Genomic DNA, 57,671 nt, shown 5'->3' on the forward strand with positions numbered 1-57,671 from the left:
ATTTCTAAAAAAGCATTAGTATCCGATTTAAATACAATAGAAAAACATCAAGATTTTAGTCCTAATAAGGCGCCATATATTCCTACAGATTTAGTTTGGTATCATTCAGAATTACATTGGCAAAAATTAGTAGATCAAAGATTACATGGGAATATTAAAACACATACAGAACATATTTTAACATCGCAAAGTGATAATGTGTCTGCTAAAGAATTAACAACAATTAATACAGAATTAAAGTTGTTATTGCCAAAAGCAGGTGTAAAATACACAAGTAAATTTGCTGTCACTAAAACAGCATTTAAAACACAAGAATGGATTGTTAAAGTAAAATTTGCAGATGCAAGTAAATTTGCTTCACCTTTAGAAAAGATTGAAGATGTTTCTACACTTCATTCTAGTTCTGAAAGTAAAGCATATCAATCAAATCTTAATAAGTATGAAGAAGAAGTTTTGTTTATGCTTGAGGATGATGGTGTTATAGATGACTCGGAAAGAAAGATTTTAAACAGAAAAATTAAAAAGTATGGTATTTCTAAAACAGATGCCATTGCTATTGAAAGCAGGTTACTAACTTGCGGTTATTCTGAAAACGAACAAAAATATATTGAAGAATTAAAAGATGTATTGAATGATGGAAAAATCTCTGAAGCTGAAAGAAAAATTCTTAATAGGTATGCCTTAAAATTTAAAGTAAGTCCAGAACGACAAGAAAAAATAGATGCTGTTTTTATTACCTAGTTCTGTATTTTTTAAAAAATGTTTAACATATTTATAGTAACTAAAAGTTAGCGCATTAAAAATATAAAAGTGGGGTGTTGTCAATAATAGCAGCTTAAAATTAATCTTATTTAGCTAATCTTAAAGCAGTTGCATAAGCACTATCAAAAGCACTATTTTCTACAGCTTTTGCGGCTTTTTCAACATCATATTCTGCACGCTTAAAAGTAACTTTAAGTGCATTAGAATTGGGTGATGTTGTTTGGTTAAGTTCTAAAATAGCATAACAAATTCTTGAATCTCCATCTTTAGGTTTTCCTACAGAACCAATATTTATCACATGTTTAAAAGTTTCTTTATCCTTAATAACCCGATGAAAAGGCTTGTGTGTATGTCCGCATAAAAGTACATCAGCGTCTTGGGCATGTAACATTTTTAGAACATCCTTTTCAGGATAATTAACAACCATATAATCGTTAATAGCTTTTACACTACCATGAGTTATAAAAAGATTAAATGGTTTGTTTTGGGTATTAAACGACAGTTTTAAATGTCTTGGTAAATTAATTAAATAGTCTCTGTTTGCAGCACTTACTAAGGCTCGTGTTAATCCTTTGTTCGATGGTTTTTCTTCATGCTCAATAGGCTTTAATAAAGCTTCATCATGATTTCCCATAATTGTAGGAATGTGTCTTCTTCTAATTTCATTTACAACTTCGTTTGGCCAAACATTATACCCCACTAAGTCGCCTAGGCAATATATCGCATCAACTTGTTCGGTTTCTGTATCTTTAAAAAAAGCTTCAAGAGCGGGTAAATTGGCGTGTATGTCTGAAAAGAATGCAATCTTCATTGTATTGGAATGTATTTTATAAGGATTATATACGTATCAATTAATAAGGTATTCAAAAATAAAGGTATCAACGTATTAAAGAAAAAAAAACGCACTTATTTTAAAATTGTAATCTGATTCTTTTAAAATTAAATTGCATTATGAACGTAAGTTCATTACATTTGTATAAAATTTATAACATGCCACGCCCTAAGAAGAAGAGAAAAGTTAATCATCCGCCAAAAATGCAAGGGTTTAAACCATTCGGAATTGCATTTTGCGATAGCGAACGTGTAATCATGAAGTATGAGGAATACGAGGCGATAAAACTGGTGATTTACGATGACCTTTCTCAAGATGTTGCAGCCGATAATATGGAGGTTTCTAGACCAACACTTACACGGATTTATAACAGTGCCTTAAAAAAAATAGGACAAGCTTTTGTAGAAGGAAAGTCTATTATAATTGATGGAGGGGAGTTCGAATTCGATAAAGATTGGTTTAAGTGTAAACGGTGTTTTAAATTAATAGATGGGGTGAAAAACAATCCAAAATGTGGAGATTGTCCCCCTTCTGATACAGATGGATTAATAAATTTAAATGAATAGTTATGCCAAATTTTGATCATAAAGGCCCCGAAGGATTAGGTCCAAAAACAGGAATGAAGTTAGGAAGATGTAGGAAGTTGGCATCAGACACGAATACGTTTACAACCAATAGGCCTTTTTGTAACGGGCGTCGAAAAAAAACAAATCAAGATAAAGTAGTACGATTAAATTTAATAAAATGAGAAAAATAGCAATTCCAATAACAAAAGATAACCAGATAGAAAACCATTTCGGACGTAGTAAGTTTTACGAAATCTATTTGTGTTCAAGCAACAATGAAATATTAGATGTTCAATTGTTAGAAACAAACCATAAACGGGCATGCAAATCAAATATTTTTAATGAATTAGCACAATCAGGCGTAAGTTATTTACTGTCTGGTAATATAGGAGATAATGCATATCATAAATTAAACGATGCAGGAATTAGCGTTATTCGTGGATGTTCTGGTAATTCTTCAGATGTTATTTTAAAATTTATAGCAAATGAAATATCAGATAATGGCGCATGCTGTTCAAGTCATAATAAAAAACACAACCATAATCATTCTTGTCATAATTAATAGAATGCAATTAGGCTTATGTGCTTCTTAATATAGCATGAAGCGATACGATGTAGAATATATAAAGTAAAAAATGAATGCATACTAAAGATACAAGTATTATACAGGGAGAACGGGTAAAGTTACCTACTAAATACGGACATTTTGAGTTGATTCCTTTTCAGGAGAAAAAAAATGGAGCAGAGCATATTGTTCTTATTAAAGGTAATATTAATTCAGAAGAAGCAACGCTTGTAAGAATACATTCTGCTTGCGCTACAGGTGATTTGTTTGGATCTTTAAAATGTGATTGCGGAGAACAATTAGCTCAAGCCATGACAATGATAGAAAGTAATAAAAGTGGCGTTATTGTGTATTTACAACAAGAGGGTAGAGGTATAGGTCTTATGAATAAGATGAAAGCTTATAAGCTACAAGAAGAAGGTTTTAATACTATTGAGGCAAATATAAAATTAGGTTTTGCACCAGATGAAAGAGATTATAATGTGGCTGTAGATATATTGAATATGCTTGGTATAAAGACATTAAAATTATTGACTAATAATCCTGATAAAATTATAGGCTTAGAAACGTATGGGATTCAGGTGGTAGAACGTGTACCTATAATAATACATTCTAATCCATTTAATGAGAACTATTTAAATACTAAGGAACACCAAATGGGACATTTACTTAGTGAAGAAAAACCTGTAAATCTATGCCATGATCACTGATGTTTTTGAATTAAGGCCACGTTATGGCGAGGTCGACCAAATGGGATATGTGTATCATGCAAATTATGTAACGTATTGCCATCAGGCACGAAATGAATTGTTAAGAAAATTGGGCATCGATGAGATTGTACTAGAAAACAATCAAATAATACTGCCCGTGATTTCCTTTGAAATTAATTATAAAAAACCGGCTCATTTTGACGAACTCATTTCAGTAAAAACAATCATAAAAGAGCTTCCTAAAGTTAGGTTTGCTTTCGAATTTGAGGTGAGTAACGCACAACATATTATACTGTGTAAAGCAAAATCTACAGTCGTGTTTGTCGATAGTAATTCTCGTTTACCAAAGGCTATTCCAGAATTTATAGAGAGAATATTAGAGAATAAGTTTAAAGATAAAGTAAGTGCCTAAACTACCGTTTAGTTATAAATGGTAGTTTAAGGTTGGTTTAAAACTGGAAAATTTAATAAAAAACACCTTAATTTATCAAATTTTAAAATAATACAGTGACTTAAATCAAAATTATACTTCATATTGTAACACGTTTTCTATTTTTGTTGCTTTTTATGAAGTTTTAAACTTCGAGTAATTAAAACATAATTATAGTAATATATCTTAATGGGTTATAATCGGTAAAAATAATCTAGTAAGTACATGGCGTTTTAAAGAGCGTATAAATTAAAAATCCCTATGACAAATAATATACTTATTGAAAATCAATATAAAAGAACAAGCTTATTTGAAAAAGAAAATGTGAACTATTTGGTTCGTGTTTTAAAACGGTTTAATACAGTTCCTAAAATAAATAATATAAATATTATTACCTCTAATAAAGAGCCTAATGTATTTAAAATTGTTCCTAATAAAGCGATCATCATTGGTACGTTGTTTTTAGATAAACCGGTTTTGGCATTGGTGTATTTAAGATACGGTATAGAATGGCAATTATGGTATAAAGCTCTAGGCGAGGATAAACAAAATACATTATTGTGCGATATTGCTGCACTTAAAGTTACACGTATATTTTATAAATTATTACCTAAAGACGATAAAGAAAAGTTAGAACCTTTAAATTTTAGTGTATTAGATTTAATTAAAAGTAAAGAAGATGTAGATACAGATTCTATTGTAAAGTATAATGCGTTGCAAGAAATTCATGGTTTAGATCATTCCAGTACGGTGTTTAAGGAATCTTGGAAACCTATACTTGAAAATCTAGCTATGCCAACAGAGTATTTATTAATGTCTGGAGGAGATTTAAGATTAAATATTGATGAGATCGGATTATTAAATAAATATGGTTGCCGACCTTTTCCAAGGCCAGAAGCATTCACGTTTGCATCGTCTACAGCTACAAGTGTCTCAAACTTTGCTTTCGATAAAACAGATAAAGTTAGAAATATACTTATCGGGAATAGCTTAAAATATGGTTTCGAAAAAACGACAACAGATTTTTCTGAACTACTTAAAACAAACCTTAGAAAAATATTTAAATTATACGATGGATGCGAAATTATTTTCTCACCATCAGGAACAGACTCTTCGCTTCAGTTAGCTGGAATTACTCAAATTACAACTAATAAAGATATCACCCATGTTTTAGTTGCTTCAGATGAAACAGGAAGTGGTGTGCCAGGAGCCTTAAAAGGGTGTCATTTTGAAAATACAACAGCATTAAATTTCCCTGTTAAAAAAGGAGATAGTATTGAAGGTTTTAGAGATGTAGATGTTATTAAAATTACATTTAGAGACGAAAATGGAGCTTTAAAATCTACAGAAGAATTAGACCAAGAAGTATATAAAGCTGTTTCAGAAACTAATAAATTAGGCAGACATATTGTATTACACACTATGGATCAGTCTAAATTAGGGTATCAATCGCCTAGTGATGAATTGGTTCAGAAGTTAAATACGCTTGAAGATTTATCAATGCAAATTATTGTAGATGGTTCGCAGTTAAGATTAGATCCAAAAGACGTGAAAAATTATTTAAATAAAGGCTACATTGTAACCATTACAGGTAGTAAATACTTTACAGGACCTCCATATTCAGGAGCTTTAATTTTTCCACAAAGTGTAAGCGATTCAATACATAATGTAAAAACAAAACTTCCTGTTGGTTTAACTCAATATTATAATCGTTCAGACTGGCCAACATCATGGTTTTGTTCAGAAGATTTACCTAGCGGATTTAATTACGGTTCTTACATGCGTTGGAATGCTGCTATGGTAGAAATGGACAGATATTTTAAAACACCTATACTTTATAGAAATATGGGGATAGAAATGTTTTGTAATTTTGTTGACGATTCTATTCAAGAAGCAAGTTTCTTAGAACCAATTTATGGTAATGAAACCAAAACAAATAGTTACGATAGTGAAGAATTTGGAATTAGAAATATTCGTACTATTTTCCCTTTCTTTATTTTAAAAGATAATGAAGCTTTACCTATAGATAAGGTTAAAAAATTATATACACTACTAAATTCAGATTTGTCAGAGCAGTTTAAAGATGCTTCATTAGAAACCATAGGACTAGCCGCTCAAAAATGCCATATCGGTCAAGCAGTAAACGTAAAATATGCTAATAATATTCCAAGTGCAATTCTAAGAATTAGTTTGGGGGCAAGAGTTATTTCAGAAAGTTGGGTGAATAGAGATATTAGTTTATACTTTAGAAATATAGAGTTGCAAATGCATCAAATTACTGTTATTATTAAGAAAATTGAATTAATCTTAAGTCAGCCTGATTTATTAGATTAAGAACAGTTTTATATAAAAAAAACCTCAATTATATTTTAACATTAAAATGTAATTGAGGTTTTTATTTGCATTCTATTTTAGAAATTTACTATTATAGTGAATTAAATATCATAACTTATTTTAAAGCCTGTATACCAATTTCTAGGTTGTCCTGGGTAATAGTATCTTGGTTCTGAATCTCCAAATCCAACAGCATTTATTAATACAGATGATGCGTAATCTTTGTCGGCAATATTATTGATGCCCGCATTAACTTCTATAGTTAATTGTGTTGTAATGTTATTTTTGTAGGCTAATTTGGCATTAAATACAGTATAATCATCAGAATAAAGCGTATTTGCATCATTTAAAGGCATGGCGTCTACATATAGAAAATTAGTGTTTAAATTAAAATTTAGGTAGCCAAAATTCAATCCTCCATTAATTTTATGGTCTGGTACACCTGTAAGTTCATTACCCGAATAATCACTGTCATTATCTACAAATTCTATAAATTTATGATCTGTAATTTCGGCGTTTAAGTAAGGAGTGAATACAAAACCAGAATTAAACATCTCTGTATACGATACCGAAAGTTCAATCCCTTTATGTTCTGTTTTGCCAGCATTTCTACCAATGTATTGATCTTCTCCAATCCGGTCTGCCACAAGTAAATTGTCTATATCTAATAGGTAAGCAGAGAGTTGTAAGTGTAATTTATTTTGAATTAAAAAAAGTTCACTTCCAATTTCATAATTAATCCCCGTTTCTGGTCCTAATTCCGGATTAATAACACCTTCTGGTGTGAGCGTTTCTTCTATTGAAGGATAATTAAATCCTTTACTTACATTAGCATAAGCACTTATATTAGGAACAAATTGATAGACAATATTTAAGTTTGGAGCCACAATAGGATCAAAATTTCTATCTGCGTCTTTATTGTTTTCGTCTGTATTAAACTGGTCTGTAAACTCGTAATTTGTGGTGTTAATATTAAGCCCAATTTGTGCTTTTAGTTGGTTTGTAATAGGTAATGTAGCTGTAGCAAAAAGATTTAGGTTTTGTCTGTTTTCAATATTATCGCTAAATAATTCTCCTTCTAAGCTACCGTTTCCATTATTGTTTTCATATAAATTTTCAATAGTTTTCCAATTGTATTCATCTTTGTATAGCTCGCCTCCAAAACTAAGATTAGCATTACGGTTTATAAATTTAAAATCTTTAGCAAATAGAGTTCTTGCGCCATAACCATTAGTATATTCATCTAAAATATTAAATGGTCTAGGTTCGTAATGATCTAGATAACTATAAAAAACAGAGGTTGTATTACTAAAGCTATTTGAAAAACGATGTGTATAATTTAAACCAATTAAGACCTGTTTGTTGTCTTCATAACCTTGAGCCTCATTCCAAGTATATGCTGCTTGAGAAGGAGCGTTTTGAAAAGCAGTTTTTCCTATCGAACTTGGGATTTCTGCAAAATAGTCGGTGTAATTTAGTAAAAAACCAAGTTCGTTAGTATCGTTAAACGTATAGTTTGATGTTAATAAAACCATATGTCTTTTGTAATTACTATTATCTCGAAATCCATCAGATTTTAAATGATCGTAATTTAGGTTTATAGAGAGTTTTTTAGTTGCTGAGGCTAATGAAACATTGTTTTTTAATAGTCCAAAACGTCCCACAGTTAAATTTGTTTTTAAAAACGTTTCACCTTCTAAGGCCTGTTTAGAATTAAGTAACAAAGTTCCTCCTAAATTGGTTCCGTATTGCGTTGCTTTAGGACCTTTAACAATTTCCAAATTTGCTATGTCTTCAGGATCAAAAGCATCAATAGCAGTTTCTCCGGTTCCGTTAGTTATCGGGATTCCGTTAAAATACGCTCTTATTTTATTTGTTCCATAAAGCGTTCTGGAACCTACACCACGAATTACAATTCTATTGGTGTTTAAAGCACCACTCTGTATATATACACCAGGAGTTTCGTTAATGCTAGACACCAAATCTATAGGGCTGTAAGCGTCAAATTTTTGAGACGATATTTTTGTTGTTGGTACGATAACTTTACTCTCTTTTTGATAATTAGATGAAATTATAACCTCATCTAAATCTTGAGTATTTTCTAAATTTATAAGTTTGAAAATACTATTATTTGCTTTTAGCGTAACAGCTTTGATATAATATCCTGAATGTTTAATTTTTAATTTTATGGGTAATTTTAAATCATCGGGTATTATAAAAACACCGTTAGAATTTGTTTCAGAAATAGATTTGTTATCATAAATTATAGATGCATTTTGAATGGGTTGCTTTGATGCATTAAATACAGAACCTCTAATTTGTTGTGCTAGTAAAGGATTGATAGATGCTAAAAAAAAGAGCACAATTATGGTTTTTAAGTGTATAAATCTCATATATAGGGATGGATTATGTTTTAGATTTTTTTTCTATTTAGTATAACTCACTTTCCAAACCGTGTCCCCTGCATCGTCATTAACTAATAAATCTCCGTAAGGTGTAACGGTTACACATACGGGTCTACCGTAAACTTCTGTATTGTTCTCTTCAGAAATAAAACCTGTTAGAAAATCTTGAGGTTTTCCGTTAGGTTTTCCATCTATAAAGGGTATATATACTACGCGGTAACCAGAAAGCTCAGATCTGTTCCACGATCCGTGTTGTCCTACAAATGCTCCGTTTTTATAAGTGTCAGGAAAACGCTCTTTATTGTAAAAGGTGAATCCTAAAGAGGCTGTATGCGGACCAACAGATACATCGGGGACAATTGTTTTAGCGACAAGATCAGGAGCTTTCCCTTTCTGTCTAGGATCTTCAATTTGACCGTAGTATGCATAAGGCCAACCGTAAAAGCCACCTTCTTTTACACTAGTTACATAATCTGGAACGAGATTGTCTCCAATTTCATCACGTTCATTTACAGCTGTCCAAAGCTCCATGTTAACAGGATTCCAGTCCATACCTACGGGGTTTCTTAATCCGCTTGCATAAACTTTTTCATTACTACCATCTATATCAACTTCTAAAATATTGGCTCTACGTACTTCTTCGTCCATACCATATTCTCCAACATTACTTGCAGACCCTACAGAAATGTATATTTTATCTTCAGCTTTGTTGGTAATAATATTTCGTGTCCAGTGGTTGTTATAACCTCCAGCAGGTAGATCTACAATTTTTTTACTTTCATCAGGATCTAATTTTGTTTGTCCAACCTTGTAAGGGTATTTATAAAGTCCATCTGTATTGGCTACATAAAAATAATTATCGATGATAAGCATACCTAATGGCTGTTTTAATGCGTCTAAAAAGGTTTCTCTTAATTCAATATTGCCATCATTATTTTTATCTCTCAATATGGTAATCAAGCCAGCGCTGTTCTTAGTATTAGCTTCGCAAATAAATATATCTCCATTTGGTCCTATGTAAGTCCAACGTGGGTTTTTAAATCCGTCTGCTAGTTTGGTTACAGTAAAACCTTCTGGAGCAACAGGCATTTTGCCTTCCGGCCAATCTACTAATTTGTTTTCTTTTCTAACAGACTTTGTGGAGTAGGGTTTAGGTAAAATTAATGGACCTACAGCAGTTTGTACAGTGTCTGCAGGTTTGTTAGATATCATTTCTTTTTGAGTCTCTGATACTTCCATCTTTTTTTCTTCTTTTGTTTTGCAAGCAAAGAAGAGTGTTATAATAAAAAGTAATAATACGGGTTTGTGTAATGTCATAATAATAGCTTTTTTTTGAAAATAAAGCTTTCATTTAGTGATTTTTAACTCAATCGGTTTTTTAAAATAAGTTTAACATTTTTAAATGTATTGTGCTTGTGTTTAGTGACTTAGTCTGTTCTTTAAAGACAAACGCCTTTGACAATTTAAACGTTGACAAAGGCGATTTTATAGAATATTTTCTGAACGTATTTGTTTAGGCAAAAATAGGTTCAGTTAGAATATTAATTTTCAGTTTTATTTGTTTTAGTCTTAGAGAATTTCCAAATAATAGCTACAATGGCAATAAATGGAACAATTAACCAACCCCATTGTCCAATAAAAGTGTCATGAGTGTGGTGTCCTCCAGGATGTGCTAACGCAATTTGAGAACTTAATACAATTAAAAATAAAGAGCTTAATTTTTTCATAGTTTTAGCGTTTTTTAAGAATTAGAATTGATTTTATTGATCACCTGAAATGGCGACTGATTTGTTTCTAGAGCTAGTCTTTGTATCTCATCAAACTCAGGTTTTATCTTTATGTTATGTGTTGGAGTTGTGCTTTCTTTTACAAGAACGTCTCCTAAAGGTGTTTGTTTCTTTTTTTGAACTCTAGGTAACTCAATACGGTCAATTTTAAAATAGCGAACTCCAATAGTACTGGTGTTATCAAAGATATAATTAGAGACTGCTGTTAAATTATGCTTTGGAAGAATAACACTGAGTAGAAATGCAAATCGGCCTTTCTTCATGAGTTGTTGTGTGATACTAAAATCTAGAGCACCAGAAGCTAATAATCCATCTTGAAAATGAGTTCCTAAATATTCAGGAGACATATCGTCTATAGATGCTTCTAATTGAAGGTAGCTATCTTCACCTTCAGTAAGATTGTTTTCTAATAAAGAAATACGTACCACATTTGCATTATGGAAATCCTTTTTCCCTGGACCATATGCTGTTTTAGTAGTAGTGTATGCTGTAGTTTTAAAATCTGGATTTAAGTATTTTAAGATGGCAGCTCCCGTTGGTGTTATTTTTTCTCCCGCTTCGGTTCCTGGATAAATGGGCATTCCTAATAATAACTCTGCAGTAGCAGGAGCGGGAACTGGTAACATACCGTGTTGTGTTTTAACAATTCCAAAGCCGGTACAAATAGGCGTACAGTATACTTTAGAGATGTTTAATTTATCAATTAATACCGCATTTCCAACAATGTCTATAATAGAGTCTACACCACTTATTTCGTGAAAATGAATGGTCTCTAAAGGCATATCGTGAATTTTAGATTCTGCCTGACCAATCATTAAGAAAATTTCATGTGCTATTTTTTTAGCATTGTCGCTAATATGTGCGTGATCTATAATGTTTTGAATATCACTTAAATGACGATGATGTTCGCCATCATGATGATGGTGATCATGCTCATGAGAATGAGAGTGTGCATCATCATGACTGTGAGAATGCTCGTGACTATGCGAATGCCCATGCTCGTGACTATGTCCGTGGTCATGATCTGGTTCTTTTCCAAGATTCAAATCAATCACTTCAACATATTGGCAATTAATACCGTTTTTGTCGACTTGCTTAATTTCTATTTTACCATCTGGCAAATGTAATTTTTGAGGTAAATCGAGTAGTAATTCGTAATCTCCTAGCAGTTCGCTAAAAGCACTGAGAAACATATTCCCCGATAACCCCGAAAAAGCTTCTATATATATGGTGTTCATTTTTTTATAAGTTTCAACATTCTAAAAGCACTCATGGCTGCTCCATAACCATTATCTATATTTACTACAGAAATACCATTTGCACAACTTGTAAGCATGGCGTGTAATGCGGTTACTCCATCTTTTGCGGTACCATAGCCTACAGATGTTGGTACTGCAATAATGGGTTGTGGTAACAAACCGCCAACAACGGTGGGTAGTGCGCCTTCAAAACCAGCGACTATAATTAAAACATCAAATGTTTTTAAATCTTCTAGTTTATCTAATAAGCGATGTAAACCAGCTACACCAACATCATGAATAATACGTGCATCCACTCCCATATATTCTAAGGTGTAAAATGCTTCATTAGCCACACCAATATCAGAACTTCCGGCAGATACTATACCAACTTTAATAGAATGGTTTTCAATTTTATTTATTGGGTAAAGCATAAAAATACCAGATTCATCATCGTAGAATGCTGTTTTATATACATCTAAGAGTGCTTTTGCTTTATCTTGTTGTAATTTAGTAATTAATACATTTTTGTTTTTTTCAGAATATTCTTCTAATAATTCTGATAGCAATGCTATACTTTTTGAAGCGCCATAAATTACTTCTTCAAAACCTATACGTTGCTTTCTGTCTTCATCTATAATAAAGGCTTTATCCATGTAATACACGATTTAATTTTCCTGAAACAAAACCTTCCTGATCTATTAGTACTTTAGAAAACCCTAAAGCTTTTATGTCTTTAGAAATAGCATTAAACTGATTTTTTAATGAAGATAAATCGGAAACAGGAACTTCTATAGAAGCTTCTTCTCCAAGATATCTTACACGTACGTTGTTAAAACCAAATTGATTTAGAATATACTCAGCTTGCTCAATTTGTTTGAGTCTTATACTATTTACGGCCGTTCCGTAGGGAATTCTAGAGCTTAAACATGGGCTTGGTGGTTTAGTGGCTGTTTCTAAACCTAATTCACTAGCCATAGCTATCACTTCTTTTTTATTTATTTTAAGTTCTGCTAAAGGAGAACGAATGGCATGATTTTTAGCCGCTTCTAAACCTGGACGGTAATCGCCTAAATCATCTAAATTTGTACCATTTAAAATGGTATAATCAGGATATTCAGCTTTTAAAATATCTACCATGGCTTCGTAAAGATGTGTTTTACAGAAAAAACAACGATTAGCCGGATTAGCGGTGTAATTAGGATCGTTTAATTCGTCTGTTTTAATCACTCTTAATTTAATGTTGTGCTTTTTACAAAAGTTGGTAGCGATTTCAAAATCTTTAGTTTTTAGACTTTCTGAATTAGAAATTAAACCAATAGCCTGATCTCCTAGTGCTAATTTTGAAGCGTACAATACTAAGGATGAATCTACACCTCCAGAAAATGCTGTAACCGATCCTTTATGGTCTTTAAACCAATTTATAAGTAATGGTAATTTAGACATAAGTTTTAGTTTTTTGTCAGGCATTGTTATGCCAAGAGGTTTGAAATTAGGCTTTATGTCCTGCTTTATCTACAGTAAAAACTTTGAAATCTCCTGTTTCATTAGTTGCAAAAGCAAATGGTTTAGATTTCAATACTTGAGGTTTATGTTCTACTTTTCCTATAACGTTATTATTTAATACAATTTCGTAATGAGAAATAGGATCTGCAGCAGCATAAGCCGTTTGCCAAGTAATTTTAGTAGTTCCGTTTACTGTTTCTTGTTTAATATCTCTTGGAGGCGTCATGTCTATTTTATCTAGCTGAAAGAAATTTGTTCGTTCTCCAGCTGCTTTTGCAGTTTTTGCTTCTATACTACGTCGTTTTTCCTGAGACATAGCATCTGGTTTAACCTGAGCACCGTAATAGTTTTGTGTTAATTGACATTTTAATGGATCATCATCTATTTGACCAATTCCTATAATAAGTGTGTCTACTCCAGGTGTTGTTAGTACATATTCTATAAGCTCATTACTTGGTAAGTCTGCAGAACCTACTTTACGGTAAATCTGACTTGGTTTTCGGGAGAATCCAGGGACTTCTTTATACATCGTTCCTGCGCCAAAAACTTTCATACCAATAACGCCTATACCTTTAGCTTTAGCAAGCGGAATAACGTTATGTTGCATATTGAAATACAAATGGTCATTAGAATTTATAGATACTAATAAAGCATCAAGTAAATCATATTCATCACGTTGCATAAAATCAATCATGGCTTCAGGATTTTTATGTCCAGAAAAACCAATATGTTTTAGTAATTTTTCATTTTTAGGATTAGTACCAGTAAAATTTGTACCATCTCTAAAATCTTTTAAAACAACTAGAGCTCCAAAGTTTTCATCTGGTTTAATAGGGGTTTCAATACCTTTATATAGTATGTCGTTCTCTTCAATAGATTCTAAAGCATGAATTAAAACAATGTCTACGTAAGAACCTTCTGGATAATAACCTTTCCCATCACCAAAAAGCTGAGTCATGGTTCTTCTAATATCATCAGCAGCAGTTTGCACATCTTCACCATTAGATTTGTTTCTTACATTTTCTCTTTCTTCCCATCCCGGTTTTCCCCATCTCATAAGTGTCTTACTTGTAATGGTAATAGAGTCTCTAAGTTTTTTGTTGTAATTCGGTTTTCCTGGAATTAAGTTCATTTTTTCAAACGCAGAATGGTAGTGTAACTGGCTTAAATCGTAAACATTAGAGGTGTCGAAATAATTAATCCCTAAATCGAAAGCTTTAGTAATAATTGAAACGGGATCTACATCGTCTGGTGTCCATTGAATAGACGCTTGTCCGCCGAGTCCTAATGTAGTGACCTTATTTTTCATTCTACCAAAAGGTCTTAACATTGGAGCAGGTGCTTTGTCTGAAAAACTCATTCCTAGTGGAAGAATCACAGCTCCTGCAGCAGCTGTACTCGTTAACCGAAGAAAATCGCGTCTAGTTACTGGGTATTTACTTTTCATAGCTTGTGTTTTTTTTGTTGAAGTTAAAAAATCTATTATTCAACAATAATTTTTTTAGTGTCAAAATAGAATTTTTAACATGATTTTAAGTTTTTATTAAACTGTAATTGTATTCTTACAGTTTTTGTAAGAATAATAAATTTAAAAATGACTTTTTTTGAATTTATTATTAACTCATTTAAGTTTCGATTTAACTCAATGGTAATACGGTTCTATATCTGTTTTAAACATAAAACCATTTATTTTACGGTGCTTTTGTACTGTAAAATATTTTGATAAATCGATGAGTAAAAAACAAGATTATAACCACGCCTACAACGAGTATTGGTATGAATTGTATGCATATGCTAATAATATTTTGCGATCTCGAGAAGCTGCCGAAGATATAACACAAGAAGTGTTTTTAGATCTTTGGAATCGGTTAGACGACTTAACCATAGAGCATTATAGAGCATATTTGTATAAAGCAGTGAAGTTTCAATGTGCTAAAAGATTACGTAATACACCTTTTACAGAGGTTATGCTCGATAAAATTGAGGCGACTTTAAGTGTTGATGATTTAGATGTCAATCAACATATTGAAGCTAGTAAAATTCTACTTATCGAGAAAATAGATGTTTTAGCTAATGATGTATTACCAGAACGTTGTCTTCAAATTTTTAAGCTTCGTTTTAAAGAAAATTTAAGTTATAAAGAGATTGCTAGTATGTTAGATATTTCTACCAGTACGGTTGATAATCAAATTAATAAAGCCTTAAAAACCCTAAGAGCGTCTGGTATTTATAACTCCGAGATGGTACTACTTCAAGTCATCTTAATAGGGCTTACTACCGTTTAATGTTAATTAAGTGTTAGCTAGGTTAACAAACCTTTAACAACAAAAAATAAGATAGGGGGAGGGTGCTTTTTGGGTACTTCATAGTAAAGGGATATTGTTCCCTATTTACATATACTATGAACGAGAAGAACTTTAAACGTATTCTTAAGAAGTACGAAAATGGAGTAGCCTCAGAAAAAGATATCGAAATTATAGATGCTTTTTTTGATGCCATGCATACAGCAGGAGAAGACCCTAAAACATTTAAACATAACCTTGCTTTAAAAAATAAGATCTATAAAAAAATAGAACAAAAGAAGCACACCAAAATAAACTGGAACTGGAAGATCGCTGCTTCTATAGTTGCATTAATAGGGTTTAGCTTATTTAACCTAATTAACAATCAAGAGTTTTTTAATAGCCATACTCAAAATCTAATAGAATCACATTTAGGCGAACAGACTCAAGTGCATTTGCCAGATGGTTCTACCGTTATTTTAAACGGGAAGAGCTCTTTACAATATCCTAATGCATTTAAAGACTCTATACGATTAGTCAAATTAAAAGGACAAGCTTTTTTTAATGTCACTAAAAATCCAAATCAACCCTTTGTTATTCAATCTGGATCAATCACTACAAAAGTATTAGGGACCTCTTTTAATATTATAGAAAACGATACTACAGTTCAAGTTGTTGTAAGTACGGGGTTGGTTAATGTCTCTTCACAATTAGCTTCGGTGTATTTAAAACCAAATCAGAAGGTTATTTATAATAGGACATCACATCAGCTTAAAAAAACCAATGTAAACGCAGAGCTTATTAATCTGTGGTGGAAAGGTGAAGTGGTTTTAAAACAAATAAAAATACAAGAATTGGCTACCGAGCTTGAGAAATTGTACGGCTTACCTTTTATAATAAAAGACGATGCTGTAAAAAAGATGTATCTCTATTCTTTAAGATTATCTAGAGACGAACCATTACAGGAGTTAATAGCACGTATCAACTTTATAAACGAAATCCACTTAATTAACCATAACACTATGATAGAAATTACAAAAGACTAGATTTTTTAAAAGAGAAGGATCTGCGGCAACAGATCCTCTCGAAATTAAGCATTGAACTTTAAAATAAAAATAAAACCCAACATCCAATTCAATGAAAGCATTCTTAAGGAATACATTCCGATTAACACTGTTTATATGTTTTATAAGCGCATATCAAAGTTATGGTATGGCAAAAAACATAAATACAACAAACTTATCTCTTAACGAAAGGGGAGCATCGCTTGTTGAAATTTTAACTAAAATATCAAAAATAACTGAATTTAATATGACTTATGGCGATTTTATCGCTAAAAACGAAAATCATTACGATGCTGTTTATAATAATACATCACTAAACAACATATTAACAGACCTAGGCAAACGTGCACACTTTAGCTTTAAAGTGAATGGTAGCGATGTGTTAATAGGGCATACTGTAAAACAATCGGCATTCCCACAAGTGCAACAAAATGTGACCTTACAAGGTAAGGTTTACGATGAAATAGGATTGCCGTTACCCGGAGCAAATATTTTAGAACAAGGCACTACAAATGGGGTGACTACAGATTATGACGGAAATTTTACTATAAAACTATCTCGTACTAATCCTACCATAATTGTTTCTTATTTAGGCTATGCAACTCAAAATATACCTGTAAACGGTCAGACAAATGTGTCTGTAAACTTAGAAGTCGATGCATCGGGTTTAGAAGAGATTGTTGTTATTGGTTATGGTAGTGTTAAAAAGAGCGATTTAACTGGCGCTGTGTCTACAGTAAGTTCAGACGATTTGGTTGCTTTTCCTGTAGTCGATGCTGCACAAGCTTTACAAGGTCGCGCTGCTGGTGTGTCTGTACAGTCTACCAACGGGGCACCAGGTTCAGATTATAGCATTCAAATTCGAGGAAATACGTCTATTAATGCCAGTAACGATCCGTTAATTGTAGTCGACGGATTTATAGGAGGTGTAATGCCGCCTGCAGAAGATATACAATCTATAGAAGTGCTTAAAGATGCATCATCTACAGCGGTTTATGGGGCAAGAGGTGCTAATGGTGTTATTATTGTTAGTACAAAAAGAGGTGCACAAGGGAAGCCGCAATTTAGTTTCTCGACGTCGTATTCGTCTCAAACAGAAATCAATCGTTTAGATCTATTGAATGCCGATCAATTTACCGATTATATTACAGAATTAGATCCAGATTTTGTGCCTGAATTAACAGGAGAAGGGACCGATTGGCAAGACGAAATTTATAGAACTGGTGGTGTTCAAAACTATCAATTGTCTATTTCAGGGGGTTCAGAAGCCTTGAGTTATTATGTGTCTGGTGCAATTTTCGATCAAGAAGGTATTGTAAAAGATTCAGACTATAAACGATATTCAATTACAACCAATTTAGATTTACAAGCTTCAGAGTCGGTTAAATTTGGTACAAGTCTATTTATTCGTCGTAGTAATACCAACGGTGTAAAAAGTCAAGAAGGCGGAGATGCTGCACAAACAGGGGTTATTTCTGGGGCGTATAAATTCTCTCCAACCCAAAGCATTACAGATGCTAACGGCGATTATGCATTAAGTATTGTCGGATATCCTATAGACAATCCGTATGCTTTGGCTACCGAATATCAAAACGAAGTGATTAAAGATCTGTTTCAAGGGAATGTCTATACCGAAATAGATATATTGAAAGACTTAACATTTAAATCTACTTTAGGGGTTAGTATAAACGATTCTAGAACAGGTCAATACTATCCAACAACTTTAGATCGCGGGAATAGTGTAGGCGGAGAGGCTACACTTAATACCTATAAGAAAACCAGTTTTATTAGCGAGAATTATGTAAACTATTCTAAAACCTTTGCAAAGGTGCATCAACTCGCTGTAATGGGAGGATATTCGTTGCAAAAAGACCGCACAGAAGTTACAAGTACTTTAGCTTCAGGTTTTATTTCAGACTCTTTTTCGTTTTGGAATTTAGGTGCCGGATCGAATGCATCTTCTGTAGATTCTGAATTGTCTGAAACCACGTTCGAAGCTTTTTTTGGTAGGGTTAATTATACCTTAAACGATAAATATTTATTCACCTTTACGGGCAGGCAAGAAGGCTCTTCCGTATTTGCTAAGAATAATAAATACGGATTCTTTCCTTCAGCAGCATTCGGATGGAAAATCTCAGACGAAAACTTCTTAACAAATTCTAATACGATCAGTGTCTTAAAACTACGCTTAAGTTATGGCGAAGTTGGTAACCAGGCTATTAGTCCGTATCAATCTTTAGCGTCATTTACAGATGTCTTTACAACCGTGCAAGGGAGTGCGGTAACTGCCATTCGTCCGTCTACCATTTCAAACAACGATTTAACATGGGAAACCACTGCACAAACCAATATTGGTTTAGATCTTGAACTGTTAAGAAACCGCTTCGGAGTGACTTTAGATTATTATAAAATGAAAACTACAGATCTGTTATTCGAGGTGCCAACACCAAACTATACAGGCTTCGAGACGCAACTTCAAAATATTGGAACTGTAGAAAACGAAGGTTTTGAATTTGCAGCCAACGCTACTATTTTTCAGAGTGATTTTAAATGGAAAACCTACGCTAATATTTCATTCAACAAAAATAAAATCATAAAGCTTGTAGAGAACGATACCGATGGGAACGATATTTATTATTCCTCGAATCCGTTATCTGGTGGTGGTACTACGCAGTTATTAAGAGAAGGAGAATCTGTTGGAACATTCTGGGGCTATATGTACGATGGTGTGGTACAATCTGAAGATGAGGTGCTTATTGGCGGCGAAGCTGTTGGTGGCGAAAGCTTTAAAGATTTAAATGGCGATGGCGCGTTAACCGACGAAGATCGCGCTATTATTGGCGATCCGCATCCCGACTTTAATTGGGGGTGGAATAACGATTTTAGTTATAAAAATATTAACCTAAATGTATTTATTCAAGGAGCTAAAGGCGGAGAAATATTAAACTACACCTTAATGGAACTAGGCGCTTTAAACGGCAGAACTAATGTAACCACAGAAGCACTTAACCGTTGGAGTCCGACTAATACAGATACCGATATTCCAGAAGCACGAGTGAGCAGAAGTTTTGTGACTTCAGACCGCTGGATTGATGATGCTAGCTACGTTAGAATAAAAAACATCTCCTTAGGGTATAACTTTGCTCCAGACGTATTATCTAAAGTTCACATATCATCGGCAAGACTGTATGTTAGTGGTCAAAACCTATTTACGTTTACTAATTACAAGGGTATAGATCCCGAAGTTTCGTATAGCAATACAAGTAGTAACATTGGCTTAGACTATGGAAGTTACCCGAATGTAAAATCGTATACCGTAGGATTAAATATAAGCTTCTAATCGTTCACAACACTTAACATTATAATTATGAAACATATAATAAAATTGTCTGCACTAGCGCTATCTCTATTCGCGGTTTTAGTGAGTTGTGCAGATTTAGACGAAAACCCAGTAGGGACATTAACTCCTGAAGGCTTTTTTAATACCATAGACGACGTATATCCTATGATTGATGGTACGTACGGTCTTATGGCATCCTCAAGTTATTATGGCGCCGGACTTACCGTGCCCTTACAACTTATGAGCGATATGGTAGATAATGGTTACGAGTTTAGTGATTATGCCGAGTTTAGTCGCTTTTTAACCACGCCTACAAATTCGTATGTGTCTAATCTTTGGGCTTCGTCTTACCAAACTATTGCTACAGCAAATACAGCCATTCAGGGGGTAAGTTATTTAGATGATGAAGACGAAACGGTTAAACTCGCCGCTGAAGCCGAAGCCAGATTTGTTCGCGCTTTCTTGTATTATCATTTGGTCAGACTATATGGTAATATTCCGTATATAGATAGTCCAGATATAGCCGATCCGTTAAGCATCACCCTGTCTACGCCCGAAGAGGTGTACGCACATATTATAGAAGATATGACGTTTGCCTTCGAGCACTTAAATATGGATCCCAGAGGTAGCGTAAGATCTCGACCTTCTAAAGGGACAGCAGCCTCGTATTTAGCATCTGTTTATATGACGCTTGGCGAATGGCAATTGTCTTACGATAAAGCCAAATGGGTAATCGATAATGCAGGTGCGTTACACTATGCGTTGGAAGACGATTTTCAAGATTTGTTTAGAAATAGCGAACAATGGGCGTCATCAGAATATATTTTTCTAGTCGATTTCACCAGTAACCAAACCGGACAAAATCCCAATCCAACCACATACGAAAACGACAATAAAATCGGACCCTTTAATGGGGTAGAAGGTGGCGAATCGCCCTTAGGGGGTTGGAGCATGCTTGTACCACATCTTAATGTGTATACCACTTGGGAGGCTAACGATTACCGCTTAAACGTGAGTATGACCGATGCATTAATTTTAGATGACGATACCGGTATAGTAAGACCATACACCGATTTTGAAATCCCAAGACCACATGTTGCCAAATACACCAGATTTCCAGGAGACGGACGAACAACTGCAGGGTGGCGTTCAGATTTTGATTATGTTACTTTTAGATATGCTGAGGTGTTACTTATTGCAGCCGAAACTGCTAACGAATTAGGATTTACTGCCGAAGCTATAGGCTATGTTAACCAAATACGTGCCCGTGCCAGACAAGCCGGTGAGATTGAATTTACAGGTGGTGGATTAGGAACTTACGAACCTTCTGCTTTTCCTGAAGATGTTTTATCAGGAACCGGAACAGCAGCGTTAAGAACTTTAATATTAGAAGAACGCCGTATAGAATTTGCGTTCGAATGGAAACGCTGGTACGATATTGTACGTCGCGATCTCGGACACGAGGTTTTTGGAACAGATGGATTAGAACCCCAATCTAATTTCGCAACCTTTAGATACTTACTACCCATACCACAAGACGAAATGAATAAAAACGAAAACTTTATTCAGAATCCAGGATATTAAACATAACATACGTGTGGTAGCTCTCTAATGGCTTGCCTTTTAGAAGTGATTACACGTATACCTTTTGATTATTTTTACACCCTCCCCTTATAAACGTTTTGTTTAGAGGGGAGTTTTTTTTGTTTTAAACTAGAGATGAGATTGTAGGTTTTGGACTTTAAAACCAGTATGTGTTAGGTTTAGTATTTAGGTATACAATGCTAAATATTAAGGCTGTGATATTTTAGTAAGCCTTTTACGGTAAACCGCAATCTTATATGGTTTGGTTTCATTATTTTTAAGAAATGTAAATTAAAATATTATTTACTTATACATGGCTAAATAAGTAGCTGTAAAAAATCATAAATCTATAGAAAAATACATATTAAACCTTTAGTAGGTTTTTATGGAATTGTAAATCAAGTAAATATTTCACTTGATTGAAAAAAGAATTTAAGTAAGATGAGCTATGAAAAATTTTAATAAAGGAGCTGAGTGGAGAAAATGGGATTTACATATTCATAGTCCATATACTTTCATGAATAAATATACAGCAACAGATGAGGACTTTATAGAAAAAATTGAAAGTGAAAATATATCATTAGTTGGTCTTACTAATTATTTTAAATTTTCAGAAGAAGAGTATGCACTTGTAAACAAGCTAAGAGCAAAGGGGATACAGACTTTTTTGAATTTAGAATTACGACTAGATTATCAAAATAATGAAGACGATTGTCTTGATTTACATGTAGTTTTTTCTGAAGAGGCTTCAGAAAGTGAAATCAAAAAACTTCTAGATAACTTAAATGTAAATGTCGGAGCTACAAAAAAGAAATCCGCAGATTTAATCAGTAATGATGATTTTAAAAAAGCAGTGATTCAATTCGATCATCTTAAAGAGCAGTTAGAAGATGAATCTTTGAATTTAAGAGGAAAGTATATGATAGGTTTTTTGTCCAGAGGTAAAGGGAACGGAAGAACTAGTACAAATTATGAGCAATTAGCTTTACAATGTTCTTTGCTGATACATTCGAGTAATAATCCTTTAAACATAGTTAAAGATCGTGAATTTTGGTTAAAGCATAAAATGCCTTTGTTTCAAAATAGTGATGCTCATTCTATTGCTATGATAGGTTGTAAGTATACTTGGGTCAAGGCAGATTTGACTTTTGAAGGATTAAAACAGGTGACAAATGAACCTAAGGAAAGAGTATTTGTTGGGGAGATTCCTTCAATATTAGAAAAAGTTAAACTCAATAGAACCAAATACATAAAAGAATTAGAAATTGATTCAATAGATGGCTATGATGGGAAACATGGTGAATGGTTTTCAAAAATTAAGATTCCTATAAATAAAGAACTTTCTGTTGTTATTGGAAATAAAGGAAGTGGTAAAAGTGCTGTAGCAGATGTTGTTGCATTGTGCTCTGGATATAGTAGGCATGATGATTTTTCATTTTTGAAAAAGAATAAATTTAGAGATGGAAAACATGCAGATAATTTTGAAGGAATGATTACTTGGGAGAGTGGTGCTAAAAGTGATGCTAAGAATTTATCAAGTACAGATATTGAGCTTATTGATAAAGTAAAGTACTTACCTCAAGGACAATTTGAAAAGTTAACTAATGAAATTGAAAACACCAAAGAGTTTCAACAAGAAATTGAAAAAGTGGTATTCGATCATATTGATACTTCAGATAGATTTGATAAAAAATCGTTTGTTGAACTTCTTAACTATCATAAAGAGAATGTAGAAATTGAAATTAATTCACTTAAAAATGAGATTACTGAAATTAATAAAACAATTGTTGAGCTAGAAAAAAAAGAGTATCCTCTTTATAAAAGTGAATTAGAGGCTAAGAAAAAGCAGAAAGAAGATGAATTAGCAGCTTTAATAGAACCTAAAGTTGTTTTAGATCCAAATATTGATCCATTAAAAAAAGAAAAAGCAGCAAAGCAATTAAGAGTTGTTGAGAAGGTGAAAAAAGAAATTGAAGATCTTCAAATAAAGGAATCTGATAATATTACTAAAAAACAAACCTTATTAATTGATTTAAAATATTTAAATGATTCATTAGAGTCAATTAAACTTAAGACCGAAGAATTTAGGAGTTTTCTCGGGCCAATCGACTTAAAATTCAACGATTTTGGTTTAGATATTTTGAATGTCATAAAAATCAATACTGATTATTCAACAATTGAAACACTAATTACTCTAAAAGAAACTCAGTTAGATAAACTAAAAAAAGAATTAGGAGAAGGAGAACTTACAGATGCTGAAAAGGCAAATAGTATATTGAATAAATTAAGTTTATTAGAAGTAAGTTTAATAGCTGAAAAAGAAAAACTAGACTCAGAACAACAAGTTTACCAAAAATATATTTTAGAAAAAGCCGCATTTGATTTAAGTAAAAAAAATATTATTGGAGATAAATTGACTTCTAATACTATTGAATATTTCAAAGAGCAAATACGTTATGTTGATGAAGATTTAGAGAGTGATTTAGAATTAGCATATAATAGCAGGATTGAAAAAATTAAATTAATTTTTAAGAAAAAATTTGCAGTAATAGAAATATACAAGGAGATTAAATCTAAAATGGATGAAACCATTAAAGAGAATGGAGATTTACTTAAGGAATATCCGATTTCGATTGATGCATCATTAGTTTTGAATGTTAGATTTATCAATAACTTTTTAGGCTATATTAATAAAGCTAAATTAGGAACCTTCAAAGGGAGTGTGGAAGGAGAAAATCAATTAGAAAAAATTATTTCAGAAATAAATTTTAATTCGGAAGAAGATCTTATTTCATTTGTAAATGAAATTTTTGACACTTTTAAGTTTGATAAACGTAGTGAGGGAGATCCTACAGCTAGAAAATACATTGTAGATCAAGTTAGTGATGTTATAGGTTTATATGAATATATTTCTTCCTTAGATTATAATTATAAATTAAGACAAGCTGATAAAGATTTAGATCAATTATCTCCAGGAGAAAGAGGTGCATTATTATTGGTTTTTTATCTTTTATTGGATAAAAATGACTGCCCGCTGATAATTGATCAACCTGAAGACAATTTAGATAATCATAGTGTAGCGAATATTTTAGTTCCTTTTATTAAGCGAGCTAAAAAAAGACGTCAAATTATCATGGTAACTCATAATCCTAATTTAGCAGTAGTGGCAGATGCTGAACAAGTAATAAGTGTTTCATTAGATAAAAAGAACAATAATAAATTCTCATTTATTTCAGGCAGTATCGAAAATAAAGAAATTAATGATTCAATTGTTAATATTCTTGAAGGCGCAATGCCAGCTTTTACTAATCGAAGAAATAAGTACTTTCAAGCTAGATAATCTAAAAAACAATTTTTTAATGTGGAGTTGTAAAAAAATAAAAACTAAATTATAGAATTAACGAATTATGAGTACATTTTTAACCGCAAATGATTTGAATGATGCTATCGATGACATTATCACTTACACAAACAATTTATAATAATTATATCCTACTTTATAACGTTAGATGATTCTTATAAAGAACGGTCTAACTCAATTAAAAATAATCGTACGATTTACTTTCATATTTAAGAGTGCTATCCCAGAAACAAAGGCAATATAGACACGTTTTATTACCTTTAAAAGCTTTACAAATTCACTTATGTCATGCGAGTGCGATAAGGGATTGCTTTGGGCATCCTTCGGAAAAAGGTCCTGTTTTCCGAAGCTCAACGGAACAAGACTCGAACAAGACTCGAACAAAACCCCTAAAAAACACGAATTTTGTGTCAAGAGGATTCAAATGTAGTCATAATCGTTCACGGTGTGTCAATTTGTGTCACCATGTGTCAGAAGCTGTTGTATATGCCTACACATTAAAGGGCGTTTTAGGTGTCATATGGTTAAAAAACGGATAAAAAGACTTAATAAAATCTAAGGTTTAGTGTGTCTTGTTAACCCGCTAAAGACTTATAAATAGTGTGTTTTTAGCCTTTGTTCTAGTCGGGTTTAGATGAGGTGTGCTTGGGAATAATTGACAAGGCGTTTTAGTCTGCAACTTAAGTGGTTGTATACCGCTTGGTAATATACTAGGTTTACGCGGGTGTAAACAGATGTCATGGTATTACCAAGCTAGATTTAGACATGGCAAATGCGACACCACCTCACCAAGATTTTGTACAGCATGCTGTGGTATGTCTTAAATAAAAAGCTGCATTTGTAAATTGTTTTAAATTGTTTTTTTTCTTCTTAAATAAGGTATCGCATAACTGTGTAAAGGTTTTAGTATTGGCCCCTCTTTAAAAGGTTTTCCGAATAGTTGCGGCATATATGTATGAATCAGATTAATAATAGGGTAACATAAGGCTAACGATATAAGAGTAACTATTAAAGCATTTAATGTTATATACCAAACCGAATCATTTAAAACAGTTAGTTTGGCGACATAATCGTTAATAAAGTGATAAAATACACCATTTAAACCTAATAATATTAAGGTGTTTGCGCCTATAAATTTAAAGACTTTATGGCTTGGTATAATATGCCCTAAACTTATCATGAATACTATACCTAAAAGAGAATTAAGTATAAAAGGGAAGAGGTTTCCATGGGTAGAAGTGGCCATTATAACCGTATTGGTATGGTCTATGTAAATAAACGATAAGACTAATAACACAAGCGATAATGGGGTAAGAAGGTAAAATAGCCGTTTTGGTATGTTGCCTATTACGGCATATATATAATGACCAATAAGGTAAAAACCGAGTGCCACGATACTTTCTTGAGCATACCATATGTTTAAATTAATCCCTAAAAGATGGGTTACGGTATTGGTGAGAAAATAACCAAAAATAACAAAACAAAGTCCTGAAATTAAATTTACGAGTTTGTTTTGAGATAGAAGATTAAGACCTGCAACAAGAAGTTCGGTTGTAAATAAGCAAACAAGAAACCATGTAATAAAATCTAACTGCGGATTGCCAATAGCATATAGCGCTGCTTTTTTTAGAATAGAGAGGAGTAAAAAATCGTCTTTTACAAATCTATTATAAATAAGCCATAGCGGAATAAACAGTAACGCAAATGCAAATACCGGAATAATACGCTGTAAAAAAAGCGTCTTAATATACGCTAATTTGTGAGTTACTTTTTTTGCAAAAAAACCAGATACGGCAAAAAATAAAGGGATATGAAACGCGTAAATAAAATTAAACTGTAAGCTGCTTACACCATCAGGACCTTCTATATTTGTTATGCTTTCTACGTAATGTCCATAAAAAACCAGAATCATTCCAATAGCCTTAGTCGTGTCTATCCACTCAATTCTTTTCATGTATGTAATCGTATTTAAACCTAAAAGGCAATGTTTAGTTGTAAAATAAGTTCTCTAAAATAAAAGAAATCGCGTAGGAGCGTGTAAAAAAGAGCATAAACTTCAATTTAAAACAGGATCTTAAAACGCTAAATCTAACAATAATTTATTCTGAAAAAGATCTAATTGAAATAGATTTATAAAAACACTTAACCTAATTAGATACGTTAAGCGTATACCTACAGACTGTTTTTTTTAATGGTATAAGAATTCTGTAATAAAATACGGGTAATTTCTAAGACTTTTAAAAGGTCTTGGGGTAGTGAATGTGAAATTTGTTTTTATGACATAAAATTTTTAAATAAAATTTAATACGGTATATAAAATTACAGAATTGGTAATTCGCTAAACTATAGAAGTTAAGGTTTTCTGTGTTTTTACTGTATTAAAACTAATTGTAGTTTGTAACTGTTTTTACTATCTTAGTTATGAAACAACTAATTCTTTACCCTTGAAATTATTTAAATATTTAGTTTTTGTTTTGCTTTTTAGTTTGGTTACAGACTATTATGCACAAGAATTTCCGCCAATTCAAAAATATTCTCCGATAGATTATGGGGCCGATAATCAGAACTGGGCAATTTCTCAAGCTAAAAACAAACACATTTATGTCGCAAATAATAGAGGGTTATTAGAGTTTAACGGTGCCAATTGGGAGTTGTATTTGTCTCCTAATCAAACCGTAATGCGCTCGGTTACTGTAGATGGAAATCGGGTGTATACAGGGAGTTATAAAGAATTTGGCTATTGGGAATATAACCCGTTGGGGCGATTAGAATATGTGTCTTTATCGAAGCAATTAGACATTTCGTTTTTAGAAAACGAAGATATTTGGAAAATTATTACAGTAGAGGATTGGGTGTTGTTTCAATCTCTAAACCGGATTTACATATACAATAAAAAAGATGGAACAGTTTCTATTTTAAATTCTGAAACAACCATTTATAAAATGATAAAAGTAAATGCGAGTGTTTACTTTCAGAAGGTGAACGATGGTGTTTATGAAATTGTAAATGGTAAATCTAAATTAATATCGAATAATCCTATATTAAAGGAAAACTTGTTGGTTAATATTTATAATCAAAAGGGTCAGTTTTTATTTCAAACAGAAGATCATGGGTTTTATAAGTATGAAAATAATACGCTGAAAAAATGGAATATTTCTTCAGATCACATTATATCACAAAGTAGAATTTATAGAAGTCTAAAACTAAAAGATAATAGCTTTCTGTTGGGGAGTATCTCGAATGGTGTGTTTCATATTGATGAAAACGGCGAGCTTATTCAACATTTAAATCAGAAAAATGGATTAAGTAATAACACCATACTTTCTGTTTTTGAAGACAATGAAAGTAATATCTGGTTAGGCTTAGAAAACGGAATTAACTGTGTAAATATAGATTCTCCGTTTACCATGTTTAACGATGTGGTAGGAAAATTAGGGTCTGTAAATGCGTCTATTTTATATAACGGCTACCTGTATTTGGGCACCAATCAGGGGTTGTTTTATAAACCATTTGCAACCAATGAAGAGTTTCATTTTATAGAAGGTACACATGGTGCTGTATGGAGTTTAACTAAAATTGATGATACCCTATTTTGCGGACACGATTCGGGAACGTTTGTAGTTAATAAAGATACAGCTAATCTTGTTGTAGATGTTTTAGGGACATGGATTGTAAAACCCATTCGGGATGACTTAATTATTCAGGGAAACTACTCCGGGTTATATGTTATTGAAAAACGAGATGGAATATGGCAATTAAGAAACAAAATTGAAGGCTTTAATGTCTCTAGCCGATATCTGGAGTTTTTAAATGAAAATACCATTTATGTTAACCATGAATATAAAGGTGTTTTTAAATTAACGGTAGATAAAGAGCTAACAAAAGTGATCGCGCTTAATGAAGTTGCCAATATTGATAAAAGCAAAAATTCGAGTCTTATTAAATATCAGAATAAGTTAATTTATACAAGTAAATCTGGAGTCTCTATTTATAAACCCAAACAACAAAAGTTTGTTAAAGATTCTTTATTAAGTCGTTTTTTTGAAACAGATGAGTATTCGTCAGGGAAATTAATAAACGATTATAGCAACCAAAGACTGTGGTCGTTTTCTAAATTAGGATTGTCTTATTTAACACCAGGAAAATTAAGTAATACGCCTTTAATACATAAAATAGCACTCCCTAGTTTTGTAAGAAGTGATATTCCAGGGTATGAGAATATGACCTATTTATTTAATAATAAATACTTGTACGGAACGTCTCACGGATATATTATTTTAGATTTAGATAAGTTAGAACATCAATCATTTAAAATAAACCTGAATTCCATTTCTAATACGGCTTCTAAAAATAACGATACGATACGGTTGCACGATAAGAGCCAATTTGCAAGTTTTAAAAACAGAGAGAATAACGTTCAGTTTACTTATAATGTACCCGAATTTAAAAAGTATTTAGTTCCGGAATTTCAATACAAGTTAGATGGTATGTATAATGAGTGGAGCCCTTGGTTAAAAAAACCAATGGTGCTCTTCGAAAACTTACCTTATGGAGAATATACTTTTAAAGTAAAGGCGCGTATAGGCGATACCTATTCAGATAATATAGAAACCTATAGTTTCGAGATAGAAAGACCTTGGTATTTCTCTACAATAGCAATTGTAGTGTATATTTTATTGGTCTTATTCTTTTCTATGCTTATGCACCATATGTATAAACGTTATTATAAAAAACAGCAAGACAAATTATTGATGGATAATCATCGAGAGCTTGTGTTAAAGGAGCTTGAAAACAAACAACAACTCATGCGATTTAATAACGATAAATTGCGTCAGGATATCGATAATAAAAACAGAGAATTGGGAATGTCTACCATGACGCTTATTAAAAAAAATGAGTTGTTAAATAGCCTTAAAAAAGAATTGCTTAAAGTAAACGATGTTAAAAATATAAAGTCTGTAATTAAGATTATAGATAGTAACATTAACAATACAGACGATTGGCATGTGTTTGAAGAAGCATTTAATAATGCCGATAAAGACTTCCTAAAGAAAATAAAATCGATTCATCCAGAGCTTACATCAAACGATTTAAGACTGTGTGCATATTTACGATTAAATCTAAGTTCAAAAGAAATTGCTCCGCTATTAAATATCTCTCCACGTAGCGTAGAAGTGAAACGATATCGTTTACGTAAAAAAATGAATTTACCTCACGAATCTAATTTAACCGATTATATTTTAGAATTATAACACCAATACAAGTCTAAAAAAGACCTATACAAGACCACAACATTGCTTAAAAGTTAAATTATATTAACAATTAAGTTAATGAAAAGTTAACGTGTAATGCCTTGTTATAATTGAAGTTTTGATAAAAAACAGCCTTCTTTATTATCATGTATGTTTTTTGTTGCGGTCTGATTTATTAATTACTTAATCTTAAGTGTTAGTTTTACTTTAAACAAAAACTAATATTTATGAGACACACGCTATTTAAAATTTTAACCCTATTCTTTATAACATTTGCCAGTGCACAAAATATTGATGTAACTGGTAGTGTTCAAGATGAAACAGGTTTCCCTATTCCGGGAGCAAACATCATTATTAAGAATACTACTATAGGTACGACCTCGGATTTCGATGGTAATTTTACCTTAAAAGGGGTTGAGGTTGGTTCGACAATTTCAATTAGTTATATAGGATATGTAACTAAAGATTTAGTGATTTCTGATAATTCTGAACTAAATATTCAATTAGGTGAAGATTTAGCACAATTAGATGAGGTAATCGTAGTAGGTTACGGTACTCAGAAAAAGAATGATGTAACTGGAGCTGTAGCTGTAGTGAGTTCTGAAACCATTGAGGCATTAAAACCAATAGATGCTACTCAAGCGTTACAAGGAACAACGGCAGGAGTTTCTGTGACTGCGCCTTCAGGTTCGCCAGGAGGAGGATATAATATTTTAATTCGTGGTGTAAGTTCTAATGGAGATAATGAGCCTTTAGTTATTATAGATGGTTATAAAGGAGACTTAAACACGATTAACCCAAGCGATATTGAAACCTTTTCTATTCTAAAAGATGCACAAGCTGCTATTTATGGTATAGAAGGTGCCAATGGTGTGGTATTGGTTACAACTAAGTCTGGTAAAAACAATACTAAAACTAAGATTAGTTATGATGGTTATACCGGTTTTCAAGAAACTACGCGTAAATTACCATATTTAAATGCTACCGAATATGCCTTGTTATTAAACGAAAGTTATGCCGCTAATGGTGAAGATTTACCATTTCCTAATGTTAGCGGTTTAGGTACAGGTATAGATTGGCAAGAACAACTTTTTAATACTGCTCCTATTACTAACCATAATATATCTGCATCTGGTGGTGGAGAAAATAACACCTACTACTTTGGTGGTTCTATTTTAGAACAAGATGGTATTGTGGCTAGCGACAAATCTAATTACCAAAGAGCAAATGCTAAAATTAAATTAACGTTCGATATTTTTGATAAACTTAAGTTTACAACCTCTGCAAACTATTTTAATAATAACAGAAAGAGTATTGGAGAAAATGCATTAGGGACACCTTTATTTAATGCCTTAAACTATGCGCCAACATATAGTATAGATCAGGAAGATACCTCTGGGTTTTTAGGGAACGAAGTGGTGAATCCACTTTCTCAAATATCAAATACCTATAATAAATATTCAGGTAACTCTATAGAAGGTACATTCCAGTTAGAATATAAGCCTATAGAAGGATTAACCATTACATCTCGTATTGGTATTAAATCGTATACAGATAATGCAAAAACATTTTCTCCTATAGTAAATTACGGTTCTGGTAAAGTGTTTAATACAGATAGAAGTAGTGTTACTCAAACTAAAAACACTAATAATTCTTATACTTGGGATACTTTTGCAACCTATAGTAAAGTGTTTGCCGAAGACCATAACACTTCATTTACATTAGGTACAAGTGCACAACGTGCTTGGGGAGACAATTTAAGTGCAACAGGTTACGATGTGCCTAACAATTCTTGGGAATTTGCAGACATCTCTTTAGCTAACGGAATTTCTGAAGCTAAATCTACAAGTTCTTACATCTACGATTCTAGATTAACATCTTTCTTTGGAAGAGTACAATACGATTATAAAAGCAAATATTTAATTTCAGGAATGATTCGTCGTGATGGATCTTCAGATTTTGCAGCAGATAACAGATTCGATTATTTCTCTTCTGCAACTGCGGGTTGGAAAATATCTGATGAAGATTTCTTAAAAGAGGTATCGTTCTTAGATCTTTTAAAACTGAGAGCCAGTTATGGTATTCTGGGTAATAACGTAGGAGACGATTTATATAGATCTGAATTAAGCGGAGAAGCAACATATGTTTTAGATGACGCTTTAGTAACAGGTGTAGCTAACGGAAGAATTCCAAATCCAGATGCAACTTGGGAAACTGCTGAAAAATTAGATATTGGTTTAGATGTTAATTTATTCAATAATAAACTAGAAATAGTTGCCGATTACTTTATTGAAGATAGAAATGATTTATTAATAGAAGACTTTCCAGTATCGGGTATTTTAGGTGCAGGTGCTCCTGGAGCAGGTTTACCAACTGTAAATGCAGGAACAACTCGTAATAAAGGGGTAGAGCTTTTCTTAAACTATAAACAACTTGTCTCAGATAATTTTTCTTTCGGTGTAAGTTATAACGTTACTAATATTAGTAGTGAGGTAACTGCCGTTAATAATGGTGCCGTGTCTGAAGGTGGATCTTTTAGTGTGGGACAGCCAGCCATTGCAAGAATGGAAGTAGGACAACCAATAGGGTATTTCTACGGACTTAAAACAGATGGTATTTTTCAAAATCAAGCTGAAGTCAATGCACATCCATCACAATCAGATTTAGGTGCAACTGCTCAACCAGGAGACCTTAGATTTGTAGATGTTAATGGCGATGGCGAAATTACTTTAGATGATAGAACCTATTTAGGTAAACCTCAAGCCGATTATATTATGGGGTTAAATTTAAGTTTCGATTATAAAAACTTCGATTTTAGTACCTATATGTATGCCGAGTTAGGGAAAGAAACCGTACGTAACTACGAGCGTGACCAAAATAATGTAAACCGTTTAAACCTGTACTTAGATAGATGGACAGGAGAAGGCACTAGCAATAGTGTACCAAGAACGACTACAGGAGGAACATCAAATAAATTATTCTCAGATTTTTATGTTGAAGACTCTTCTTTCTTAAGACTTCAAAATATACAATTAGGATATTCTTTATCAGACGATGTTATTCAAAAATTAGGCATCAGCAGATTTCGTTTATATGTGTCTGTAAATAATGCATTCACATTCACGAAATATAATGGTTACGATCCATCAGCAACTAGTGGAGATGCTATTGGAGGCGGAATTGACTATGGTTTTTACCCAATATCAAGACAATTTATTTTAGGATTAAACCTATCTATTTAAAACTAACAGTATGAAAAAATATATAAACAAAATAACAATAAGTGCTTTTGCATGTCTATGTCTATTTGCCATTCATTCGTGTAGTGATGAGTATCTAGAAGAAGTAGATAGATATAGTATAGATTCAGAAAGTTACTTTAACTCAGAAGACGATTATTATAATGCCTTAGTCGGGGCTTACGATTTATTACAATCTACTTACTTAAATGTCATTTTAGGTGAAATCGCATCAGATAATACGTTAGCAGGAGGAGAGAGTGCTACAGATGTAACCTCTTGGCAACAAATTGACGAGATGATTCATACGCCCGTAAATAGTGAATTAAAAAACCTATGGGATTGGATGTATGCCGGAGTAAACAGAGCCAATTTTATTTTAGAATTTCAAGATAAAACAGACTTCGACGGTAAAGAAGTTATTCTAGGTGAAACACACTTTTTAAGAGCGTATTACTACTTTGAATTAGTAAAATGGTTTGGACCTATTCCGTTAAAAGAAACACGATTCGAATTGGGAGACGAAACCGTTATTCCACGCTCTCCAGTTACAGATGTGTATGCTTTAATTGAAGCCGATTTAACCTATGCAATTGAAAACTTAAGTTATACAGCACCACAAACTGGTAGAGCAACTAAAGGATCTGCGCAAGCCCTTTTAGGAAAAGCATATTTATACCAAGAAAAGTATACTGAAGCAGCAGAAGTTTTTGATGATCTTATTGCAAACGGCCCTTACCAATTAGTAGACGATTACGATGCTATTTTTGAAAATGATACAGAAAATAATATAGAATCTGTATTCGAAGTACAATACTCAGATGCAGAAGGTGCAGGATTCGAGTGTTTAAACTGTAGTGAAGGTAACGTTGCTGTAGGATTTAACGGAATTAGAAATTATTCTGGTCCAGTTTTCGAATCAGGATTTAGTTTTAATGTCCCAACTCAAGAAGTTGTAGACGAATTTGAAGATGGCGATTTACGTAAAGATGTTGCGATTTTAGATATCGTATCATGGGCAGCTGCTAATGATGCAACCTATACAGAAGGATACAATCATACTGGATATTATAACAGAAAATACCTTCCAAGAGTAGGCGATTTAAACACAGGAGATCAAAACCTTACTAACCCTAATAACTACAGAGCTATTCGTTTTGCCGATGTATTACTTATGGCTGCAGAAGCTTATAACCGTGGTGGACTTGGCGATAGTCAAGCTCAAGTATATTTAAACAGAGTTAGAGCAAGAGCTTTTGGAGAAGCTAACGATGTAACTGCTACAGGAACTACTCTTACTGCAGCTATTGCACACGAAAGACGTGTAGAATTAGTAGGAGAAGGACATCGTTTCTTCGATTTAGTAAGAACAGGAAGAGGAGCAGAAATAGACGGATTTGTCACTGGTAAAAACGAAGTGTTTCCTATTCCAATTGAAGAAATTCAATTTTCTAATGGAAACTGGGAACAAAATCCAAACTATTAAAACTAAGAAACTATGATGAAATATATAAAATATGCTTTCAGTTTAGGACTTGTTTTGCTTTTCGCAATAAGTTGTGCTGAAGACGATAATACAGATTATGTAAATAACATTACAGCACCTACAAATGTGTCGGCTGCTGTAACTGTTACCCAAGACAATACGGGGTTGGTTACCATTACACCACTAGCAGAAGGCGCTGTAAGTTATGATGTTAGTTTTGGAAATGGATCTGACGATGTAACAGATATAACTCCAGGAGAAGGGGTATCATCTACTTACGAAGAAGGATCTTATATTGCTACCATTACAGCGGTTTCTTTAAACGGATTAACAACTTCTGCAGATCAAACGGTGGTGGTATCGTTTAAACAACCTGAGAATTTAGTGGTAACAATAGAAAACGATGCAGCCATTTCTAAACAAGTAAATGTATCTGCAACTGCAGATTATGCTACAGGTTTTGAAGTATATTTTGGTGAAGATGCCGATGCAAATCCAACACCTCTTAATATAGATGAAACCATTTCGTACCAATATCAAGATGCCGGAACGTATACTATTAAAGTGGTAGCCATGAGTGCTGCAGCAGTAACTACAGAATATTCTGAAGAGTTTGTAGTGACCGCCATTCTTCAACCTTTAGAAGCTGCACCAGTGCCAATTAGAGATCAAGCAGATGTTATTTCTATATATAGCGATAATTATACAGATCCAAGTGGTATTGATTATAACCCGAATTGGGGACAAACTACAACGTACACTCAAATTGATGTAAATGGAAATAACATGATTCAATACGGAGATATTACATACCAAGGAATCGATTTTAGTGGTTCTACAGTAAATGCTTCTGCAATGGAATTTATTCACGTAGATGTGTGGACCGCAAATGCAGATTTTAACGCAAAAATGTCACCAATTAGTGCAGGACCTAACGAAACTGCGGTCGAGTTAGAATTAACTCAAGATGAATGGACGTCGTTCGATATTCCAGTATCGGTGTTTACAGAACAAAATGGAGCCTTAGATTTTTCAAATATTATTCAATTTAAGTTTGAAGGTGTCGAATCTGGAGCAGGAACTATATTTATAGATAACCTATTCTTTTACAAAGTACCTTCTGGTATTGAAACAGGAATTGTAGGAACATGGAAATTAAGTTCGGTAGCTGGTGCTTTAGGTGTGGGTCCATCTGTGGGAGATATATCTTGGTGGAATTGTGACGATGCTTGTGTTACAGAACGTGCTTGTTATTATGATGATACGTATGTGTTTAACGAAGATGGTACATTCCAAAATGAATTTGATGGAGAAACTTGGGTAGAAAATTGGCAAGGCGGATCTAATAGTTGTGGAGCTCCTGTAGCACCACACGACGGATCTAATGCTGCAACTTATGTATATGATGAAGATACAAACTCTATTACACTTAATGGTAAAGGTGCTTTTTTAGGATTAGCAAAAGGAACAAATTCTGGAGAATTAACAAGTCCAGACGATGCTCCTGATTCTATTGTTTATTCAGCTACATTTTTAGATCCTAATACATTATCTGTAGTTATAGAAACCGGAACAGGTTCAGGAACTTTTTGGCAATTTACATTGGTTAGAGAGGGCGTGGTAAGTTCGCCTTTAACGGGAACATGGCAAATGTCTCAAGAAGCAGGTTCTTTAGGCGTTGGTCCGAGTATAGGAGATGTGTCTTGGTGGAATTGTGACGATGCTTGTGTTACAGAGCGTTCTTGTTATTACGACGATGCGTATGTGTTTAGTGCAGACGGCACATTTAAGAATGAATTTGGTGGAGAAACTTGGTTAGAAAAATGGCAAAGCGGTTTTGATGGTTGTGGAACACCTGTAGCACCATTCGACGGATCTAACGCTGCAACGTATACTTATAGCGATAATAAATTAACATTGAATGGATTAGGTGCTTATATTGGACTAGCAAAAGCAACCAATGCTGCAGAGATTTCAGATCCTGCAGATGCACCAGACTCAGTGAGCTATACTTTATCTTTTATAGATAATAACACCATTAGCGTGTCTATTGAAACAGGAACTGGGTCAGGAACATTCTGGCAATTCAAACTGGTAAGAATCTAAAAAAAACTAAAACATGATGAATAACATAAAATATTACATAGGACTTTTTCTTTCGGTTGCCATGTTGTTTACAAGCTGCCAAGAAGACGATACGTCTATAGGTGACATTGTAGCGCCATCAGCTGTAACTATATCCGCAGAGATTGTAGGTGTAGATGCCGATAATCCTTACGGAGATGGTAGTGGAATAGTGAATTTCACATCTACTGCTAATGATGAAATTACATACCAATTCAATTTTGGAGATGGTAAAACAGATGTAGCACCATCTGGTGAAATTGAACATAGATTTACATCAACAGGTATTAATACCTATACCGTTGTGGTAAATGCTGTAGGTACAGGAGGTGTAAAATCAAGTACATCTATGGACGTTGAAGTGTATAGCTCTTTTTCTGATGTAGAAGCAGAAGATTTTCTATCAGGAGAATTAGTAGGAGATTCTAAAACATGGTATTGGGCAGCAGATATTCCTTTACATGTTGGATTAGGGCCTATTGAAGATGATTACGGAAATGGAGAATTTGCTTATGAAGCTTGGTGGGGATCTATTCTTGCTTGGGATGCAGAAAAGTATTGTATGTATAGCGATGAGTTTGTATTTACACGTACAGCAGACGGATTAACGTTCGAGCAAACTGCAGGTATTGCTTTTATTCCTGGTGCTTATGGCGATGAAATAGGAGTGACTGGAGATACATGTTACGACGAAACTGTTGCAACAACCATGTATGGTGTTAAAGATGTATCTTTTTTACCATCCTCATCTAAAGCAGCCTTAGAAGGCACATATAACAATGAAGCCTATAGAGGAACGGCGTTCGAACTGTCTGATGGTGGATTTATGGGATGGTATGTAGGAGCAAGTTCTTACGATATTATTTCGGTTACAGAAAACACTTTACGTGTAAGAATCATTCAACCAGGATTTGGTGCTTGGTATCAAGTATTCACATCTAGTAAACCTGTTGAAGGTGAAGTAGATTTTGAGTCAGAATTTAACGACTTAGTATGGTCAGATGAATTTGATACAGATGGTGCACCAGATGCAACAAACTGGACCTACGATACAGGTGCAGGTGGCTGGGGTAACCAAGAGTTACAAACCTATACAGACGATGCTAGTAATGTAATTGTAGAAGATGGTGTATTAAAAATTACAGCCATTAAAGATGGAGATACATATACGTCTGCAAGATTAAAATCTCAAGGGTTACAGTCGTTTAAATACGGACGTGTAGAGGCATATGCAAAATTACCAGCGTCTCAAGGCACATGGCCAGCAATTTGGATGTTAGGTTCTAATATCGATACCGTAGAATGGCCTTCTTGTGGAGAAATAGATATTATGGAGCAAACAGGAAGCGATAAAGAAACCTCTCTTGGTACATTCCATTGGCTAGATGCTAGTTCAAGTACAAATGCGAGTTATGGCGAAACGTTAGCAGTAAGCGATGTGTCTTCAGAATTTCATTTATATACTTTAGAATGGACAGCAGATCATTTAATTATTCTAGTCGATAACGAACAAGTTGTGTCTATGGATAATGCAGACAATTTACCTTTTTACGATAAGAACTTTTTTATGATTCTTAATGTTGCAATGGGCGGTACTTTAGGAGGCGATATCGATCCTGACTTTACTAACGATTCCATGGAAATAGATTACGTAAGAGTATACCAATAATAATGTTTGTGGTTTTTTACGAGGGCAGTGTTATATACAAATCCTGCCCTCTAAAAAACACTTTTAAAACAAAACCCTAAATTAAATTTTACAGAAGGATATAATGTTTATATCGGTAATAAGACACCGTTATGTAGTTAAAACATTCATATAAGATTTCGAATATTTTTAAATAGCCCTTATAAATAAAACGATTAATGAAAAATACGATGCATAAAGAATCAGAAAAAAACAATAGTTCTAGTACTAATACTCCAGACACGAAATTAGTAACTCTTAATGGCGAAACATATTATAAAATTTCGAATAGCGATAGCATGCGCCCATTTTTTATGAGCATTGTTAGCGATTCTAACCATTGGATGTTTATCTCAAGTAATGGCGGACTAACGGCAGGACGAAAAAATGCAGAATCGGCATTGTTTCCATATTATACCGATGATAAAATTACAGAATTAGCCGAGATTACAGGAAGTAAAACCATACTTCAAATTCATATAAAAGGACAATCTATTATTTGGGAACCGTTTTCTGAAAGACAAACGGGTTTATATAAAATTACAAGAAATCTATATAAGAATAGTTACGGAAATAAAATCGTGTTCGAAGAAGTGAATCACGATTTAAAATTAACGTTTAGATATCAATGGAATTCTAGTAATCAGTACGGATTTGTGAAAAAATCTACGCTAGAAAATCATTCAAAAAATACAATTAGTGTAACTGTTTTAGACGGACTTCAAAACCTATTACCATCAGGAGTGACTTCAGCATTACAAAATAGTAGTAGTAATTTAGTAGATGCGTATAAGAAAAGTGAATTACAAACCGAAGTTGGTTTAGGTATTTACGCTTTAAGTGCAGTTATTGTAGATAAAGCAGAACCTAGTGAAGCTTTAAAAGCAAATATTGTATGGTCTTCAGGTTTAAATAATGCAACACATTTATTGTCTTCAAGACAATTAGATGCCTTTAGAAAACACCAAGATATTACCGAAGAAATAGATGTAAAAGCCGAAAAAGGGGCATACTTTATTGTTTCCAATTTAAAATTAGAAACAGAATCAGAAACCGATTGGATGTTTGTAGCCAATGTTAATCAGTCTATTTCAGATGTGGTTAAAATTTCTGAACTTATTAAAAAAGAAAAAGACATTGCAAATGTCATTCAAAAAGATATTGATGCCGGTACAAAACGTTTAATCGCATTGTCTGGCGCAGCAGATGGGTTACAAATTACTGCAGACCCGCTTACAAACATGAGACATTTTTCTAACACGCTATTTAATATTATGCGTGGTGGAATTTTTGACGATGATTACCAGATAGAGAAAGCCGATTTTATTGCATATCTATCTAAAGCAAATACAATTGTTTTCAAACAAAATGAAAACACTCTAAATAATTTACCAGCAGTATTTTTGTTGGACGATATAAAAAATATAGCAGAATCTAGTGAAGATCGCGATTTTAAACGTTTATGTTTAGAATATTTACCACTTAAATTCAGTAGAAGACACGGTGACCCAAGCAGACCTTGGAATAAATTTTCTATAAATACACAAAGTGAAGTAGATGGTTCTAAAATATTGGATTACGAAGGAAACTGGCGTGATATTTTCCAAAATTGGGAAGCGTTAGCACATGCATATCCAGAGTTTATAGAAGGGATGATTCATAAGTTTTTAAATGCGACCACTTTTGAAGGCTATAACCCATACCGTGTCACTAAAGGTGGTTTTGACTGGGAAGTGATTGAAGAAGACGATCCGTGGTCTTACATTGGGTATTGGGGAGATCATCAAATTATCTACTTATTAAAATTCTTAGAATTCATTGAAGATTATTATCCAGGTACATTAGCAAAACGCTTTAATCAAGACGTGTTTGTATATGCTAACGTACCGTATAAAATAAAGTCGTATTCAGACATTTTAAATAATCCGAAAGACACTATAGATTTCGATTATAAATTAAATGCAACTATAGATGAAAAACGTGCCGAATTAGGCGCAGATGGTGCTTTATTAACAGACCAAAACGCGAATATTTATCGTGTTAATTTAATAGAGAAATTACTAGCTACCGTATTAGCAAAAGTGTCTAATTTTATTCCCGAAGGTGGTATTTGGTTAAATACACAACGTCCAGAATGGAACGATGCCAATAATGCTTTGGTAGGAAATGGTGTGTCTATGGTTACGTTGTATTATTTAAGACGTTTCTTAGGATTTTTTAAAGATTTAATAGAAAAATCTGATGTAGAACATACCGAGATTTCTGAAGAGTTAATGACGTTCTTTAACACTGTAGTGTCAACTCTAGAAGAAAATAAAAACATGCTTACAGCTGGTGTTACAGATAAAAATAGAAAAACCGTTTTAGACGGATTAGGAACAGCAGGAAGCATTTATAGAAGTACAATCTATAATTTAAGTTTCTCAAGCCAAAAAGCTTCAATATCTAAATCAGCGTTATTAGACTTTATTACGATTACAACCACATATTTAGAACATAGTATCGATGCCAATAAACGCGACGATAATATGTATCATGCTTACAATTTAATGACGGTTAAAAATGATGATGAGGTGTCTATTTCATACCTATCAGAAATGTTAGAAGGTCAAGTTGCTGTGTTAAGTTCAGGGTATCTTTCTGCAACGCAATCTCTAAGTTTATTAGATAGTTTAAAGCACAGTGCATTATTTAGAGAAGATCAATACAGTTATATTTTATATCCGAATAAAGACTTACCGCGATTCGATCAGAAAAACAATATTCCATCAGAAAAAGTAGAGCAGTCTAACTTATTAAAAGCACTAGTACAAGATGGTAACAGACAGGTTGTAGAACAAGACTTTTTAGGACACTATCACTTTAATAGCAACTTTAATAATGCAAAAAGTTTAAATGCAGCATTAGCAGCTTTAGATAAAAAATACAAAGCATTAGTTGAAGAAGACAAAACATTAGTCTTACAAGTATTCGAAGATATTTTCGATCATAAATCGTTTACTGGGCGTTCAGGAACGTTCTTTGGTTACGAAGGTTTAGGCTCTATTTATTGGCATATGGTTTCTAAATTGTTATTAGCCGTTCAAGAGACGTGTTTATTGGCTATAAAACATACAGAATCTGATGCAGTTATCGGACGTCTTTTAGATCATTATTACGAAATAAACGCAGGAATAGGCGTTCATAAATCGCCAAAATTATATGGTGCATTTCCAACAGATCCGTATTCACATACGCCAGCAACCAAAGGCGCACAACAACCAGGAATGACGGGGCAAGTTAAGGAAGATGTGTTAAGCCGAAGCGGAGAATTAGGAGTGTACGTTGAAGGTGGTAAAATTGTGTTTAATCCTTGTTTATTGCATCCGCAGGAGTTTTTACAAGCACCAGCAGAATTTAATTTCACAAACATTCTAAAAAAGCGTCAAACAATCGCGCTTCAGTCAGGAGAATTATGTTTCACGTATTGTCAAGTACCTGTTGTTTATAAACGTTCGGAACATGAACGTATAGACATTGTTTTTAACGATGATAAGCATATTAATTTTGAAGGTAAAAGCTTAGATAAAGCCATTTCAAAATCAATTTTTGAACGTGAAGGTCATGTTAATCATATCATAGTTTTTGTAAATAAGTAAAAACTAAAGCATGAGGAAACTAAAAATCTATATCACACTTTTTATAGTATTTGTAATGTTAGGATGTCACAACAAGACTCAGGCTACACATGAAAAAACGGCAGCAGATATTTTAGGAAATCCAAAATACCTAGCGATGTCTTATGGCGGTTATCGTGAAAATACGCGCGATGTACAACCTACGGTCCCAGAACTAAAGGAAGATATGAAGATCCTTTCGGCCATGGGAATAAAAGTATTACGAACCTATAATGTGCATTTAGATCAAGCGGCTAATCTGTTAAAAGCGATTCATGAATTAAAAGTAGCAGACCCTAATTTTGAAATGTATGTAATGCTAGGCGCGTGGATAGATTGTAAAAATGCATTTAACTCGGCTAACAGCGAACCGGATCATAATCAGGAAAGTGAGCGTAATGCTGTAGAAATAGAAACGGCTGTTCGGTTAACAAAAGCGTATCCAGATATTGTAAAAATTATTGCCGTGGGTAATGAGGCAATGGTAAAATGGGCGACGAGTTATTACGTACAACCAGGTGTGATTCTAAAATGGGTGAATCATTTGCAAGATTTAAAACAGTCGGGTGAATTGCCATCTGATTTATGGATTACAAGTTCAGACAATTTTGCGTCTTGGGGTGGAGGCGATGCCGAATATCATACAGAAGATTTAAATAAACTGATTAAAGCTGTCGACTATATTTCTATGCATACCTACCCGATGCACGATACACATTATCATCCTGTGTTTTGGGGTGTTGAAGAAAATGAAGCTGATTTAAATGATGTAGAAAAGATTGATGCATCTATGGCACGCGCAAAAACCTATGCTATTTCTCAATACGACAGTGTATACAATTATATGACCAGTTTAGGCGTAAAAAAACCAATTCATATTGGTGAAACAGGGTGGGCTAGTAAATCTAACGCATTGTATGGTGATACTGGTTCTAAGGCCACAGACGAATATAAAGAAGCGTTGTACTATAAATCTATGCGAGAGTGGACCAACGAAAACGGAATGTCTTGTTTCTTTTTTGAAGCTTTCGACGAGCAGTGGAAAGATGCCAATAATTTGTTAGGGTCTGAAAATCATTTCGGACTTATAAACTTACAAGGCGAAGCAAAATATGCATTATGGGACTTAGTAGATCAAGGCGTTTTTAAAGGGTTAACCAGAAATGGTAAGCCCATTACAAAAACCTTTAGAGGCGATATAGAAGCTTTAATGAAAACGGTTACTGTACCACCAATTAAACACTAAAAGTTATGAAACATACACTTATTTTAATATTTCTTTTTGTTACATGTTACGCGTGTAAACAGGAATCAGACGCTACTCGGGTAACGATTTCTGGTCGGCATATACAGGTAAATGATTCAAAATATACCATTAAAGGCATTTGTTATCATCCGGTACCACAAGGCTCAGAACAAAGAGATTTTAAAACTTTAAGTCAGGATTTAGCCTTAATGCAGGAGGCAGGAATAAATACCATTAGAGTATATGCACCTATAGATGATAAAGCGGTTTTAGATGCCATTGCCAAGGCAGGTATTAAAGTAATTATCGGTTTTGGTTACGATCAAAAAGGGTTTTTCGATGTGTATTCAGGGAGTTTTATAAACTATGTAAATACCTATAAAAATCATCCTGCCATTCTCATGTGGGAATTGGGGAATGAATATAATTATCATCCAGAATGGTTTAATGGCGATGTGAAAAACTGGTACAAAGATATGAATGCTGCAGCCGATTTAATTCATCAAAACGATACCAATCACCCTGTGGCAACGGCTCATGGCGAATTACCAGATGATGTTGCATTGTCATTATCTCCTAATATAGATGTTTGGGGGATGAATGTGTACCGATGGGATAATCCTGAGGAAATATTTGCGCAATGGGCAGCAAAAAGCGATAAGCCCATGTATATCTCTGAAGCTGGTGGCGATAGTTATATGACTATGGAAAGTGACGGATTTCAGCAAGGTGAAAATCAGTCAGCACAAGCGCAAGCAAATGCTATGATTCTAGATAAAATCATTGAAAATATTGATCAATGTGCAGGTGTTACTCTGTTTTCATTTACCGATGGTTGGTGGAAAGCAGGAAACCCTGAAAAACAAGATATAGGTGGATGGGCACCAAAAAGTAGTGGTGTGCCTTACGATGGGGCTCCGAATGAAGAATATTGGGGAATAGTAGACATCAATAGAAATAAAAAAGAAACTTTTAAGGTTGTTCAAACCAAATATAATCAGATAAAATAATTAGATATGAGCAAACGAAACTACGTCGCAATTTTTTTAATGATGATCGCATTAACGAGCTGTAAAACCGAACAAAAAGAAAGCAAAGCCACAAATAGCATGACATTTGAAGTCTATGAAACCTCTGAAAAAGGTAATAGTTTAACAAAGTTAGAGTCTTTTGTTGCTGCTAAAGATTCTATTACCATTAAACTATCTCCTGACCAAACATTTCAAACAATCACTGGGTTTGGTGGTGCATTTACGGAGTCTTCAGCTTACTTGTTAAACCAATTAAGTAAAGCGAATCGTGATACAATTTTACAAGCCTATTTCGCTAAAGATGGAGCGAATTATTCGTTAACAAGAACGCATATGAATTCATGTGATTTTTCTCTTACGAATTACTCGTATTCTCCTGTAGAAGGCGATAAAGATTTAGAGCATTTCACGATTAAAGAAGATATGGATGATTTAATTCCGATGATAAAAGATGCTATGGACGTGTCTGAAGACGGATTTAAAATATTCGCATCGCCATGGACTGCTGCGCCTTGGATGAAAGACAATAAGAAATGGGTTGGTGGTAAATTACTGCCAGAATACTACGATACGTGGTCTTTATTCTTTTCAAAATACTTAGATGCGTATAAAGCAGAAGGTATTGAGATTTGGGGATTCACAGTAGAAAATGAACCTCATGGCAATGGTAATAATTGGGAAAGTATGCATTTTTCGCCTAAAGAAATGACTGATTTTGTGGAGTTTCATTTAGGTCCGAAATTAGAGAAAGACGGATATGGTGATAAAATTATTTTAGGTTACGACCAAAACAGAGCCGGTTTAGACGAATGGGTAGACGAAATGTATAGAAGCGAATCATCGTCTAAATATTTTGATGGGACAGCAATTCATTGGTATGAAAGTACTTACGATGTCTTCCCAGAAGCCTTGCAATACGCACACAAAAAAGCACCAAATAAACTTTTAATTGAAACGGAAGGGTGTATAGACTCTCAAGTTCCTGTTTGGCAAGATGATGCTTGGTATTGGAAAAAAGAAGCTACAGATTGGGGATATGATTGGGCTACTCCAGAAGATAAACATTTACACCCAAAATATGCGCCTGTAAATCGTTATGCTAGAGATATTATTGGTTGCCTAAACAATTGGGTAGACGGTTGGGTAGACTGGAATATGGTTTTAGATCGTCAAGGTGGACCAAACTGGTTCGAAAACTGGTGTGTAGCTCCGGTAATTGTAGATCCAGATGCAGATGAGGTTTATTTTACTCCGTTGTATTATACTATGGCACATTTTAGCAAATATATGCGTCCGGGTGCTGAGGTTATTGGTGTAGATAATTCTGATGAATCTCTTATGGTAACTTCAGTAAAAAATCCTGATGGTTCTATAGCTGTAGTGCTTTTTAACGAATCCACTACTCCTAAAAGTATCAACTTAACATTACACGATAATACCGTAGCATTCGCTATAGACGCAAAAGCCATTCAAACTGTAGTGATTACTGAGTAGCATAAGGCTGTTCAGTACATTTTCAAACAAACTAAAACCAAATTAATACTATGTCAACATCAACTAAAGTCCCTTTTACTCAAAAAGTAGCATTCGGAATAGGTATGCTTGCTAATCAGATGTTTCCAGCCGCAATGGGTATTTTTATGGTTGTTTTAGTCCAAGATTTAGGGTTTCCGGGTTGGATGTGGGGCGTTATATTCTTTCTGCCTAGAATTTTCGATTCTATCACAGATCCTATTATGGGATTCATTTCAGATAATACAAAATCGAAGTGGGGACGACGAAGACAATATGTTTTAATAGGAGCTATAATTATGGGAATTTCATTTTCAATTTTATGGCAGTTGCATCGCGAGAATGGGATTGATTATAATTTTATCTATTTCATGATTTGGTCTTTTATTTTCTATCTCGGTTTAACCATTTTTAGTGTGCCTTACGTGGCCATGGGATATGAAATGAGTGATAACTTTCATGAGCGTACTAACATAATGGCCGTAGCACAATGGATTGGGCAATGGGCATGGGTTATAGCGCCTTGGTTTTGGGTAATTATGTACGATCAAGGTTGGTTTGAATCGGCCGATGTTGCTACACGAACTATAGCCGTTTGGGTTGGTGTAGTATGTATGATTTTTGCTATAGTGCCAGCTGTTTTTATTAAAAGCAGATCGACTTTACACGAAGATTATGCGCCTTTAAATATGAAAACTATTGGAAGTAGTTTTAAAGGTATTATTGATGGTTTTAAAGAAGCATATAAAAACAAACCTTTTAGAAAATTATGTGTGGCTACGTTTTTAGTGTATAATGCATTTAACACTGTAGCGGCATTTACATTTTTTATAGTTGTTTATTATTTATTTAATGGGGATGCTGGTGCAGCTGGAATTTGGCCTACACTTTTTGGAAGTTTAGGGGCATTAGCCACTACATTTTTAGTCATTCCAATAGTAACAAGAATGTCTAAAAAATTAGGTAAAAAAAGAGCCTTTATTGCATCTCAAAGTATTTCTATTTTAGGATATATTATGCTTTGGTTTCTATTTATTCCTGGTAAACCGTATATGTTTATTTTTGCATTACCCTTTTTTGCTTTCGGTATTGGAAGCTTATTTACACTAATGATGTCTATGACTGCAGATGTGATTGATTTAGATGAACTAAACACAGGTTTACGAAGAGAAGGTGTTTTTGGAGCCATTTATTGGTGGATGGTAAAATTCGGATTTGCGATTGCAGGACTATTAAGCGGACTTATATTATCAATGATTGGATTTAATGCAGACACAGCAACACAAACTGATGGAGCTATTTTTGGATTGAGATTGTTCTTTTCAGGCTTACCAATTCTAGGAACATTAATAGCAATTTTAGTAATGCGTAATTATGATCTTACTGAAGATAAATCGAATGAAATAAGAACTCAACTAGAGCAACGTAAACTGAAATCGAATATTTAAAATCCTTTCATGTCTTTTAATAAAGATTACATATTGTCGCTTACTGGCAAAAATCACGAAGATAAAACCACTTTAGGTTTAGAAAATACGTTTCGTCGTGTTTTAAAAGAAGGGATGCATGGTCTTTGTTTTTCTCCTTATGAAGAAGGGCAGAATATAGGTGATAAATTAAATGAAGTTCAAATTAGAAGACGTTTAAAACTAATAAAGCCTTATACCAAATGGATTCGTACATTTTCGTGTACAGATGGCAATGAATTAATTCCTAAAATTGCTAAAGAATTTGGGTTAAAAACACTTGTTGGTGCATGGTTAGGAACTGTTGATGCTATTAATAATAAAGAAATTGAAACGCTTATTAAATTAGCTAATAATGGATTTGTGGATATCGCTGCAGTAGGAAATGAAGTGATGTATCGAGGAGATTTATCTGAATCTGAACTTTTAGTGTTTATAAAATCAGTAAAACATGCTATTCCAGATATCCCGGTAGGTTATGTCGATGCGTATTACCAGTTTGCTAAACATCCAAAGATTACGGAAGCTTGCGATATTATTTTAGCCAATTGTTATCCGTATTGGGAAGGCTGTTCGCAAGAATATGCTTTAATTTATATGAAAGATATGTTTAATCGTGCGCTTAAAGCTGCTAACGGAAAAAAAGTAGTGATTACAGAAACCGGTTGGCCAAGTGAAGGATTAGGATTATATGGCGCAAAACCGTCACACGAAAATGCGATAAAATATTTTATTAATACGCAAGAATGGTCTAAAGAAGATAATATAGATATATTCTATTTCTCATCGTTTGATGAATCTTGGAAAGTGGGTACAGAAGGCGATGTTGGTGCATATTGGGGGGTATGGGATAAAAATGAAAAGCCAAAATATTATAGTAAATTACCGTTTATAAAACTGAAAAGGAAACATTAAATCAGATGCTTATACATTTATAAATACGATTAGTCTTTTTCTCTAAAAATCCATTTTCTAAAGATTAAGAAGCCATTGGTAATTTTTTTCTTCTTTTTAAACACTAATGGTATTGCCATCGTGGCTAACAATGCAATAAATGCAGATGTTCCTAAAGCTCCTCCATATCCTCTAAAAAACGTGCTTTTATTAATATAAATAATACTGAATATAATACCTGCAATTATTAGCCAACTGTAGTGAGATATGGCTTTAGAAGATACCATACCAACAAAGGATGCGCCTATAAAAGCAGTTGGTATATTTTGAGTTAAATAAGGGTTTAAAACATCCGGAAAACAATAAAAAAATAAACTGACAATTAAAGACAATAGGGCAGAGGCCCTCACTGCGCCTTGACTTAAATGCTCATTAACGTAAAATGTTAAAGTTGCTCCTAAAACACCTGTTATAATAATGATTATGTTGTTCATAAATTCAACCATAAATAACACCAGTACACAAAAGATACCATAAGTACACCACCAAAAGCAACCATACCTAATTTTCCGCCAATACCTAGAAATATACTCTTAGATAAAAGTAAGAATACACCAGCCAAAAGACCTGCAGTAATTACAAAACTAATTGAAGGTGCTATTTCTAAGCTAGACATGCCTACAAAAGAACCACAATAAATAGAAGGAGGTATTTTTTTTAAATATTCAGATTTTTTATTAATAACGGGTAAAAAAGAAGCAACAGTACCTGTTATAGCCGTTGATAATACACTGCCTAAATGACCATAAACATTCAGTATATAACATAGTACAGCACCTATTGGTACCCATATTACGACTAAAAGTTCTTCGTAAGTATATTCGTTATGATGTACATCTAAATAACGATATCCTAGCCACATAATACCTATAATAAGCAGTATAATAATTTCTGATTTAACCGCATTTGTTTCGTATTTCTCCAAAACTATCATTATAGAAAAAATAGTTAATACGCACATTATGGCCAATTTAGAAAAAATCTGAACTGCTTTATGAGTTTTTTTAGACGTTTTAAGGTATTTAGATCGTTTAATCATTTTATGCGTTTAAGCATATCAATCTAACATCATGATTCCATAACTTCCATCTAAAGCATGTTTACAAATTAATAGTAATTAATTTATTTAATAATTTTTAGAACTGAAGCGATTTGTAAATCTTATAAAAGGGATTATTAATGTTTAATATGTAAGTAAAACGTTATGTTCTTTATATGCTGTTTTTTAGAAAGCATATAAAAGAAGCGACACACTGGCTAAAATGTTTTGAAACGTTTTTTGCTTAGTAATTGATGCTTTATTATTTTTTTTGGCAAAGTTATAAAAAAAATAAAACGAGCAGATTAAAACCGTTTTAAAATATAAAATCTGACATTCCAGTTTTTATTCGATTAATAAGTCGATTTTAAGATTGTCAGATTTTTGTAATTGAGGAGTTGTGTGCGTTTTATTTTACAAAATATACTTTTTGAATTTTATTATTTTCAATGTGATAGATGGCAATCGCTTCTTTTATTTTGTCACCAAACTGAACACGTTCTTTGTCTATAACAGTATTTCCTTTTATAATACGGCCTTCTAATTCACAATGTAAATTGGGGGTGTTTTTAAACATTTCGCCATAAATTTTTCTCATAGTGTCTTTGCCTGTATATTTTAACGTATTAGGAAATGTATACACTTCAACATCATCTGCATAAGGTTCTAAAAAGGCTTCAATATTTCTAAAATTATATGCGTTTAATTGACGCTGAGCCAGATCTGAAGGTGTATCTATAAGTAATTCATTGGGATTAAAAAGAGTTCCTTTATTTATAATGGTATTAATTTTAGTTAAGTTTTCTATAGCATCAATAGGGTTGGCATCTAACAATAAAAGATTTGCTTTTTTACCAATACTAACCGTTCCAAAGTTAGTGTCTTTATCAAAAATTTTAGCACCATTAATGGTTGAAGCTTGTAAGATTTGCCAATTACTCATCCCACTTTTTTGCATTAACTTTAATTCGTTTAAATAAGACGAAGCATGTAACGTTCCAATATTTCCTGCATCTGTTCCAGTTGCAATTAATACACCCGCATCTGCAAGTATTTTAAGATTTGCCATACAGATGGAGTCTGCTTTTTTTAAGTTAGCCACACTTTTAGCTGTATTTACACGCGTTTTGTACTTATTAACGATTGTGGTGTCTGATAAATGTTTTAAGTCTAAAAGGGTTCCTAATTGATATGGATCTGATTTTTCTAACTCGTAATTACTATATTCCAATCGTTGTCCAAATGTATTTCCATAGCCACCATGAACTTGTAGTGTTGGAGATAAGATTGTTTTGTGTGTTTTTAAGAGTTGCACAAAATCTGGTGTTATAATCTGATCTTTTATACTATGAACTAAAAAATCTGCACCATTTTCAACAGCTAATTTTGCAGTAATTTGTTGTACAGCATGTACCGCAACTTTTAAATTATGTTTATGAGCTTCATCTATAATCGCTTTAATAATAGGTAAATTTTTATGAGCACTTTCTTCAATACTTAAACCATCTTTTCCTGCGATATACCATATTTTTATAAAGTCTGGATGATATGGCAGTTGTGCTTTTACGCCATTAATACCATCTTCAATAGTCTTGGTTAAAATAAACGGTTCATCTTTATCTAAATTGGCGTAGACTTCAGATTCGTATGTGGTTAAAAGTGGTCCCGTCATTAAAATTTCTGGAGCGTACTTTTTATTACTAAATGTTTTGCGTTGCTCCAAGAAATTATAAGTTGCACCAACATCAATTAGTGTTGTAATTCCATTTTTTAGGTAGCGCTTCAATGTGATTTCCATATTGGATTTTGCTAATGCAATTTCATCAGTATAACTCCAATACTTTTGTAAATTTATGGCATCAGGACGTGTATATAAACCGCCATTCTGAAAAAAATGAATATGTGAATCTACCAAACCAGGAACTACATATTTATTGGTGCCATCGATTACTGTAGCCTGTTCAGGTATTTTTATGTTATTACTTTTTTTAATATTTGAAATCAAATCATTAGTAATTTCAATAGTTTGATTTTTTATTAGTTTTTGTTTTTCAACATCTAATACCGTTACATTGGTAATATAAGTCTGTGAAAAAATGGAAAAAGACGATACCATAAAAGTGATCGCTATTACATATTTTATTTTCATTCTTTTATTTTAGATGTTACTTGGTTTTGCTTTTTTCCAACCATCGGCAAGTTGCTTAGATAGTTGTTTTACTAACTTGCTTTGTGCTTCTTGATCTGCGATATTTACGGTTTCGTAAGGGTCGTTTAATCTATCATACAATTCTGCATTTTTAAATGCTCCGCGAGTTCCTGTGGTGTTGTCCCAATCGTACCATTCTATATAATGATAAGATTTGGTGTTTATTGAGTAGCCCATATAACGGTTACCATCTGCCGCGTGTCTTGGTCTGCGATGAAACTGACTAAAAGCAGCCGTTTTCCATTCGCGATTTGGTTCATTTATTAATGGCACAAAACTAGTACCTTGCATATAATCAGGAATGTCTATACCTGCAATTTCGCAAAGCGAAGGAAACATATCTACAAGTTCTGTAATTTCAAAAGTTTGTTTTCCTCTGTTTTCTTGATTTGGATAACGCACAATCATTGGGACTTGTAAATCTATATTATAATTGGTCATTTTACCCCAACTGTTATGGTCGCCTAATTTCCAACCGTGATCACCCCAAAGTATGATAATGGTATTGTCGTAAATACCAATTTCTTTCATATGTGTAATTAGTTTTCCAACCAAAGCATCTATATAACTTACACTAGCATAATACCCATGTTTTAAAATTCTTGTGGTGTCTTCACTCATTCTATAATCCGATTGTGGATGACCAATATGATTAAAACCATCGTAATGCCTTAATTCGTACATGGAATTCATGGTATAATTAGGAGCGTTTTCAGAGACATTAGGATTTTCTGCTAAAGGAATTTTTTCAGGATCGTATAAATCCCAATATTTTTTTGGTGCAGCAAAAGGTAAGTGTGGTCTAAAAAAGCCTAAGCCCATATAAAAAGGCTCGTTGCTTTTAGATAAACGTGTTAGTGTTTTTATAGCCAATTCTGTTTGTGCACCATCATAATACATGCTGTCATTCACATCGGCTGCTTCCCAAGCAGGTCCTGTATTCCAACCATCAGCGTAACGTACTGGTCTTAGTTTTAATAAGGAATCTCTTTTTATGGCTTGCGATTTGTTTACGGCCTCACTTATATAATAGGTTTCACCATCTCTGTTTAACCAATCTTTGCGTAAATATTTTTCTGGACGTAAATCTGGCTCATCCCAAGAAATAGAATCGGGCATATAATTATGAAATATTTTACCTAAATTAACTGTGTGATACCCGTTTTTAGAAAAATATTGTGGCATGGTAACCGTATTTGGGTTAATTTTCCTAAACTCATCTCCAAGATGCCAAACACGTGTAGAATCGGGTCTTAAACCTGTTGTTAAACTTGCTCTAGACGGAGCACAAACTGCTACCTGAGCAAAGGTTTGTCTAAACGTCATACCATCTTTAGCTAATAAGTCTATGTTTGGCGTAACGGCAGTAGAGTCTCCATAAACTCCTAAAGTTGGTCTTAAGTCGTCTATAGAAATAAATAAAATGTTAGGTTTTTTAATTTCTGCAACCTCTTTTTTTGTGGTATTGCAACTTTGTGTAGTGATTACTATTAATAATAGAAGTAAAAAATTAAAAGATGTGTTTTTCATGTTTTAAGGTAAAACGGATTTTTTAATCATCTAAACTACTAATAAAAGGTATAATAATGACCGTTTTATTAAATGATTTTGCAATATTTTATCCTGTAAACACCAGTAAATTAAAGGAATTGGCATAATATTTAATATATTTATAAAAGTTAAAGTCGCCTATAATTTCGGTATCGATAAAAAAGCAACATTAAAACAATTGCATATTATACTTCTCTCAATAAAAGGGATTGAAAATTATTTTATTCAATTCTTTTGATTTAAAGTTTAAGAATTTGTATTTTTGGTTTACCAAATTGGTTAACCAGTTAAAAATAGAAGTAAATGAACATAACTAAAAGTACAATTTCAATTTTATTTCTTTCAATTCTTTTTACAGCTCAAGTTAGCGCCCAAGCTTTAAAAACAATTGTTAAGAATGCGCAAGAATTAGATCTTGCTATTAAAAAGTCAAATCCAGGAGATCATATCGTAATGGCTAATGGTGTTTGGTCCGATGTTGTTATCAAATTTAAAGGTATAGGTACTAAAGCACAACCTATAGTTTTAGAAGCAGAAACTGCAGGGAAAGTTTTTATAGAAGGACAATCTACTTTAAGATTATCTGGAGAGTATTTAGAAGTGTCTGGATTGTATTTTAGAAACGGATATACACCTAAAAATACGGTTATCGATTTTAGAACAGATGAAGATAATGTCGCTAACAACTGTAAAGTTACTAATTGTGTGATCGATTCTTTTACACAGTTAAATCGTGATGAAAAAGATCATTGGGTTCAATTTTATGGTAAGCATAACGAATTGAGTAATTGTTACATTACTGGAAAATCTAATCCAGGACCAACAATTCGTGTATTCTTAAGTGGAAATGAAAACATTTACAACCACCACAGAATTGTAAACAACTATTTTGGAGAAAGACCAAGACTAGGAGGTCCTCACGGAGAAACATTACAAATTGGAGATAGTTATACCTCTATGACGCCTTCTTACACAGAAGTTAAAAATAACTTATTCGAGAAATGTAATGGAGAAATAGAAATCATCTCAAGTAAATCTAACTTTAACGAGTTTAAAAATAACATCTTTTTTGAATGCGAAGGATCTTTAGTGTTACGTCACGGTAACTATGCAAACGTAGATGGTAACGTATTTATTGGTAACGATAACTCTACAGCAATAGGAGGTGTACGTGTTGTAAATACAGGACACTGGATTACAAATAACTATTTCTACAAAATTAAAGGTAAAGATTTTAGAAGTGCAATTGCTGTTATGAATGGTATCCCTAAATCGCCTTTAAACCGTTACAACCAAGTTACAGATGTTGTGATTGCTCATAATACATTTGTAGATAATGTTACGCCTTTACAATTTAGTGTTGGGTCTAACGTAGATAAAAGTGATGTGTTACCAGCAAGTGAAATTCGTTCTGCAAGACCAATTCGTACGGTTGTAGCAAACAATATGATTTATAACCATGACGAAAAGGAAACCACTCAAATTTATGGTTTTAATGAAGTAGATGGTGTAAACTTTAAAAACAATATTACAAACAATAAGATTGAAGGCGATGTTGATACAGATGGCGGACTAACACAACAGTCTTTCGAATTGAAAAAAGTATCTGATTGGTTTTATGCACCAACAAAAGCATTTTCAGACGTATATAATGGGTTTGAGTTTAATAACATTAAGACAGACCTTTTAGGATCAGACAGAACTAAAAACAATGCTATTGGAGCAGTAACTTTTCCTTATGCAACAGGAGGAAATGTAGAAATTAATAAATCTGAATACGGACCAAAATGGTATAAAGCAGAAACGGCTAAAAAAGCTAAAACAATAAATGTATCATCAGCAACAGGTTTAGCAACTGCTTTAATAGCTGCTAATTCGGGAGATGTTTTAGTATTAAAATCTGGATCTTATAAAATTTCAGAATCTTTAAATATCAATAAAGCTATTACTATTAAATCTGCTAGTAAACGTAAAGTTAAAATTGAATATAAAGGCGCTATGGGAACACCGTTATTCCAGATGCTTCCTAAAGGAAACTTAATTTTAGATAACGTAGCAATTAAAGGAAACGGAACTCAAGTCGCTTTTGCAACTTTAGATAAAAACATGTCTATTGCTTACGATTTAAAGGTAACAAACAGTGAAATTTCTAACTTTAAAAATGTGTTAACAAGCTCTAAAGGTTCGTTTGCTGATACTATTGTGTTTATGAACACAGAAATTACAGATTGTGAGAATGGTATTCAATTAGCAGGAGAAGACGATGATAAGGGAGATTACAGCGCAGAATTTGTAACTATTGAAAACACAGTATTCGAAAATGTAGAAAATAATGTGTTAAACTACTACAGAGGTGGTTATGACGAGTCTACAATTGGAGGAACTTTAGTGTTTAAAAATAATACAGTAAAAGAAAGTGGTTCTAAAGAAGAGAGTAAAATTTTATTACAAACCAGAGGTATTGTAAATCTAGACTTTAGCGGAAACACATTTACAGATAATCCTACTCCTTTTGTAATTGTACTTTGGGGAGAAAAAGGACAAAAATCTGTAAACAATACTATAGAAAATTCTGGAGAAGTTAAAACAGAACAAAACTTAAAAATGAAGTTAATGTATTAATTATTCTGAGTGTTTGATTTGATTCTACCAAGTGTCAATTTAAAGAGCTTATAACCTGTTGTGTTATAAGCTCTTTTTTTATATAATGTTGGTTGTCTAAAATTATTTTTTTAGTGTTTTGATAAGCAATAGTATTTATATTTAGCTAGGTGTTTCCTGCTTTTAGATAGAAAAATAATTAAAATATTATCAGACTTCAGTATGTCGTACAATAATTTAAAATTTCAAAAAAAGAGTTATATTAATAACCTGTAATAGATCAATCTTAATTAAGAGGTTTAAGTATTACGTATGTTTTACTATAGTAATGATATCAATCAATGATTAAAATAGATTAAGATTATGAAAGTAAACTATAAATTAGATAGATTTTTTACTTTAATGTTTTTAATCATAGGAATTACTTTACTTATTTGTGGTTTAATTTTTATTGGACGTTTTAATTTAGAAGATTTACTATTAGGACTTTTTCTTATTATTAACGGAACCATAATTGTATTTACACGTTATGGAACTTTGATAGATTTTAATGAAAAGAAAATAAAACACTATGTCGGATTTTTTTTTATTAAAATAGGGTTCTGGAAGTCTTTTAAAGAGTACCCATTCATTTCAGTATTGCATTTTAATCAAAAAAGTGTCTCTTATAGTCGGACTGCAATTCCATTTCACGAAAAAAAGAAAATATATCGAATTTGTCTATTGAATGCTACACATAGTGAAAGACTAAAAATAAAGGATTTTAGTGATTTTAAAAGTGCATCTTCAGAAGCTAAGAGAATAGAAAAAACAACAAGTTTGGAACGTGTCGTTTATAATCCCGTTAAATATTATTCATAGCATTTAAAATAACATAATCTTGGTTTATTTTTCTTTGAAATTTGAATAAACGCATCATATAAAAAAAGCGACCCTGAAAAATCAAAGCCGCTTTTAAACACAATAATGAGGTGGAAAACTGAAAAAAACTACCCCATTTTGTTTAATGTAATATGTAACTATATTGCAAGGCACACATGTATTTTCTATCTGTTTCTTTTAAGTTCACTTCAGAAAATAACGGACGGTTCTGTATGTCTAAACTCAGTTTAGAATAATGTCCGTTTAAATACCAATTCAGTCCAACACTTCCAACAATCATGTCTTCTTTTAAAGCATCAAAATGACTAGATTGTAAAATAACATAAGGCTCTAATTGCCCCCAATCTGTTTGTGTTCCCATTTTATTGAAAAGTACCCCAAAATGGCCATAGAAAGTTTGTCCGGTACCTAAATAAGGATATGAGTTTCCAGATCCATTAACTATATTGTCTATGTTGTCAAAACCAAAAGCAGGGTTATTTACACCTACATTTCTTAAGTAGTTAGGTCCTAAATCGTAATTAAAATACCCAACGTAAGCATTTGTGGCAGCAACTAAAGTAGAGTTTACAGGATGGTCCCAAAATACGTCTGCAGACCATAATTTCATGTCGTGGTATGTGGTAATTGAATTTTTTTCAGAATATAACGCATTGTGCTGATAATTAGCTCCTATACCAACCGATAGTAATTTCTTTTTCCCTAAATAAGTCCCTACAAAATTGGGTCCACGATTATTCTCTTTATCTAATAAATCGTATTTAATATAGGTAGTATATTGTATGTTTCTATAGTGATCTGTAAATTGTGAAACTCCTTCATCTGGCGTTGCTGGATTTGCTCCAGTATACGAAAAACTAAACGGTCTAATAAAAATCATACGGTAATTTAGTTTTCCAATATCTCCTAAGAGCACCAAACTAAGTTTTCTAGTTACATCATCGGTATAATTCAATGTAGGCTGTGCAAT

At 33.1% G+C, this 57,671-nt stretch carries 39 protein-coding genes (2 of these 39 cut by a window edge); 25 read left to right on the forward strand and 14 right to left on the reverse strand.

Annotated elements, in window-relative coordinates:
• A protein-coding gene (locus Q1B05_RS14030) for a hypothetical protein (protein ID WP_299781581.1) crosses the window boundary here: on the forward strand, nt 1-741 show its 3' portion. Its footprint begins 1,275 nt before the window's first position; the window shows 741 of its 2,016 coding nt (coding positions 1,276-2,016); its start codon lies beyond the left edge, outside the window; its stop codon occupies nt 739-741.
• A 106-nt stretch (nt 742-847) separates the two neighbouring features.
• Here the strand turns inward: Q1B05_RS14030 and Q1B05_RS14035 are convergent, their stop codons facing one another.
• A complete protein-coding gene (locus Q1B05_RS14035; RefSeq protein WP_299781582.1) occupies nt 848-1,573 on the reverse strand; it encodes a metallophosphoesterase family protein in 726 nt (241 codons plus the stop codon).
• A 140-nt stretch (nt 1,574-1,713) separates the two neighbouring features.
• On the opposite strand from Q1B05_RS14035, the gene Q1B05_RS14040 reads away from it, so the two are divergent.
• The 6 genes from Q1B05_RS14040 (at nt 1,714) to Q1B05_RS14065 (ending at nt 6,199) form a co-directional block, all read left to right on the forward strand.
• Complete coding sequence (locus Q1B05_RS14040; protein ID WP_299781583.1) at nt 1,714-2,160, forward strand: DUF134 domain-containing protein; 447 nt, start codon at nt 1,714-1,716, stop codon at nt 2,158-2,160.
• A gap of 2 nt (nt 2,161-2,162) precedes the next feature.
• The gene (locus Q1B05_RS14045) at nt 2,163-2,342 is read left to right on the forward strand and encodes a DUF5320 domain-containing protein (protein ID WP_299781584.1); all 180 of its coding nucleotides are present in this window, start codon (nt 2,163-2,165) and stop codon (nt 2,340-2,342) included.
• Nucleotides 2,339-2,722, forward strand: a complete 384-nt coding sequence (locus Q1B05_RS14050) for a NifB/NifX family molybdenum-iron cluster-binding protein (RefSeq protein ID WP_299781585.1) — start codon at nt 2,339-2,341, stop codon at nt 2,720-2,722. The genes Q1B05_RS14045 and Q1B05_RS14050 overlap by 4 nt, the downstream gene beginning before the upstream one ends.
• A gap of 77 nt (nt 2,723-2,799) precedes the next feature.
• Nucleotides 2,800-3,435, forward strand: coding sequence for a GTP cyclohydrolase II (gene ribA, locus Q1B05_RS14055; protein WP_299781586.1), 636 nt, complete (start codon nt 2,800-2,802; stop codon nt 3,433-3,435).
• Nucleotides 3,425-3,847 (forward strand): thioesterase family protein, encoded by a 423-nt coding sequence (locus Q1B05_RS14060; protein ID WP_299781587.1) that lies wholly within the window; start codon nt 3,425-3,427, stop codon nt 3,845-3,847. Before ribA ends, Q1B05_RS14060 begins: the two co-directional genes overlap by 11 nt.
• A gap of 279 nt (nt 3,848-4,126) precedes the next feature.
• Complete coding sequence (locus tag Q1B05_RS14065; protein WP_299781588.1) at nt 4,127-6,199, forward strand: hypothetical protein; 2,073 nt, start codon at nt 4,127-4,129, stop codon at nt 6,197-6,199.
• A 101-nt stretch (nt 6,200-6,300) separates the two neighbouring features.
• Here the strand turns inward: Q1B05_RS14065 and Q1B05_RS14070 are convergent, their stop codons facing one another.
• From Q1B05_RS14070 to Q1B05_RS14100, 7 genes are all read right to left on the reverse strand, one after another.
• Complete coding sequence (locus Q1B05_RS14070) at nt 6,301-8,562, reverse strand: TonB-dependent receptor (RefSeq protein ID WP_299781589.1); 2,262 nt, start codon at nt 8,560-8,562, stop codon at nt 6,301-6,303.
• A 63-nt stretch (nt 8,563-8,625) separates the two neighbouring features.
• The gene (locus Q1B05_RS14075) at nt 8,626-9,921 is read right to left on the reverse strand and encodes a sorbosone dehydrogenase family protein (RefSeq protein WP_299781590.1); all 1,296 of its coding nucleotides are present in this window, start codon (nt 9,919-9,921) and stop codon (nt 8,626-8,628) included.
• Nucleotides 9,922-10,145: 224 nt separating this feature from the next.
• The gene (locus tag Q1B05_RS14080) at nt 10,146-10,331 is read right to left on the reverse strand and encodes a hypothetical protein (protein WP_299781591.1); all 186 of its coding nucleotides are present in this window, start codon (nt 10,329-10,331) and stop codon (nt 10,146-10,148) included.
• Nucleotides 10,332-10,345: 14 nt separating this feature from the next.
• Nucleotides 10,346-11,629, reverse strand: a complete 1,284-nt coding sequence (larC, locus tag Q1B05_RS14085) for a nickel pincer cofactor biosynthesis protein LarC (protein WP_299781592.1) — start codon at nt 11,627-11,629, stop codon at nt 10,346-10,348.
• A complete protein-coding gene (gene larB, locus Q1B05_RS14090; RefSeq protein WP_299781593.1) occupies nt 11,626-12,285 on the reverse strand; it encodes a nickel pincer cofactor biosynthesis protein LarB in 660 nt (219 codons plus the stop codon). Before larB ends, larC begins: the two co-directional genes overlap by 4 nt.
• A complete protein-coding gene (gene larE, locus Q1B05_RS14095; protein WP_299781594.1) occupies nt 12,278-13,075 on the reverse strand; it encodes an ATP-dependent sacrificial sulfur transferase LarE in 798 nt (265 codons plus the stop codon). The genes larB and larE overlap by 8 nt, the downstream gene beginning before the upstream one ends.
• A 46-nt stretch (nt 13,076-13,121) precedes the next feature.
• On the reverse strand, nt 13,122-14,582 hold the full coding sequence (locus Q1B05_RS14100) for an aldo/keto reductase (RefSeq protein WP_299781595.1): 1,461 nt from the start codon (nt 14,580-14,582) through the stop codon (nt 13,122-13,124).
• A gap of 283 nt (nt 14,583-14,865) precedes the next feature.
• On the opposite strand from Q1B05_RS14100, the gene Q1B05_RS14105 reads away from it, so the two are divergent.
• The 5 genes from Q1B05_RS14105 to Q1B05_RS14125 all read left to right on the forward strand — a co-directional run bounded on the left by Q1B05_RS14105 (nt 14,866) and on the right by Q1B05_RS14125 (nt 24,745).
• Nucleotides 14,866-15,420, forward strand: a complete 555-nt coding sequence (locus Q1B05_RS14105; RefSeq protein ID WP_299781596.1) for a sigma-70 family RNA polymerase sigma factor — start codon at nt 14,866-14,868, stop codon at nt 15,418-15,420.
• Nucleotides 15,421-15,536: 116 nt separating this feature from the next.
• Nucleotides 15,537-16,463 carry a FecR family protein gene (locus tag Q1B05_RS14110; RefSeq protein ID WP_299781597.1) on the forward strand — a complete coding sequence of 309 codons (927 nt, stop codon included), beginning with the start codon at nt 15,537-15,539 and terminating at the stop codon, nt 16,461-16,463.
• Nucleotides 16,464-16,629: 166 nt separating this feature from the next.
• The gene (locus Q1B05_RS14115; protein ID WP_299781598.1) at nt 16,630-19,821 is read left to right on the forward strand and encodes a TonB-dependent receptor; all 3,192 of its coding nucleotides are present in this window, start codon (nt 16,630-16,632) and stop codon (nt 19,819-19,821) included.
• Nucleotides 19,822-19,848: 27 nt separating this feature from the next.
• On the forward strand, nt 19,849-21,405 hold the full coding sequence (locus tag Q1B05_RS14120; protein WP_299781599.1) for a RagB/SusD family nutrient uptake outer membrane protein: 1,557 nt from the start codon (nt 19,849-19,851) through the stop codon (nt 21,403-21,405).
• Between the two features lie 448 nt (nt 21,406-21,853).
• On the forward strand, nt 21,854-24,745 hold the full coding sequence (locus Q1B05_RS14125) for a TrlF family AAA-like ATPase (RefSeq protein ID WP_299781600.1): 2,892 nt from the start codon (nt 21,854-21,856) through the stop codon (nt 24,743-24,745).
• Nucleotides 24,746-25,616: 871 nt separating this feature from the next.
• Here the strand turns inward: Q1B05_RS14125 and Q1B05_RS14130 are convergent.
• The gene (locus Q1B05_RS14130) at nt 25,617-26,720 is read right to left on the reverse strand and encodes an acyltransferase family protein (RefSeq protein ID WP_299781601.1); all 1,104 of its coding nucleotides are present in this window, start codon (nt 26,718-26,720) and stop codon (nt 25,617-25,619) included.
• A gap of 490 nt (nt 26,721-27,210) precedes the next feature.
• On the opposite strand from Q1B05_RS14130, the gene Q1B05_RS14135 reads away from it, so the two are divergent.
• The 11 genes from Q1B05_RS14135 (at nt 27,211) to Q1B05_RS14185 (ending at nt 48,380) form a co-directional block, all read left to right on the forward strand.
• Entirely contained in the window at nt 27,211-30,018 is a 2,808-nt protein-coding gene (locus tag Q1B05_RS14135) for a LuxR C-terminal-related transcriptional regulator (RefSeq protein WP_299781602.1), read from the forward strand.
• Nucleotides 30,019-30,245: 227 nt separating this feature from the next.
• Nucleotides 30,246-33,260, forward strand: a complete 3,015-nt coding sequence (locus tag Q1B05_RS14140; protein WP_299781603.1) for a TonB-dependent receptor — start codon at nt 30,246-30,248, stop codon at nt 33,258-33,260.
• A 10-nt stretch (nt 33,261-33,270) separates the two neighbouring features.
• Nucleotides 33,271-34,743, forward strand: coding sequence for a RagB/SusD family nutrient uptake outer membrane protein (locus tag Q1B05_RS14145; RefSeq protein ID WP_299781604.1), 1,473 nt, complete (start codon nt 33,271-33,273; stop codon nt 34,741-34,743).
• Between the two features lie 12 nt (nt 34,744-34,755).
• Complete coding sequence (locus tag Q1B05_RS14150; RefSeq protein ID WP_299781605.1) at nt 34,756-36,849, forward strand: hypothetical protein; 2,094 nt, start codon at nt 34,756-34,758, stop codon at nt 36,847-36,849.
• A 13-nt stretch (nt 36,850-36,862) separates the two neighbouring features.
• The gene (locus Q1B05_RS14155; protein WP_299781606.1) at nt 36,863-38,536 is read left to right on the forward strand and encodes a family 16 glycosylhydrolase; all 1,674 of its coding nucleotides are present in this window, start codon (nt 36,863-36,865) and stop codon (nt 38,534-38,536) included.
• Nucleotides 38,537-38,733: 197 nt separating this feature from the next.
• The gene (locus Q1B05_RS14160) at nt 38,734-42,192 is read left to right on the forward strand and encodes a hypothetical protein (RefSeq protein ID WP_299781607.1); all 3,459 of its coding nucleotides are present in this window, start codon (nt 38,734-38,736) and stop codon (nt 42,190-42,192) included.
• A gap of 55 nt (nt 42,193-42,247) precedes the next feature.
• Nucleotides 42,248-43,456 carry a glycosyl hydrolase family 17 protein gene (locus tag Q1B05_RS14165; protein ID WP_299781691.1) on the forward strand — a complete coding sequence of 403 codons (1,209 nt, stop codon included), beginning with the start codon at nt 42,248-42,250 and terminating at the stop codon, nt 43,454-43,456.
• Nucleotides 43,457-43,461: 5 nt separating this feature from the next.
• On the forward strand, nt 43,462-44,466 hold the full coding sequence (locus tag Q1B05_RS14170; RefSeq protein WP_299781608.1) for a glycoside hydrolase family 2 TIM barrel-domain containing protein: 1,005 nt from the start codon (nt 43,462-43,464) through the stop codon (nt 44,464-44,466).
• Nucleotides 44,467-44,472: 6 nt separating this feature from the next.
• Nucleotides 44,473-45,981 (forward strand): glycoside hydrolase family 30 protein, encoded by a 1,509-nt coding sequence (locus Q1B05_RS14175; RefSeq protein WP_299781609.1) that lies wholly within the window; start codon nt 44,473-44,475, stop codon nt 45,979-45,981.
• Nucleotides 45,982-46,031: 50 nt separating this feature from the next.
• On the forward strand, nt 46,032-47,447 hold the full coding sequence (locus Q1B05_RS14180; RefSeq protein ID WP_299781610.1) for an MFS transporter: 1,416 nt from the start codon (nt 46,032-46,034) through the stop codon (nt 47,445-47,447).
• 9 nt (nt 47,448-47,456) lie between these two features.
• Nucleotides 47,457-48,380, forward strand: a complete 924-nt coding sequence (locus tag Q1B05_RS14185) for a glycosyl hydrolase family 17 protein (RefSeq protein WP_299781611.1) — start codon at nt 47,457-47,459, stop codon at nt 48,378-48,380.
• A 29-nt stretch (nt 48,381-48,409) separates the two neighbouring features.
• Here Q1B05_RS14185 and Q1B05_RS14190 read toward each other — a convergent pair whose 3' ends face one another.
• The 4 genes from Q1B05_RS14190 to Q1B05_RS14205 form a co-directional block, all read right to left on the reverse strand.
• Nucleotides 48,410-48,853 (reverse strand): hypothetical protein, encoded by a 444-nt coding sequence (locus tag Q1B05_RS14190; protein ID WP_299781612.1) that lies wholly within the window; start codon nt 48,851-48,853, stop codon nt 48,410-48,412.
• The gene (locus Q1B05_RS14195) at nt 48,850-49,353 is read right to left on the reverse strand and encodes a hypothetical protein (protein ID WP_299781692.1); all 504 of its coding nucleotides are present in this window, start codon (nt 49,351-49,353) and stop codon (nt 48,850-48,852) included. Before Q1B05_RS14195 ends, Q1B05_RS14190 begins: the two co-directional genes overlap by 4 nt.
• A gap of 514 nt (nt 49,354-49,867) precedes the next feature.
• Nucleotides 49,868-51,607 carry an amidohydrolase family protein gene (locus tag Q1B05_RS14200; protein WP_299781613.1) on the reverse strand — a complete coding sequence of 580 codons (1,740 nt, stop codon included), beginning with the start codon at nt 51,605-51,607 and terminating at the stop codon, nt 49,868-49,870.
• 9 nt (nt 51,608-51,616) lie between these two features.
• Nucleotides 51,617-53,197, reverse strand: a complete 1,581-nt coding sequence (locus Q1B05_RS14205; RefSeq protein WP_299781614.1) for a sulfatase — start codon at nt 53,195-53,197, stop codon at nt 51,617-51,619.
• Between the two features lie 324 nt (nt 53,198-53,521).
• On the opposite strand from Q1B05_RS14205, the gene Q1B05_RS14210 reads away from it, so the two are divergent.
• On the forward strand, nt 53,522-55,840 hold the full coding sequence (locus Q1B05_RS14210; protein WP_299781615.1) for a chondroitinase-B domain-containing protein: 2,319 nt from the start codon (nt 53,522-53,524) through the stop codon (nt 55,838-55,840).
• A gap of 342 nt (nt 55,841-56,182) precedes the next feature.
• The gene (locus Q1B05_RS14215; RefSeq protein ID WP_299781616.1) at nt 56,183-56,680 is read left to right on the forward strand and encodes a hypothetical protein; all 498 of its coding nucleotides are present in this window, start codon (nt 56,183-56,185) and stop codon (nt 56,678-56,680) included.
• A gap of 142 nt (nt 56,681-56,822) precedes the next feature.
• Here Q1B05_RS14215 and Q1B05_RS14220 read toward each other — a convergent pair whose 3' ends face one another.
• On the reverse strand, nt 56,823-57,671 hold the 3' portion of the coding sequence (locus tag Q1B05_RS14220; protein ID WP_299781617.1) for a hypothetical protein. Its footprint extends 549 nt past the window's final position; 849 of the gene's 1,398 nt are visible here — the last part of the coding sequence; its start codon lies beyond the right edge, outside the window; it ends in the stop codon at nt 56,823-56,825.

This window comes from uncultured Formosa sp. (genome assembly GCF_947500765.1).
Lineage (GTDB): Bacteria > Bacteroidota > Bacteroidia > Flavobacteriales > Flavobacteriaceae > Formosa.

Excerpts from the sequence above, each read along its gene's own strand:
- Q1B05_RS14145 (WP_299781604.1), top strand. The coding sequence starts at position 33,271 with ATGAAAAAATATATAAACAAAATAACAATAAGTGCTTTTGCATGTCTA.
- Q1B05_RS14215 (WP_299781616.1), top strand. The coding sequence starts at position 56,183 with ATGAAAGTAAACTATAAATTAGATAGATTTTTTACTTTAATGTTTTTA.
- Q1B05_RS14130 (WP_299781601.1), bottom strand. The coding sequence starts at position 26,720 with ATGAAAAGAATTGAGTGGATAGACACGACTAAGGCTATTGGAATGATT.
- Q1B05_RS14190 (WP_299781612.1), bottom strand. The coding sequence starts at position 48,853 with ATGAACAACATAATCATTATTATAACAGGTGTTTTAGGAGCAACTTTA.
- Q1B05_RS14200 (WP_299781613.1), bottom strand. The coding sequence starts at position 51,607 with ATGAAAATAAAATATGTAATAGCGATCACTTTTATGGTATCGTCTTTT.
- larB (WP_299781593.1), bottom strand. The coding sequence starts at position 12,285 with ATGGATAAAGCCTTTATTATAGATGAAGACAGAAAGCAACGTATAGGT.
- Q1B05_RS14155 (WP_299781606.1), top strand. The coding sequence starts at position 36,863 with ATGATGAATAACATAAAATATTACATAGGACTTTTTCTTTCGGTTGCC.
- Q1B05_RS14150 (WP_299781605.1), top strand. The coding sequence starts at position 34,756 with ATGATGAAATATATAAAATATGCTTTCAGTTTAGGACTTGTTTTGCTT.
- larE (WP_299781594.1), bottom strand. The coding sequence starts at position 13,075 with ATGTCTAAATTACCATTACTTATAAATTGGTTTAAAGACCATAAAGGA.
- Q1B05_RS14115 (WP_299781598.1), top strand. The coding sequence starts at position 16,630 with ATGGCAAAAAACATAAATACAACAAACTTATCTCTTAACGAAAGGGGA.
- Q1B05_RS14195 (WP_299781692.1), bottom strand. The coding sequence starts at position 49,353 with ATGATAGTTTTGGAGAAATACGAAACAAATGCGGTTAAATCAGAAATT.
- Q1B05_RS14100 (WP_299781595.1), bottom strand. The coding sequence starts at position 14,582 with ATGAAAAGTAAATACCCAGTAACTAGACGCGATTTTCTTCGGTTAACG.
- Q1B05_RS14165 (WP_299781691.1), top strand. The coding sequence starts at position 42,248 with ATGTTAGGATGTCACAACAAGACTCAGGCTACACATGAAAAAACGGCA.
- Q1B05_RS14105 (WP_299781596.1), top strand. The coding sequence starts at position 14,866 with ATGAGTAAAAAACAAGATTATAACCACGCCTACAACGAGTATTGGTAT.
- Q1B05_RS14050 (WP_299781585.1), top strand. The coding sequence starts at position 2,339 with ATGAGAAAAATAGCAATTCCAATAACAAAAGATAACCAGATAGAAAAC.
- Q1B05_RS14125 (WP_299781600.1), top strand. The coding sequence starts at position 21,854 with ATGAAAAATTTTAATAAAGGAGCTGAGTGGAGAAAATGGGATTTACAT.
- Q1B05_RS14040 (WP_299781583.1), top strand. The coding sequence starts at position 1,714 with ATGAACGTAAGTTCATTACATTTGTATAAAATTTATAACATGCCACGC.
- Q1B05_RS14205 (WP_299781614.1), bottom strand. The coding sequence starts at position 53,197 with ATGAAAAACACATCTTTTAATTTTTTACTTCTATTATTAATAGTAATC.
- Q1B05_RS14045 (WP_299781584.1), top strand. The coding sequence starts at position 2,163 with ATGCCAAATTTTGATCATAAAGGCCCCGAAGGATTAGGTCCAAAAACA.
- ribA (WP_299781586.1), top strand. The coding sequence starts at position 2,800 with ATGCATACTAAAGATACAAGTATTATACAGGGAGAACGGGTAAAGTTA.
- larC (WP_299781592.1), bottom strand. The coding sequence starts at position 11,629 with ATGAACACCATATATATAGAAGCTTTTTCGGGGTTATCGGGGAATATG.
- Q1B05_RS14035 (WP_299781582.1), bottom strand. The coding sequence starts at position 1,573 with ATGAAGATTGCATTCTTTTCAGACATACACGCCAATTTACCCGCTCTT.
- Q1B05_RS14185 (WP_299781611.1), top strand. The coding sequence starts at position 47,457 with ATGTCTTTTAATAAAGATTACATATTGTCGCTTACTGGCAAAAATCAC.
- Q1B05_RS14170 (WP_299781608.1), top strand. The coding sequence starts at position 43,462 with ATGAAACATACACTTATTTTAATATTTCTTTTTGTTACATGTTACGCG.
- Q1B05_RS14140 (WP_299781603.1), top strand. The coding sequence starts at position 30,246 with ATGAGACACACGCTATTTAAAATTTTAACCCTATTCTTTATAACATTT.
- Q1B05_RS14065 (WP_299781588.1), top strand. The coding sequence starts at position 4,127 with ATGACAAATAATATACTTATTGAAAATCAATATAAAAGAACAAGCTTA.
- Q1B05_RS14175 (WP_299781609.1), top strand. The coding sequence starts at position 44,473 with ATGAGCAAACGAAACTACGTCGCAATTTTTTTAATGATGATCGCATTA.
- Q1B05_RS14160 (WP_299781607.1), top strand. The coding sequence starts at position 38,734 with ATGAAAAATACGATGCATAAAGAATCAGAAAAAAACAATAGTTCTAGT.
- Q1B05_RS14110 (WP_299781597.1), top strand. The coding sequence starts at position 15,537 with ATGAACGAGAAGAACTTTAAACGTATTCTTAAGAAGTACGAAAATGGA.
- Q1B05_RS14060 (WP_299781587.1), top strand. The coding sequence starts at position 3,425 with ATGATCACTGATGTTTTTGAATTAAGGCCACGTTATGGCGAGGTCGAC.
- Q1B05_RS14120 (WP_299781599.1), top strand. The coding sequence starts at position 19,849 with ATGAAACATATAATAAAATTGTCTGCACTAGCGCTATCTCTATTCGCG.
- Q1B05_RS14080 (WP_299781591.1), bottom strand. The coding sequence starts at position 10,331 with ATGAAAAAATTAAGCTCTTTATTTTTAATTGTATTAAGTTCTCAAATT.
- Q1B05_RS14210 (WP_299781615.1), top strand. The coding sequence starts at position 53,522 with ATGAACATAACTAAAAGTACAATTTCAATTTTATTTCTTTCAATTCTT.
- Q1B05_RS14075 (WP_299781590.1), bottom strand. The coding sequence starts at position 9,921 with ATGACATTACACAAACCCGTATTATTACTTTTTATTATAACACTCTTC.
- Q1B05_RS14180 (WP_299781610.1), top strand. The coding sequence starts at position 46,032 with ATGTCAACATCAACTAAAGTCCCTTTTACTCAAAAAGTAGCATTCGGA.